Below are 55609 nucleotides of genomic sequence, written 5' to 3' on the forward strand. Positions count from 1 at the left end.
ACAAATTGTTCAAGAGTGATTCGGCACGCGTGGCATTTTTACTATGCGTTAGTTTTAGTGGTTATGGTGGTATGCGGATGCTTAGGTATTGCGTGCCTCATACCTTAACAAGGCGTTAGGCGCATTGATGTTCGATTATGGCTGTGTATAAACGCCTTTGTTTTTAAGATTTATTAAAGGAGGAGAGTTTGATTAAGTTAGTTACCGGTATTGATGATATTGGGACAATGAATGGGAAGTCAGAAGGGTGGACGTTTTTGTCCTTTGATGAGCAATACCTCCAAGAATTTAATGACAAAGCTCAAATTCTCCTTGAGAAAAGCAAGCTAAAAAGTTTTCATGCTAAAGAGTTTAAAAGGAAAAAAACTGACTTTTACAAAGAATTCCTTCAGTTGATTAGAAGTGTTATTGATAAAGATCAAAACTCATTTATATGTTGTACATTATCGGATGAAGCTTGGAAAAATGATTTTAAATGCTTTTGCTCATCGGTTATATCCAAATCATTTAATGAAGCAGGTATTGAAGATGGCGGCTTTGTAGAAGCCGCAGAAAAATTGGCCCAACCCATGTTTACTTATTCAAGAAGGTTTCCTCAATACCCAGATGTAATTCTTACTCGTATCGATGTTGACCGAGATTCAATTTTATCAAGAATTGACTCAAGTAAACTTATTGTAAATGACAACGAGATTTCAAAAGATACACCAATATTCGCATCCTTTAATGCGTATTCGGCTAAACAATTTCCGCACGCACCAAAGATTGAACGGACAGCAATACGGGTCTTGAGTGATGAAAATTCCTTTTTGATTCAGGCTGCTGATATGTTTGGTAATTTTTCGACAGCTTTTGTTGCAAAAATCTTAGGCAAGAATTCTAAGTCTAACAACTTGAAAGCTGAATGCTTTGAGAAAGTTTTTGGTGACTTACTAGATACATCAAAAATACCTAACATGGTTGAGCTCAGTGACGATGATGTAGTGTTGAAAAAAGAAGGTGCCTTTAATTTTACAATAGCGTATCAATAAATACGCCTAACAAAGCATTTAAGAGTGATTCGCAACGCTTGGCAGTTTCGCTTCGCTCAAGTATAGCCAAGCGTCGCTCACACCTTAATGCGGCGTTAGGTGCTTAGGAGGTAAAATGAAACTCAATAATCTTGATCGAAAAATTAGTATGTTGTGTCCAACTTGTGGTTGTAAAGACTTCAATTTTGATGAACATGATGAAAACGGGCTTGTTACTTGTACTCAGTGTGAACGCCAGTTGACTCGTGCAGATCTTGTCGCAGAAAATTCTGAATTAATCGCAGAAACTCAAAACGAGATTGCTAAAGAAGCACAAAAGCAAATTGAAGCTGAAATGAAAAAAATGCTTAAAAATGCATTCAAAGGAAACAAGAATATAAAAATTAGATAGGGGCATTAGCTGTATGGACTTTGGTGACGGTATCGCACTTGTGGCCTTGGGGCTTTCTGGGTACGCAACATGGCGAATGATTCAATTTAACAGGAGACAAGACTCTCTAGTTGAAACTCAGAATAAGCTTAATAAATTGCTTTTAGCTAAGGAAACCGAAGAAGTTATCGATGATCGCAAAGCCGATTTAGGTGCATCGATCATTAAGTTGGGGAATCATAAGTATCGGTTGAAAATTTGGAACAAAGGAAATGCCGAAGCCAAAAATGTAACGGTAGAATTCCCAGACGGCAACGAACTAGTTCCAGAATCTGAGTTGCAGAGCAAACTTCCTTATGAGTCGCTCGAAACGCATGCATCCATTGAGTTATTGGCAGCTGTACATATGCAAACACCAAGAAAGCACAAGTTGAAACTTGGCTGGTCTGACGAACACAGAAATAAAAACGAAAAAATCGTATATCCAACACTTTAGAACGCACCTAACAAGCAATTTAAGAGGGATTCACAACGCTTGGCACTTTTGCTTCTACTTCAAATTTAGTGTTTATGGCACAATGCTTTAGGTTTGTGTGTAGGCGTTGTTCACCCCTTAATTGGGCGTTATTTCCGCAACGGATCTCTCAGGCTGTATGTACGTGGTTGTAGCCTAAGAGTGAAAGTGGCGGGGTAATAGGGTGGAAAAGCGGCGAAAAGGGCGAATATTGGTCTTTTCCATGCTAGCCTTAAAGCGCTTTAAGCGCACCTTAATATGGCGCAGCAATTAAAGAGTGACGCTAAAGCGATTTAAGGTAGTGAGCTGCCAAATACTTCGGCTTCGATTTTTGCCTGCATACCGAAAATTTCTCGTCATATCAAAAGATTAGGCGTAAACATAGCCGACTTTAGTTGCGGAATAACAAGACGTTCAAGGCGATTCGAAACGCATTGGGGTTTTAGTGCCCAAATAGGCACGGATTTATCAGAGTTTATTTTAGGTTAGGGTGGATCTGCGTCTCTCACACCTTAACTGCGCGTTAGTCGCCAGAAAAAGCTAGCTGTCAAAATCATGTTTCTAAGCTCAAAATTTGGCTGCTTGTTGTTCGGTTCTCAGGTTCATCGTTGTTGGTCCAAACTCATTTTCAGCGGTTTTAAGTCCAAAGCTTTGCAATTGTCCTAGCGGTTGTTTTGTTCTTTGGTGCTGACAGAACAGGGCAATCGAGAGTCTGTTTTTGGTTGCAACTCTGCTCTGTGAGTTTGTTGGTTCAAAAGCTGATCTACTCGCTGAAAAGGCGTTTTCTCTGGTGTGGTAAGTTCCACGTGGTTTCAGTGACTTTGTTGAAAGTCCGCACTGTGAGATTGGCCTTCCAAAAGCGCTTTTGGGGGTTGTCAGCCTGTTTTCTACGGCGTTGTTTGTTCCAAGTGGTTTCATTGAGTAGCTGCTTTGAGACTACGCCTGACTTAAATGCATCAAAGCACATAAAGTTTGTTGTTCACAAAGTTTAGTTCGGCTTAAAATTGTCGCTCGGTGCCTCGCGACTAACAAACTGCTCAAGAGGGATTCGCAACGCGTGGCATTTTTACTATGCGTTGGTTTTAGTGTTTAAGGTGGTATGCGGCGGCTTTGGTATTGCGTTGCTCACCCCTTAACAGGGCGTTATACCCTTGAAAGGAGTTGGTATTGAAATCGTATGTGGTTAGTGAAAAAGTCCTGAAAAAAGCGATGCTTACCCTCTATCATCGTATCGTTGAACAAGAGAATGATGGGGTACTTGATCTAAACAGATATAAGTTTCATGCCTTTGATCGTGACATGGAAGTTCAAGTGCCTGAAGTAGTTGATAGGCAAAGATCTATACCAAAAGTTAACTATGCAGCTTATGTTATGAGGATGGATGAACTGGGCTACATCAAGAGAGATGGTATGAGTTTTGTGTTTACTGATTCAGGGTTTTTAGCGGCTAGCAAGTTGGCTTATCCAGTTAGGGTATGGTTTAAGACTCATTGGCTTGGACTATCAGGCTTAGTTGTAGGTATTGCAGCCTTAGTCGTTGCGATCAAGCAGTTACCTTGAGTACGGGTATAACAAAGCATTTAAGAGTGATTCGCAACGCTTGGCGCTTTCGCTTCGCTCAAGTATAACCAAGCGCTGCTCACACCTTAATGCGGCGTTATGTGCTTGGAGGGAAGTTTATAGTGCAGTGGTTTCAAGAATACAAAGAGTTGGTGTTTTCAAAAGAAACGTCAGTCGAAAAAATAGATAAGGCTATTCGCTTAAAGTTCGAGAATTTGCCTAAGTTTCTCTATAAATATCGATCAGTAGATGAGTACTCGCTCAAAAACCTAGAGGAAGATAGCGTCTGGTTATCAGACCCTAGAAATTTCAATGATCCATATGATTGCTCGTTTAAGAAAAAAGATGAGTTAGACCCATATGATCCAACATTAATTTTAGATATGGCTTTTGAAGCAGGAATCCTATCTAAGGAAGATCAAGAGTCAATTGATGCTATTTTAAATACTGACAACCCCATGACTAAGCTCATGGAACTCAGTTATCCTGACCGTCCGGAGTTTGGCAAAACAATAGGTGATGCTTTAGCTGCTACATTAAAAAAGCGCGGGCTAGGCATGATTTCAGAACTTTCTGAAAACATGAAGCAAGCCTTTAAAGTGTGTTGCTTCTCGGAAGATCCTACATCAATTCTTATGTGGTCTCATTACGCTGATTACCATAAAGGCTTTTGTATAGCCTATGATTTCAGCGCTTTGGGTAATGATGATTTACGGACAAGAATGCTTTATCCCGCCATCTATTCAGAAAATATGTTCGATGCTTCAGGTATATTTTCTCAAGAAAAAACTATCAATAATATTTTGTACATAAATCAAGCTGCTCTTGTAAAAAGCCAAGAGTGGTCATATGAAAAAGAATGGCGTTTAGTCTTCAGTAATGGAATGTTGCAGAAAGAGATGGGTTATCAGGTTCCCAAGCCTAAATATGTAATTCTCGGCACAAAGATAGCCAAAGATGATGCGGATAAGGTAATAGACATCTGTGAACGGAAAGGTATTGAAGTAAAGCAAATGCAAATGTCTCCAGTGCTTTATAAACTAGATTATCACACAGCGAAACTTCGCACATAACAAGCAATTTAAGAGGGATTCACAACGCTTGGCATTTTTGCTTCTACTTCAAATTTAGTGTTTATGGCACAATGCTTTAAGTATGGGTGGTAGCGTTGTTCACCCCTTAATTGGGCGTTATGTTTAAAAGGAAAGTTTATGATTCATTGGTTTACAACCGTTTTCTCTCAACCTGCTCAAAAAGCGCAATTATTTTCGATCGTATTATCTGCCTTTGTAGCCTTTTCAGTTCTGTTACTAAATCAGTGGTTTACATCGCGTAGAGCTAGAAAAGACCATATGATCAATAAAATAGAAGAGTTTTATGAAGCTATAGGTGAATATGAAAGTGTGCTTTCGAGCTATTCAATACTATGTTTGCTCAAAGCAAAGATAGTAGTCAGTTTCAAGAGGTCCTAGATCGGCTTCAAACTGCAGTACAGAGAGTTGAAATGTATGTAGGGTTACACTTCCCTGAAATAAATTTTGACAGTAAAGCGCATACAAAATTAATGCAGACTGCCTATTACAATTTGAGTTACGCGAAGGCAAATAGAAGTGGGTATGGTAATAATGACTCCATACACAAAATGGATAGTGTTAATCAGCTTCTGGATAAAGTGCGAGAAAATACCAGCCATATAAAAAAAGATGCACAAGCACTTATGAAACGCCATAAACATTAAACATAACAAGTTGTTCAAGAGTGATTCGGCACGCGTGGCATTTTTGCTATGCGTTAGGTTTAGCGTTTAAGGTGGTATGCGGAGGGCTTAGGTATTGCGTGCCTCACACCTTAACAGAGCGTTATATGCAAGGAACGGAGGTCAATTGAATTATCCTATTTTATACATATTTTCGGGTCTCCCAGCTTCAGGTAAATCGACTCTTGCTAAGCTGTTGGCGGTTAAAGTGGGTGCTACGTATGTTCGCATTGATACAGTAGAGCAAGGGCTTCGAGATCTTTGTAACTTCAAAGTTGAAGGTGAAGGGTATCGTTTAAGCTATCGTATAATCAGAGACAATTTAGAGCTTGGGATTAGCTGTATCTCAGACTCTTGTAATCCTATCGAGCTTACGCGACGCGAATGGCAGGAAGTCGCAGAAAGTGTGGGGGCTAAATTCATCAATATTGAAATTAGTTGCTCAGATAGCAGTGAACACGAACAAAGAGTCATCACTCGTAGAAGTGAAGTAACAAACCTAAAATTACCTGACTGGAAACAAGTGCAGAACCGTCATTATGAAGCTTGGAAAGCCGATGTAATCAAAATAGACACGGCAGGTAAAAGTATTGAAATAGCTTTCGCCGAACTAACTGAAAAGCTAGGCGTGTGAAATGGCATATAACAATAAATTTAAGAGTGATTCACAACGCTCGGCGCCTTCACTTCCAGTGAGTTTAGTATTTATGGCACAATGCTTTAGGTCTGGTGGTGGCGTTGTTCACCACTTAATGCGGCGTTAGTTTGCTAAAGGCTAGCGGTTAACTAGCCTAAGCTTGCTCTCACATCTGCAATGGTGATGAAGAGTTTGTTTTCAGCATCTTGAAATGCTTGAAAACCATAGCGTTCATAGAAATGTTTTGCTCCATCTTTGGCATCAACGATAACAACTGGAAATGCAACGCTATCACTAGCGGCTAATAGCTTTCTGAGTGCGTCGATAAGCAGCCACTCACCAAAGCCTTTCCCTTTGTATCGGTCATCGACAGCAAGACGGGCAACCAGACCACCAGAGGTGGATGATTGGTGCTTTTTTTGTAACTTATCGGGCAATGCCTTTAATTCAATTGGCGTCATTGTAAGCGTGTAAAAGCCTATGACATGTGAGTTGTCGTTATCATCTTCCAAAACAAACGTTCTGGTGTTGTCCTTCTTTGCTTGCTGACTCGCCATTACTTTTAAGTAATTATTGAGAGCTTCGATGCCACAGTTGAATCGGTTTCTATCGTGTTTAGCTTTATCTAGAAGTACCGTATTCATCATTGAATCTTGCTCTCGTATCGATCAGCAGCAGCTTTTAGTTTTGAGTTCTGTGTTTCAGGACGGTCTAAAGCTTCCATGAGCAACATCGCATCTGCTTGGCTCAGTTTAAAAGCCTGCTCACGTTCGATGACTTGTTTAGCTTTTTCGATTGCAGCGCTTAGAACAAACGAGTTGATGCTAGACATGCCGGCTATCGCGGTAGCCTTAGTCAGTAAGTCTTGTGTATCGACATCAACTCTAGCGGTGATGCGAGGCAAAGTAGTAGCCATAATGTTATCTCCTATTGTGTCAAAATGTCACATGCGTATTATGGTCTTAAAGCGTGCAATAAGCAATCTCTGTGTCACTTTGGCACTCAAACTAACAAACAATTTAAGAGTGATTCAGCACGCTTGGCATTTTTGGTTTGGGTTTAGCTAAGTGTTTACGGTGGTAAAATGAAGTACCGTGGTCGCGTACTTTACACCTTAATTGGGCGTTAAGTGTAATCAACAATAGTGACATCAAAAAGTAGGGAAGTATGAGTATTAATGTAAAGTGGGATGGTGATTGTCGTTTTAAAGTGTCAACTGAAGACGGATTTACGTTTAATGTTGACGCTACAACTGAGAAAGCCCCTTGCCCAACGGAAGTTCTATTGTCGGCTTTAGGTTCATGCAGTGCTACGGATGTCGTCTTGTTACTGCAAGATCAAGGTTTTGAAGTTAAAGGCCTAGAAAATACGGTTACTTTCTCCCTAACGGAATCAGAACCTCGTTTATATAAATCGGCAAACTTACACTTTACAGTAAATGGCAGTGGTTTTAAGGAGTCTGACATTTTGCGAGCAGCTCAAGAAGCGGTGGAAAAGCATTGTCATGTTTGTCTTATGTTGAGCCCTACGATCGATATCACTTGTTCAGCTGAAGTGGGTAAAAATTGCAACTAATAAACTGTTCAAGAGTGATTTGCAGCGCGTGGCATTTTCACTATGCGTTGGTTTTAGTTTTTAAGGTGGTATGCGGCGGCATCGGTATTGCGTTGCTCACACCTTAATGTGGCGTTACTTTTCCATGTTTCAGCCAATCAGCTATATCCTACTTTAGTAATATACCTGACAAGGTTCAGTCCAAAGACGTACGGGTGCAGAGCTTCGCAAACACACCTTTGCCCCATTCCGCCTTAGTGCGATTACTCAGCAACGAGTTACGTTGCGGAGTTTGCAATATGTGAAGTTATGGCAGACACCAGAACGGCGCTGCACGGGAACTCCCAATTTCTTTCGTTGCGCAACAAAACACATCTTCCTTAAATTTGCATAACTATATAGCTACGGTATTCATCGATAAGCAAGATTTTGGAAATCGGTTTACCTACTAGTAACTGTCGTTTTTGTTCAATCTTTTAAATCACCCATCACCTACTATTTTCGGCATAGAAAGCGGCACTTCATCTCTGATGTAGTTCCTTCATTCGTAATAACACTACATCCGTAGTTAGGAAAAAATAGCCATGCTAGAAATCAAACCAATCGAAACACTAGAAGTAATTAATGAACTAAAAAAACAGTATTTCGAACAATCGACAGCGCCACTTGATGGTATGTGGCACTTTGGTTTTGTTCCTATGTCCTCTCATTACGGATTTTATGAGGACGATACTTTAGTTGGATTCTGCTGCATTAACGGTGATGGCTATATGTTGCAGTTCTATTTGTCACGGGCAGCCCACATTCAGGCGAGAGAGCTGTTTACCTTGATTGCAGAGCAAAACAGCTCAGTAGTCGGTTCCATTAAAGGTGCATTTGTGAGTACAGCCGAACCTCACTATCTATCGCTTTGCTTAGATAACTCCTCTTCATTTAAAGTAAATGCGTTAATGTATCAGCAAGTTGCTCCATTTATTTCTGAAAGCGCAACAGGTTTAGATTTAACGCTCGCAAGTCAGGAGCAACTGGATGAGTTCGTTGAATTTGCGGTTAGTAATATTGGTGCTCCAGCACAATGGTTGTCTGAGTACTTCGGTAATCTAATTAAACGAGAAGAGCTTTGGGGGTATTGGAAGGACGGTAGGTTATTAGCCACGGGTGAGTGTCGCCTATTTGATGAGCATCAAACTAAATATGCAGACTTAGGGATGATTGTAGCCGAGTCAGAACGAGGTCAGGGGATTGCCACTTGTGTACTAAACCGTTTAGTAAGCTTAGCCAATGAACGTGGTTTAATTCCTGTCTGTTCAACTGAAAGTGGTAACTTGGGTGCTCAAAAAGCGATTCACCGAGCAGGACTAGAGCCTTTAAACCGCATTATCCAGATGGAATTTGACCACCAATAGACAGTTAATGGATAAGCCCTTGCCCCAATCTGGTCAGGGCTTATTTGTGAAAATGCTAACCTGGCATATAGTGATAGTAGATGCCGCGAACTGATTGAGAGTATTATGATCCACTGGCTAAGGCCTTCAAAGATACCCGAAATTGCAAAATACATAGAGTGTTATTGGCTAATTGAAAAGCGTCCCGATGCCAAGAGTTTCGATTACCCGAAATTAAACCCTGACCCATCCGCTCACCTGATCATTTCTCCCGCCAAACAGGCCTACCACTACGATATGAACCCTGGCGCGGCAATTGGTAAAGGGAGCCACTGGTTGTTTCCCCATAATCAGACACTTCAACTCGATCATTCAAAACCTTTTGTCCACCTTGGAGTCAAGTTTCATATTGGAGCTTTCTATTCACTGAAACTATTCTCAGATCAACGGCCGCTACTTGATTGCGTGGAAGAAGTACAGCTAAGTACACTGTTTACCGATCTATTTGAGGGAGAGGTGAAACTGATTGAATTGGCACGAACTAATCCAGATCTATGTTGTAAAAAATTGGATAGTCTGTTTTTGCCGTTGGCTTTGAACAGTCATGAGGATCAACATAGCCATATTACACGCAAAGCCCTTCAAGCGTTGGACTCAGGATCAATTTCTAAACTGGGTAACCAACTATACTGCTCGCAGCGTACATTAGAAAGAAGCTTCAACAGGGTGACAGGTTTAACGCTAAAACAGTGTCAGTCTATGAATAAGCTTGAGGCTATGCTGGAGTACCTTCACCAACGCGATTCAGATGATATCGATTGGGTCGAGATTGCATTTCGATTTGGTTTCAGCGATCAACCTCACCTCATCCGCTACTTAAAGAAACAAATTGGCTTAACACCTAAAACATACGAAAAAGAGCGTGGTTTAACTATTGATGTTTATGGCGGTGTTAGCTCTACGTAATCTGTCGGAAATGTTCAATCAAGTCGGTTGTCGTTCAACTATTATGTCCTGAACGTTTTGATGAGACAGCAATATGAACAACTTAGCTCCTACACTTCAACAGCTTGGGTGGAAGTCTTTTTTTCAGCAGCAAGTAAACCTGGAAGAGTTAAGCAACCTAACCATTGGTAGGGTTGTTGAACAGCACAGAGACCGCATTGTAGTAGTGTCCCCGAAGGGGCAATCAAGTCTAAGCCCTATGCCTTTTGAAAAAAGAGTCTGCGTAGGCGATTGGGTACTATTTGATGACGCATTGAGAATATGCCGAAGCCTGGAACGACAGTCGATATTCAAACGAAAAGCTCCAGGCTCAAAAGTGTCAGCACAGCTCATAGCTGCCAATATTGATACCGTCATGATTGTCTGCTCTCTCAATCATGATTTTAGCCTTAACAGAATAGAGCGGTATTTAGCCATCGCACGAGAAGCTATGGTTGAGCCTGTTGTCATCCTTACTAAAGCTGATTTATGTGAAGACACTGATATCAAACGACTACAGGTTCAAGAACTCGATCCAATGCTTGTCGTTTACGCCATAAATGCGTTGGATAACCACGATATCAAGCAGCTTGAAAGCTACTGCTATGACGGTAGTACTCTGGCGTTCTTAGGTTCGTCTGGAGTAGGAAAATCGACTCTGGTTAACGCCTTAATCGGTTATGAGTCTCAGCAGACAGGAGAAATTAGGGAAGAAGATAGTAAAGGAAGGCATACCACTACTCACAGATCATTAAAAGTTCTTCCTCAAGGGGGGATTCTTATGGACACTCCTGGAATGCGCGAACTACAACTCAGTAGTTGCGAACAGGGGGTGAACGAGACTTTCAGCGAGATAACTGAATTTGCAGATAAATGCCGTTTCTCTGATTGTACGCATACGTCTGAACCTGGCTGTGCGATCCAACAAGCAATCAAAGGTGGACTCCTGTCAGAACGACGCCTACTTAATTACCAGAAACTGATGCGAGAGCAAGCTCTGAACGGATCATCGTTGGCAGAAAAAAGAGCTAAAGATAAAGCGTTAGGGAAGTTAATAAATAGTACCCAGAACGCATCTCGACGATACAAAAAAGGCCATTAACAGTAATTCGCTTCATTACAGAGTATTGAAGCGTCAAACAATGAGGTTGGGTTCATTTAACTGCGTGTATATATATCACTTAGGAAACAATCTCGCCTCCCTAAGACGTTAATTATTGAGGAAAATATGATTCGATCATTACGCTCAGAAGATCTAGATAATGCTGTATCTATTTGGTTTTCGGCATCAATTAAAGCGCACAACTTCATTTCGGAAGAGTACTGGTCTTCCCAGAAGAAGAACATGCGTGATATGTATCTACCCAATTGTGAATCATGGGTTTATGAATCGGCTGGCAATGTTCTTGGCTTTGTTTCTTATTACGAAGGGAGCATACCTGCTATTTTCGTGGATCCTGAGTCACAATCTTGTGGTATTGGGACACAGTTACTAAATCATTTAAAGGATAAGTACAGTGAACTAACGTTGACCGTCTACTCAGAGAATGAAAAAACACATCAGTTTTATCTTCATCATGGTTTCATTGATGTCGGTAAATGCATCTGTGAACATACAGGAAAAGAGCAGTTTGAGATGTGTTGGGCAAAAAATAGTAATGTATAATTAATGCAACAAAATGCAAGCAAGTGGGTAGTGCGACCACTTGCTGAATGAAAGAATTTGTCCATTTCCTTGCATCTCAGGCACTGCATTCAGCGGTGCCTGATTGCGTTTTGGGATACCAAAAGTTATTCATCGGTAGCTAAATTAGTAAAGTCACTGACATGCCTTTGTCCAAATAACGTTCAGAAAAAACTGTATGGTTCGATGGAGGAGTTACAAAAAGATCTGGACGAATGGATGGACTACAAAAATCATCGTACTTATCAAGGAAAAATGTGCTGTGGCAGAATGCCAATAGAAACATTAGAGGATGGGAAATCAATCTGGACTGAAAAGAATCTAGCACAGACGTAATTTGACAGGCACTGAGTCGAAAAGTGGGTAACTGTCAGATCATGTCTGAACTATTACAGTTTAGTTGATCACTACAGTGCTAGCTGTTACCTTCCTTCTATTATTCCTGAGTATGGTTTTTTTTTGAAAACAGTTCTGTCAATTATTGCCTTTGTCGCTTCCTTATTTTCATCCGAACTCTTGGCCGCTGAAGTCGCTATAGGCATACAAGCCACAATGAATAGTATCGATATTCAAGAGTCCAAGGATAACGAAAAAACAATTGCCCGCATGACCAGCGACATAAAGTATTATCCGACGGTATCACTCCTGTCGGACGAGTACTATTTTAGCAAAGATTCTAACGTTGGTGTTCAATTACAATTTGATTGGAGTATATTCAAAGTTGATAAGCAAGAAGTCGGTGGGAATGACACTGGCATTGATTTGGGAACATCCATATCGGGCTACGCTCTATCGGGTGTACCGGTCCTCTTTTACCACTTTAACCGGCACAACCGTAATGAATGGAATGTAAAGTTAGGAACAGGATTGGGACTTGGGTATTTAAAGCTCAAGGGGGATTATCAGATCACAGATGTGACACATCCCGATTACAGTAAGAAAAAACAAGTAAGCATGGATGAAGTAGGGCTTGCGGTCGGTGTCTATCTGGAAGCAAATAAAGGAAATCATGTTATCTCGGTTTACAACTTTAGTCCTGTTACCCAAAGTGGTACCTCACAATTGGAAGAATATAATTTTTTCTTATCTTATAAGTATCGCGTTAATATTGATGGCCTACTTTACCCCTAAACTGCTACAGCCAGACTGGGCACTTCATCAAGCGATATTTTGCTGTTCAGTGTCAACTGGGTTTAAGCACTCTGTCTTTTCGTCAGATTATAATCAACCGTAATGTACTCAAAGACCGTTTATCTTTTCTCATATCTGAGCGGTTCGTATTGGATCGCTTCAACTTTGATCGAATGGAAGAAACTCTCAACATTAGCTGAACAGCTTATTTTTTCTGCTGAGATGTTTGGAAGAGTCTGAGTGTGAATGTTCTCTTTATGCTCATGGTTCGGAGAGCTTTAAGCAATTTAATGAGGAACTGGGGGAGAAGAGTTTTCGCGAGAATCCAAAAGTTCACGACAGTTCCATCAACAATTGTTCAGGATTTTCAAGGTACTAAAGTACGTTTCATTACACGCTCTCAAGTGAGTGAGTTTGTTGTGGAAACAACATGCTAACAAACTTGTTTAAGAGCGATTCACAATGTGTGGCATTTTTCGTTTGCTTTGGCTTTAGTGTGTACGGCCCAATATTTTAGGCTAGTGGCCTGCGCTACTCACCACTTAACACGGCGTTATAAATCCGAATACTCCACGTTTAGTAGACACTTTACTAAGTTAGACCTATGGTCTACTTGAGAGGTGATTTATGACTAAACAAATCGCAGCGCTCTTCTTTTCAACAAATATACACAGGGGTAGGGGAACTCAACGTTTTCATTATCGAGCCACATACAAACTGTTCAAATGACAAGTATTGTAAGTAGTGATGCCACTCGACAGAGTTCAGTCGCAAGATACTCTACAGCTGACGACATATTGTTTTTAATCAAAAAGCACGTTGTTCACCCTAAGTATCCTCTAATCCGGTGTTCAAGTTAACGCTTCGCTAAAATTACACCGTAAAAAGATAGAACGCTATCTAAGTAAACACGGATTTAAGTTCATATAAATATTTAAAGCAAACGTTTAAGGTTCCAAGATTCTTTTTCTAATCCAAATCTCGCACGTTAGAGCCCATACTTCAATGTACTTTTGTCCAATTTCCTATTAGCAGGTGTGATAATAGTAGAAACTTAACCAACGAAGAATGTATAGTCGCCCACTCATCGGTTGAACTGCTGTAATTTCATTTAAAATCAGACAAATAAAGTCTAGTTTAATACTCGATTCTTGTGCTCATATGTTGGATAGACTATCGCTAAGTAGCGCATGATGGTACACCAATTACTAGCTCTATTGACTTCTTCAATTCATTCTTTTCCTTTATCGTGTTGACTTGTTTATGCCTCTTTCAAAGTTAAAAACAGGCTTCATTGTTGTATCGAATATCTGTTTGCAATAATTACTCTAATGATACCGTAGATTTTAATCTGATGTACCATTTTTTCACTATGCCCCTCCCTGTAAGTGATTGATTTGATAGATAATAAAATTTTAATCAAGAAATGCATATCTATTATTTACACATAGTGTATAGTATCTGAAGCTCAAACAGTGAGCTATTGATAATACATTTAGTTCAAGATCTTCTCAGTTTTTATTCGATTAAGTTCGTCATATCTATCCTGCGATACCTTTTTCTTCATTCCTTATTTAGTAGCTTTCTTTTTTATTAATTCAATGTGTCGAGATATATTATGTCAAATAAAACAACTGGATCAGTAAAATGGTTTAATGAAACTAAAGGTTTTGGATTCATCACTCCAGATGACGGTGGTACTGACCTATTCGTTCATTTCAGATCAATTGTTGAAGAAGGTTTCAAAACATTATCTGAAGGCCAAAAGGTTTCTTTTAATGTTGAACAAGGTAACAAAGGCCCACAAGCTGACAACGTTACTTTAGTATAAGAATTATTTAAAAGATCTCTTCGTTAGTCGAGGTCTTTTTTGTTTAATTTTAATAATCAGCCCGATGACTCTAAAAAATAATCTAAAATAATATTGGTATTTCTTGGTCTGTTACCAGAAAATAGGTAAAAAATGATGTACTAAAAAACCATGTTCTTACTAGGTAAAATACCAGCTTCTTTGACCTCTATTTTCATTTTGTGAACTTGAAAATCAAAGATTCATACGTGAGGTTTCGGAGGCATTTTTGTACTCATATCAAAGAAGGAGGCTATCCTTTGAAAAAACCATCGATTAAGAGTAACTCAAGAGTGGTAAAAAATAAAAGCTCTAGTACAAATGATAATTATAATAGTATTCATAAAATTAGAAAAAAAATTGAAGATATATTGTTAGAACGAGAAGAAAAAAAACTTTGGGATTTATAAGGTAAGTAGTTATATGAGAAAACCAGTAAGAAAGAAATCGATAAAAAAAACGCAGAAAAACAACTTCGAAGAACGATTTTCTATGATGGTAAAAGAATATCAAGAAGCTAAAGAAACTCTAGAATCTATGGAAGTAGGTTCAAAAGAATATATGGTTCAAAATAAGTTATGCGATAAATTATTTTCAAATGCTGAACGATACATTAATAAAAATTAACCATTTGAAATAGTTTCTTCTACTCTATATCAAATTTACCCAAACTTTTTCTACTAAGAATTACGACCTCTCTTACCTCTTTTAGTATTGATGTCTTAAGTGTTACACTGGTGTTGAACATAAAGTTACGTAAGAGAGGCGGGGTTGTTGAGCACTTTTATCATGGCCTAGGTTTTACCAACTTGAGCAAGTTTCTTGAGCTTAGTTTCTCCCCCAGCAACTACTTCACTTGATACATGGCTGTTTCGGAGAGTGAGCACTTGCCATAACCATAGCGCTTTTTCCACTTCCTATTTGAACCGTAGAGCTTCTAGCAATGCGAGGATCTCCATGTGCCCTTTCGTTTGTGCTGGTGTCTACGACTAAATGTAACTTGCGCCAGATTTTACGTTTTCTTTCAGTTGACCTTCCATTCATCATAAACCTGACCCCGGTAGCAACAATGGCTAGATGTTCTATTACGCCTCTGGTTTCATATTTCTCTACAAGGCTCGTTCCGTTGTAGAAAAACTACCAAATCTGTCCTTATGCGGACATAAATAACCTATACTAATAGTTAAAGATGTATGCTCTCACATAACTACACGTCGCATAACGCTAGTGATAAAAAGAGCCTAGTAATTAGGGGTTACTGTAGAGCTGAGATATAGTTAGAAATCATACAAGCTAATAATTTCTGATTATATTAGAAGTTTAAATAGACCGTCCCTATCCTAAGGCAACACTTAGTAACTAATCGTAAACTGCACACAATTTACTCTAGTTGATTAAGCGCTACCTACCTCATTCAATTTTGCATAGGTCAAATTCCTTACCTATAGCCGGAGGGCATGCTCATGCTCCCAAGTAACAATTCTTCAGGAAACCCCTGGGGCGGAGGTCAGCAAGATCCTCCACATTTGAAAAAAGCTTTTCATACTATTCTTCAGCACTTCAAGAAAATTCTTATCGGTGGCGGACCGTCGAGCTTTTTTTCTCCATTTATTATTTTATTTTTAGTTCTCATTTTATGGTCAACATTTTATACCGTTCCAAGTGATTCTGTCGCTGTCATACAACGCTTTGGTAAGTATGTAAATAATGTTCCTGCGGGGCTCCATATCAAGGTTCCACTTGGTATTGACACGGTAAAAATAGTTCCAGTTAAACGTCAGCTGAAACAAGAGTTTGGTTTTACGACGCCAGGAGCTAATGATCCTCACCAAAGTCCCAGAGTGAACGATCGTCGCCAAGAGACACAAATGGTCACTGGTGATTTAAATGCTGCCCTTGTGGAGTGGGTGGTTCAATATCGAATTTCTGAACCTATTAAGTTTTTGTTCGAAGTCCGGGAACCTAGTGAAACGCTTCGATATGTTTCTGAGTCCGTAATGCGTGAAGTTGTCGGGGATAGAACTGTGGATGAAGTGATCACAATAGGCCGACAAGAAATTGAATATGAAGCGCTTTCAAAAATGCAGGCGCTCTCAACGAAATATGCCTTAGGAATAAGTATTGACCAAGTGCAATTGAAAAACATCAACCCTCCTCAACCTGTTCAGGCATCATTTAACGAAGTGAACCAAGCCCAACAGGAAAAAGAAAAGCTTATTAATGAAGCTCGTCGAGATTACAACAAAGTTATCCCTTTAGCTTTAGGAGAAAAAGATCAAAGGATCAGAGAGGCTGATGGTTATCGTTTAAAAAGAGTGAATGAAGCCGAGGGGGATACAGCGCGATTTAATGCACTATTGTTTGAGTACGTTAAAGCTCCAGAAGTGACCAAACGAAGAATCTACTTAGAAACCATGCAAGCTGTATTACCGAATATTCGGGCCAAAATTATCATTGATGAGCGAGCAAACAATATCTTACCTTTACTTAATCTCAATAAGACACAAGGAGATGCACAATGAAACCGAAAAAAATAGGAGTCATAACCGCATTAGTTTTATGTGTCTCTCTTGGTATATACAACGCACTTTACACCGTGAGTGAAGTACAACAGGTCATTATTACTCAGTTTGGGAAGCCAATAGGAGAACCTGTTGTGGATGCCGGGTTAAAGATAAAAATGCCATTCATTCATGAGATTAACACTATAGACAAAAGAGTGTTGGAGTGGGATGGCAACCCTTCCGATATGCCCACAAAAGATAAGCTGTATATTTCAGTTGATTTATTCGCTCGGTGGCGAATAACCGACCCACTTCAATACTTTTTAAGAATCAAAGATGAGCGTAGTGCACAATCTCGTCTTGACGATATTTTGGGAAGTGAGACGCGAAATGCTGTTGCAAAGCATGAACTAATCGAAATAATTCGTACTAACAAAAACAGAAAACCGTTACGAGATGCCTTATTAAGTGACACTGAAGGAGAGTTAAAAATTGGCACCCTTGTTCCTATTAAAAAAGGGCGTCAACTAGTAGAACAAGAAATATTCTCTGCTGCGTCAGAAAAAATAAAGATATTTGGTATTGAATTGCTCGATATTCGCTTCAAACGTATTAATTACAATGAAAGTGTTCGCCCTAAAATTTACGAACGAATGATTAGTGAACGTCGGCAAATCGCGGAACGTTTTTTATCCGAAGGGAATGGGGAAGCAGCGAGGATTCGTGGTGACCGCATCAGAGATTTAAATAAAATCCAGTCTGAAGCCTATCGTGAAGTCGAAGAGATTCGCGGACAAGCTGATGCCAAAGCCGCCGAAATTTATTCGTTAGCTTACAATAAAAGCCCTCAAGCGAGAGACCTTTATGAGTTCACGCGAACAATGCAGTCTTACTCAACTATCATTTCAGAAAATACAACGCTTGTTTTATCTACTAACAGTGACATATTCAGGTTTCTCAATAGCATTGAAGGTAACTTAATACCTACAGTTGAAAACAATGAGTAAAAAAATCCCAATAGTACCAACTAATCCGACTCGATTACCAAAAGAGTACATTGATTGGGTTGCTCAACCAGTAAACCGTTTTATACATATTGAATCCGCAGCAGGCATTGTTCTATTTGTTTCAGCAGTACTTGCTGTTTTACTTGCCAATTCAAATCTAAGTGAAGAGTTTGCTCATTTTTGGCAGATTTCGGTAGGGATTACTTTCGGTGATTTAGTCTTTGAGCGTTCTTTACACAAATGGATAAACGATGCTGGAATGACTTTGTTTTTCTTTCTCATTGCCTTAGAACTTAAGCGTGAATTGGTGTTGGGTGAACTTCGTAATCCAAAATTAGCTGTACTTTCCATTGCTGCCGCTCTTGGTGGGATGTTGTTACCTCCTCTTTTCTATTTATTTATCCAATTTGGTGAGCCAGGGCATCATGGTTGGGGGACTGTGATGGCGACGGATACCGCATTTGTAATCGGGTGCCTAGCGCTCTTAGGACGAAGTATTCCGAGTAGCTTACGAATATTCATGTTATCAATGGCCGTAGTTGATGATATTGGCGCAATCTTTGTTGTGGCTATTGGTTATGGTAATGACATTGAATGGCGGCCCGTGGTTTATGCATTGATAGGTTTTATTATTGTTCGAGGTATGAGCTTCTTGGGAGTTCGCAGTATTGTACTCTTCTCTCTTGTTGGAGGAATGATATGGTTGTCGGTCGACATGTCTGGTATACATCCGACAATTACTGGTGTGATTCTAGGCTTATTAACCCCCACAAATAAGTGGGTCAGCAAGCAACACCTCTCCACTATTGTGGACTCAATAGTGGCATCATCTCCTATGAAGCAATGGAGCGGAGATAAGATTGAAGGAGAGACTTTAAGGACAGCTGCGGCGGCGGCCCGTGAAACGCTTTCACCGGTCGAGCGATTAGAAATGTTACTTCATCCTTGGGTCGGGTTTATTATCTTACCACTATTCGCCTTTTCTAATGCTGGGATTTCACTAACCAGTACGAACGCAACTTCTCCAATTACTTTTGCTGTCTTTTTGGGTTTTGTTTTTGGCAAGCCTATAGGTATTGTGCTGTTCAGTTGGATATCCGTAAGACTCCGGTTAGCCATGCTTCCAGAAAATATGAATTGGGGAATGATTTTGGGGGGTGGGATGTTGGCTGGCATTGGCTTTACGATGGCCTTGTTTATCTCAGAGTTAGCCTATAGCCCTGATCAAATTAATGCAGCAAAACTTGGAATTTTCTCAGCTTCCATCTGTTCAGCTTTACTCGGTCTCACTTTTTTACGGTATTTCTCTGTAAGAGAAAAACAGAACAACATCTGAATCTGAAATGTATAGACAGTCTGCGGTGAAAAACTACCGCAGACTGCTACCCCGTAATCTAAGACGCGAGACTTCACTATGACATTTTAGGAATATTAGCTGTCAGCTGCTTCAGAACATATTGAAGAATACCCCCCGAGTTAAAATACTCCAGTTCCTTAGGGTTATCTATACGAGCAGTAACAGGTATGGTGAGCTCAGCACCTTGCGCTGTTACTACGATAATATTGAGCTCCAATAACGGCTTAATAGGTTCGTGGGGGGCAATAAAAACAGTCTCATTACCCTCTAAAGTCAGTGAATTTAATTCATCTGGTCGCATCAGTTGAAGAGGCAGTATGCCCATACCGACTAAATTACTACGATGAATTCGCTCAAACGATTCCGCGATGACCGCTTTCACATTCAATAACAAACAACCTTTTGCCGCCCAGTCACGACTAGAGCCTGAACCATAGTCTTTGCCAGCAAATATTACCAACGGAACGTTAAGTTCGATTGACCTCCTGCTGGCGTCGTAAATAGGAATGATGGGAGGAGCTTTCTCAGTGGTTGACATGTTACAGTCATCCAGTTTGGTATCGCCATAACATCGCGTGACACCGCCTATCGTCGGTAAGGCGATTTTGTTTTCCAAACGTATATTTGAAAAAGTCCCACGAACCATGATGTGATGATTTCCTCGGCGTGAACCATAACTATTAAACTCTTCGGGTGTGATGTTTTTTGAAAGTAGATACTGACCCGCCGGACTATGCTCTGAAATGCGGCCTGCTGGTGAAATATGGTCGGTCGTAATTGAATCCCCCAAAATGGCTAATACACGCGCTGATTCAACAGGAAAAGTCGGCGGTGGTACTTCCAAAAAAGGAGGGCGTTGTATGTAAGTGGAGCCTTCGTCCCAAGGGTAGCAGGGGCTATCTTTCATTGACAATTGCTCCCACTCTTCATCACCTTCAGTAATGTCGCTGTAACTCAATCTAAAGTGGCTCTCATGGACTTGATTTAGCATTTCATCTAGCATGGCTTGGCTTGGCCACAGATCTTTTAGATAGACGGGCTCGTTGTTAGTATTGAGCGCAATTGGGTCTATTTCTAAGTCAATACAGGTCGTACCCGCTAACGCAAATGCGACGACTAAAGGTGGCGAGGCAAGCCAGTTTAGGCTAACAGAGGGGTGTACTCTACCTTCAAAGTTGCGATTACCTGATAATACCGCCGATACATTCAGGCTGTTTTCCAAGATCTCAGTTTCAAGATTGTTTTTTAATGGGCCAGAGTTACCAATGCATGTTGTGCAACCGTATCCAACTCGATGAAATCCCAATAGGTCGAGGTAGTCTTGCAAACCCGTATCATTGAGATATCGAGCGACAGCTAATGAACCGGGGGCGAGAGAAGTTTTGACGTAGCTAGGAATGGTTAACCCTTTTTTAACTGCTGCCTTAGCCACCAAACCCGCAGTCAGCATAACAGCGGGGTTTGACGTGTTAGTGCACGAGGTGATAGCTGCAATGACGACATCACCATTATGTAAGGGTCTGGATGAGCCTGGCTGGCTTGAGTTTGCGGCACCTTCAATAGCACATTGGTCAAGAGTCGCTTGCTTAATGGCGCTGATATTAAGTCTGTCTTGAGGTCGTTTGGGCCCTGCTATTGAGGTACCGATAGCAGATAAATCGACTACAACATTTTCGTCATACTCTGGTGAAGGGCGGTTTGTATCCCACCATAGATCTTGCTCTAGAGCGTACGCCCGCACTCTATCAATCAGTGAAGAAGGGCGGTTTGTCAGGGTTAAATAGGCGATAGTATTTTCATCAATTGGGAAAAATCCGCAAGTGGCTCCATACTCTGGTGCCATATTGGCAAGCGTTGCTCGGTCTGCCACCGATAGAGTTGCTAAGCCGTCACCATAGTACTCAACGAACTTACCAACCACGCCATGAGACCTTAACCTTTCTGTGATCGTCAAAACCAAATCGGTCGCAGTCACACCGGGACGCAATTGCCCATCAAGACGTACTCCGACAACTCGTGGGATAGCGATATTTAGTGGCTGACCAAGCATTGCAGCTTCGGCTTCTATGCCTCCCACTCCCCAACCCAACACGCCTAACCCGTTTATCATAGTGGTGTGGCTATCGGTTCCTATTACCGTGTCTGGTGTTAACACTCTTTTTTCGTCTTCGCGCACAACTTGAGATAGATATTCCAGATTAACTTGATGGCATATCCCCTTACCGGGAGGGATCACTGTCAAGTTACGGAAGTTCTTTTGTGCCCATTTTAGAAATGTATAACGCTCTCTATTTCGTGCCATTTCATGTGCGCGATTTGTTTGTATCGAAGATTCTGAACCTGATTGATAAACAATTAACGAATGGTCTATGACAAGATCAACCGGACATTTAGGCGTTACATAACTCGGATCTCCGCCTTCTTGAGCTACTGCATCTCTTATTGCGGCTAAATCGACTAAAGCAGGTATCCCAGTATAGTCCTGCATCAGTACTCTACTAGGATAGAAACTTAATTCTGATGAATTACCGTTGCTCTCTGAGTCGAGAGCCTTATTTTTAAAGAGCAATGCTTCAATAATTTGAGATGACTCTTTTAAATCAGAGGTTTGTCGCATTACATTTTCAATAAGCAGACGTTTAGTTACGGGAATTTTGGACAGGTTTACTTGATAATCTTGGGCAAGTTTTTTTAATGACCAGTATCTGTATTCTGTACCTTTAAAATTCAGTGAACTTAGATATGTTTGGCGCCATGTTTTCTCGTTGGTGGGTATCATGATTTGTTTCCTTTCAATGATGGTTGACCTTTATAAAAGGCACCTCCTTGTCATAGACTGCTTTCTGGGACACTTTTATATTTCCCATATCCAAATAGCTTTGATCAGCTGAAAATCTATAACCTGAAAGGATCAGAGTTGAATTTCGAAAAGAAGGAAGAAGTTGGAATGGACTTTTACCATCAAACAATAACTAGACAAAAAATGAAGGCAAAGCTATTGATTGCTATGCCTTCTGCCGTATCTAGATGAGAGCCACGTTTGTTGCGTGCGGTCCTTTCTCACCTGGTTCAACTTCAAAACTTACTTTTTGCCCTTCCAGCAGGGTCTTAAACCCATCAGACGAAATCGAACGGAAATGGACAAAAATATCCTTGCCATCACTATCTTTGGTGATAAATCCAAAGCCTTTATTCTCGTTAAACCATTTTACTGATCCAGTTTCTCTGTCAGACATATATACCTCGACTAATCCTATAGGTTAAGGCTCTGGTAACTAGAGCTATTTCATAGTCACTCAAGAGGGCTGTCGCAGAAGTTAAACGAAAAATTTCGAAAATAACTGTGAAAGGAAACTTGTTTTATAATGAAAAAATAACTCAAATTCGCGGAGCTACTTTAAGTATAAGCCTTAAATTGAAAATAGTTAGTTTAGTCTTCGGTCATATTTTAATTTGGCTGTAAGGTTATGATTTTAAAAAGCATTAGTAAGTTTCCAATGCATTCACTAACAAAAAACGACTTTATGCCGACTGCGAGCAAATAGCCGAAGTTGCAACTAGCTAGTTTTTGCGATACTTACAATGCTAATTTAACTAGTGCTACTCACTTTTGTCTATTTTATGCTGACTTGTGTAGTATCATTGTTTATTTCATAGCCAACGTGGATGCGGTGCGAAATTCAGTCAACCATCAAAATAGGATTATATGTGAGCAAATTACCTAACCCGACACAAAAGCAGAAACAACTTGGTCTTAATCCGAAAGGAAAAAGGATTAAATGGATACCAGAAGAGCTTAAGAGAAAGGATGTCCGCAAACGAACAGAAGATATTGAGGAACAAAAGAAGTGGAATAAGGAATGGGGATTGTGAGTTCAAGAAACCTCTCTGAACTTATCAATACGACACTCCTCATGCATTCTGAAAAACTGAGTAACTTGGAAAGAGACATGCTTTCAGGTTTACTCGACCAACTCAACCGTGAACAAGCTTTGACAGACAAACAAATTAAATTTTGTCAAAGGCTAGTACGAAAAACTAAGCAAGCCTGTGTATTTATTGATGACACTCCAAACGAACCGTGATTGCTCGGCAATATCAGTCTTCGATGTTATCAACCCAGCCTTGTTCAAGCATCAATCGAGTCAGAACTTTATCCATTAAATCTTTGATTTCAATTTGGTCAGTACCCTCTGGTGCATGATGCTCTGCGGAACGCTTTGCGTTGGTTAGACTTTTCATGAATATAGATTCGCTATCCATTACGGCGTGTTTCGCGTTGAAGTAAGTGACCTGGTAGGTCGGCATAGTATAATTCCTTTTGTGGGGGGGCGTGAAGATGTGATGTATTCAATATAGCACTTTTTCATGCCTGAGCGTTCTAACTAACTTCGCCTTCTGGGATCAAACTGACTAACCAAGCAGCTGATTATCAAGAAATATGAACGCAAAGTCTACTTCTCCGCCTTTCAATATTATGATGCTGATCGACTCTCGCTGTACTCTCCAAATCCACATACCAACGCGCACTATGACTGACATTTGTCATCGCCCATCATTGTTTTAACAACTCAATGCCGCTCTCTTCAAGATATGATGCCCTGTCCAGACATGTCGTTGGTGTAGACTGTGTTTAGGGATTATCTATTGAAGACAAGGTCTTTCTATGGGCAAATATTGAGCATGCCGTGATCTGAAACGCCCATACTTTTTCCAATACTTAATAAATATCTTTCGACAATAAACTATAGGTCATAAGCAAGCCTATCGATCTCTAACGACTAATAAAATAATATACACACTTGCACAATCGTGCATGTATGTATATTATCCAAAATCTCTTTTTACTTGCTAGAGATTACAATTTTGGATACTAAATTACTTATTGCGTTCAACGAGTTCTTTTATGTAGCGAAAGGCTTAGTTCTTATCATCGCCATCGTGTCACTTTTAACCGGCATCATGCGCGAATACATCCCCCAAAAAAAACTCCAATCAGCGCTGACCAAACACGATAAATGGGGAACCCTTTTGGGTGCACTGTTTGGCATGTTAACCCCATTTTGTAGTGCTGCGGTTGTTCCTGTAACCATGGCAATGGCATCAATGGGCGCATCCTTGGGTACAGTAATGAGCTTCATTATTTCTGCACCATTGTGTAACTTCATTGTATTAGCGATGGTGTATGCCACTTTCGGATTAAAGATCACTGTGGTGTACTTCTTGGTGACGTTCACCGCTGCGGTATTGGGTGGCTACGTGATCTCCAAGTCGCCTTGGAAAAATGAAATCAAGCGTGCCGATGAATTAGAAGACAACAAAAGTAAAGGATGCGGCAGCAACACTTCTACTTGTGGCGCAGCACTTTCTTCTACCTCAAGACCGCGCAATGCAATGGCTGGAGCTTGGTCTTTATTCAAACGAATAATCCCATACGTATTGTTAGGTGCAGCGATCAGCGGATTCTCTGCGGTTTACCTACCAGCGGACTTAGTAGATAAATATGTGGGTGGTGATAGCTTCCAATCTATCGTGGTGGCTTCATTTATTGGTATCCCGCTTTACCTACGTATCGAGATGGCGATCCCGCTACTTAACGTGTTAATAGCTAAAGGAATGGGCTTAGGGGCCGCATTGGCACTAATTATTGGCGGTACAGGTGCCAGTTTGCCTGAAATCGCGTTAGTATCTGCAGTTCTAAAAAGAAAAGCAGTAATCGCGTTTGTAGGGATAGTCTTAACGACAGCGATCATTGGGGGCGCTATCTTCCAATACGTTGTGTAAAATCGGTTACTCTGAACAATATAAAACTCGCGCCACTCATCGAGAGTGGCGCCAATCAGTTGAAAGGGTAAAACCATGATGGATGAAAAATACATTGATTCGTTAAAAGCCTTATCAGAACCAAATCGATTGCGATTGTTCTGGTTGTTCCTGCATGTTGATGAATGCATGGCAGTAGCTGAAGCAATGGACATCATTGGTGAAACTCAATACAACGTATCTCGTAATCTTAAAATACTTTACAAAGCTGGCCTCCTGAACCACGAGAAAAAGGGGAAATGGGTTTTCTACACTTTAAAAGAGCAAACCGCCCCGCATTGTCAAGCCTTGGTCGACTCGGTAAGACATTTACCCGAAGACGATTTCAAGGAAGTGGCCAAACGCTGTCTTATTCGGTTATCAATGAGAGTAGACGGCGAATGTGTTATTGGCCCAGATAGCGAGATATGGCACAGCAAGATTAGCTAAATCAAGATAAAGGGGGGCCTAATATTGGTATCCCCTATGAGAATAGAGGTGTGAAGTATGAATACATACACTCAACAAGAGCTTGATTCAGTTCTTGAGCAACACAAACTGTGGTTAGACAAGCAAGGCGGTGAGCGTGCACAATTATGTAATGCCGACCTAAGCAATCGTACAATTAAAAATGCTGATTTGCGTTGCGCCAATCTCACCCGCACCAACTTCAGTGGCGCCAATTTATCAGGTACGAATATGAATGAGGCTGACATTACTTATGCCAATTTCAGTCACGCTAACCTGAACAACGCAACGTTCCGCGATGCGGATTTGAGAAACGCAGACATGAGTTATGCACAAATGAGTAAGGTCGATTTGTATCGTGCGGATCTATTTCGTACTGATTTTGATCACGCAAATATAAGTGATGAGGCATTTAACCGTGTTGATCAAAGTAATACCATCATTGAACTACGTAACCCAAACCAGCAGTGCTTCACCACATAAAAGTTACTCTGATCATCGAGTTACCTATGGATGTGTTCCGCATAGTAGTACCACCTTTAATGGCTAGGGTGCTCCCTGCGAAAGAGCAGGGAGGGGAATAGCCAAAGGTGCGATAGCGCCTTAATGCGGTCTATCCTGTTGCTCGATGTACTGACGAATAACAGTTAGTGGCGCACCTCCACATGTTCCAGCAAAGTAAGACCGACTCCAAAGCACATTCTTACCAAACGCTCCTTCTACATCATTAAATTCCCTGCGAATCCTGCGTGAACTGGTTGCTTTTAACGAGTTCACCAATTTTGCAACGCTAGGTGTATTCGGAGATGTTGATATTAGCAAATGAACATGGTCAGGCTCTCCGTTAAATTCCTTTAGCTCCGCATCAAAGCCCAAACAAAGCTCCCTGAAAGTCGCCTCAAGACTTTGTAGATGCAAATCTCCAAACACTTTCTTTCTGTATTTTGTCACGAAAACGATATGTAAATGCAGTGAATAACAACTATGCCTGCCCTTATTAAAATTATCGCACACTGATATTGTCTTTTGTATGTAAGTTGATAATATAAATACATTATCAAGATTCACACTGATTGTCATGTTAATACGCAAAGCATACAAATTTCGGTTAGAACCTACCGCTACCCAAGCGGCTAGACTTGCTGTGCTTTGCGGTCATGCTCGATTTGTGTGGAATCAAGGCTTGCGCCACTGCTTAAACAAGTTGGACTCTGGCGAGAAGATCCCGAACTACGCTGAACTGTGTAAGCAACTCACGCAATGGAAGAAAGAAGACGATCTTGCTTGGCTCAAAGAGGCATACACTGACAATCTACAGCAAAAGCTCAAAGACCTTCATACGGCTTGGATGCGATGCTTCGACAAGTCATTAGCTGCTGATAAGCCTAGATTTAAAAATAAAGGCAAAAACCAAGATTCAGTGCGCTTTGTTAACTTCAACAAATACTGCGAACTAGATGGTAAGCGTGTAAAGCTACCGAGCAAGCTTGGCTGGCTGAAGTTTCGCAAATCACAAGAAGTACAAGGCAACATTAAGAACTGTACTGTTAGTTTTAAGTCTGGTCACTGGTATATCTCGTTCCAAGTTGAGCAAGAAATTGATGAACCTAAGCATACCTCTAGCTCTGCCGTTGGTATTGATATGGGTGTTGCCAAGTTAGTCACATTGTCAGACGGCTCATATCTAAAACCGCTTAACGCATTCCGTAAGCATGAAAAGCGCTTAGCTGTCGAACAGCGCAAGCTATCAAGAAAGGTTAAGTTTTCTGCTAACTGGCAGAAACAGAAAGCCAAAATTCAAAAGCTACACACTCTCATTGCGAATTGTCGCAAGGACTACTTACATAAAGCCTCACATCAAATCAGCAAGAACCACGCGATGATAGTGATTGAGGACTTACGTGTATCAAACATGTCTAAGTCAGCAAAAGGCAATGCAGAAAAGCACGGTAAAAACGTGAAAGCTAAGTCAGGGCTGAACAAATCAATACTTGATCAGGGTTGGTATGAGTTCAGAAGACAACTAGAGTACAAGCAATTATGGAATGGTGGTTTAGTTGTCGCTGTGCCAGCGCAATACACAAGCCAAACCTGCCCTTGTTGCAGTCATGCATCGAAAGATAACCGTAAAACTCAATCTCATTTTGAGTGTATTAAGTGTGGTTACACCAACAATGCAGATATTGTTGGCGCATTAAATATTTTAGAGCGGGGACACCGCTTGTTAGCCTGTGGAGAGTCGGCGTTAGCCGCTTGATGAATCAGGAACTTGCACCTAAAGCAATTTAGCGTGCGCCCATGTAATGGGAATCCCCTAGCGAATCAGCTAGGGGAGGATGTCAATTAGGCGCAGGTCAGTGGTGGTCGGTTCCAGTTTCAGTATTGATTGGTATCCCTCTGTATTCTAATGCGACGGGGGTGATTCCTATCATGGAGAGTCTACTGAGAAATGGTCTTCCCATTAGTACGACATTAGCGTTTTGTATGAGCACTGTCGCTGCGAGTATCCCTGAATTTGTCATGCTGAAACAAGTGATACAATGGCGGCTTACTGGGATTTCTTTTTGGTCTACTGCTAACAGCGTTTACTGTTATGGGGTGGATATTTAACTTACCATTCTGGCAATTTTAGGGGATAGAAATGAAAGCATTTAAGAGTGATTCCCCACGCTTGGCATTTTTAGTTTGGGTCAAGTTTAGTGTTTACGGCGTCCAAGTTAAGTGTCGTGATTGCGTGGCTGGCGTTATATGCCCGTAATAAGAAAGTCGATAGCAGAGATGATCTCGTCTCTAAAAGTGCTTAGATTGCTTACAGGTTCTCTTAGAATTTTGGTTGGTACACTTGCCATTTGATGCGTCAGAATTACGAAGTCACCTTCATCAATATGGATTATGGGGCATAGATGACTGGGTGCTTTTTTCTCTAACAGCTCAATAGGCGTCAACGGAATAACTAACCGAGTGTTCAATGTATCCAGCAATCCACTTTGAACGTCAACAAAGTATGGATATGCGGTTGCAGTGTTTTTATCGTTGTTTTTGTATAGCGAGAATTGTGACATTAGAATACTCGGTAAGAATCAGAAAATAGTCCGTGATTTTCAGTTAGCTCGTTACAAGCATTAATGGCCTCAGAATTTTGCTTTAACCATTCAGCTTTAAGGCGTTGACGTACTTCTTTTTCAAGTGCCTTTTCCATTGTTGCCGAAAGGTTTATATTTAAGCGTTTAGCCTCCGCAAGTAACTCACTGTTTAAGCTTAAGTTTGTAGCTTTCTTTGGTGCTTGCGTACTATATGCGTTTCTCATGATAGTAACCTGTGCGTATTGTGTGTGCGCATAAATTATAGGTGCAATACAAGCATATAACAAACTGTTCGAGATGGCTTCGTAACACTTGGCGCTTTCACTCCAAGCCAGTTTAGTGTTTATGACACAATTGTTTAACTAAGGTATTAGCGTGGTTGATACCTTTACAGGGCATTATGATCCACAAGGTAGCGAACATCAGAAGTAAGGTAGTTTGTACTAAATTACGGTATTATGTGTAATTAATCAAAATGTAGCTACTTATGAACATACCCACCTTTTCTACACCAGCTTATTCCTCAAATATATCTTGTTCTAACTGTAAAGCATGCTGTTGTCGGCTTGAAGTAATGATCATTTCTGATACGGGAGTACCAGAACAATTCATCAAACGTGATCAGTATGGTAGTGAGGCAATGCTGCGTCTAAGTGATGGTTGGTGTGCTGCTTTAGATAGAGATAGCTTAATGTGCAAAATTTATGAAAATCGTCCTTGGATATGTCGCGAGTTTGAAATGGCTTCAGATGAATGTTTGGATGAGCGAGATAAGTTCATATAAATCATATTGCTAAGGTTTGTTTTGTTCGTAAAATTAATCGCTCAAGAATGATTCGGCACACGCGGCAATTTCAATATGCGTTTGATGTTTATAATTAAGGTGCTGCAATATTACGTTCCTTACTCTTAAAATTGGGTTCGTGCTCAATACAGTAAAATAAAGCTTTAGAAGCAGATGGCATCTCTTACTACTCGCTACTTGAGGAACGAGAAATGAGCTAACCTGTAAAAAATTATGTTTTTTACATCGAGACTACTTACATGCTGGATTACGAGATAGACGAAGCTTGGTAACAAGTTTCGCTTGCTTGACTTGACAAAAAATGCTTATGGGACAGCTCAACCTAATACACTTGAATTTTAAGAATAGAGGTATCTTGAAGTTGTAAACTTTATATGTTCGCTAAGTCTGAATTAAGTTACAACGAACTTAGAGTAAATGACACATTAAATTGATAGAGTCAGTTAACCTTATGCACCTCAGTTCTATTTCTACCGTTACGTTTTGCTTGGTAAAGCGCATCATCAGCACCTTTAAGAATAGCGTTGATCGGTTCTCTTTCTGCAAACCATTGAGACATGCCGATAGAAATAGTTACGTGACCTACGACGTCAAACTCGTTTGACTCAATGGCTTTTCGGATTCTCTCCGCAACGTATTCAGCTTGACGTATGTCAGTTTTAACTAAAAAGACCATGAACTCCTCTCCGCCAGAGCGGCAGACAATATCCATCTCTCTCGCCTGAGCCTTGATAATATTTGCCACACTGACAAGTAAGGCATCACCGGCATCATGGCCAAAGGTATCATTGACTTTTTTGAAATAGTCAACATCCAGAGCGAGCACAGAAAATGGAGTGTTTTGTATACGCAAGTTATCAATGGCTTTATCTAAACCTCGACGGTTTAACAGCCCTGTCATTGAATCCGTTAAAGTATCGATATGCAGTTGGTCAATGGTGTTGGATACAATGTTGAATGCGCTGAGAAATGAACACTTTAGATGTGAAGCTTCAAAATACCAAGGTTTAACTTCATTTAAGTCTCGTATAGCAGAAGTACGGTTTTCAAAGCTTTTGACTACATTAGCTAGCTGCCACAACGGTTTTGAGATAAAAGCCGCAGATATCCAAATAACTAAAAGCGTGATGGCTCCAATTGGAAAAGTTTCTACAAGCACATCCCACATTTGGTCGTTAAGTACAGAAAAAGTTAAGCCTTCTGATTTCTGTGCAACTATCCCCCAACCTGAAGCATTAACTGGTGCGTACCCAGTAAGCATATCAATACCCTTGGAGTTAATGATGGCTTTACCACCTTTATTTCCCTGAATAACATCATTTATCGCGTCATTATTAACAATGACTTCTCCCACTCTTTGCCGATCAGGGTGATAGATCAATGTCTGATTCTTATCCACAACGTAGAGGTATGACCCATCTCTATAGCTATGTTGCCCAAGTATGCTCATTAACATGTTCTTCTTATCGAGATAAATAGAGCCACTGACATATCCTAAATACTCTTTTTGTTCGGAGAAAATAGGGTGGGAAATACTTATCAGATAATTACCTGCAGGAGATACGAAGGGATCAGTCACGATTGGAGACTTAGCTTTCAATGATTGTAGCGAACTTTCACTTGTTAATTGGACACCTTTCACTTGTATTGCTTCAGGTGAAACGGCAACAATAATTCCCTTCGCATTGACGATGACTACAGAGTTAAAGGTATTGGTTTGGAGCCTCAACCGATCCACTTCTTGTTGCAACTCATCGGTATCTCGCACCTTACTTCTAAGTATAAGTGCGCTGTATTCCAATTGTGATAGTGCTGATTCAATGAAAGTGTCCGTCATTCTGGCCATTTTTTCAGCGTAAACACGATTGGATTCAATGGTGTTAGTGACAGTTAGTTCACGTTGAACATAATATATGGAGTAAAAAGCGTTTAGAAGGGTGACCATCATACTAAAGATGCTTAAAAGTAGTATCAGTTGTCTTAAATTTAACTTATCTCTCAGCCACTTTGATTCCCCCAGGTATTCCATAAATTAAGTCATCCATTGGTCTATTAAAAGTGATTCTACTCGTAACTGTACATCGATTAAATCCAGTTTGAACAGATTTGACAGTTCAGTTATGTTTGAGATGCAACTTCCTTATTAGCTTATATCTTTCTTGAAACTCATATAAGCAACATAGATGGCAAACATACAGCCACTAAGCTCTAAACCTGAACCATATTAGGAGGGGGCAATTAGAGGTTCTTGTTACGACGAAACGTCAACTTAAGCCGTAAAAGCATGTGTCTAATATGATTTTGAAAATTTAATTGATATGTTGCTAGCTTGATATGCAATGTGGTGATAGTTTACTTATTTAAGTATGCTCTTAACCTTGGGCTGTACACGAGTAATTTGTGGTTTATATGAAAAAAAACTTTCTCAGCTCCGCTAAGCTCGTTTTGTCCTACTTTGCATTCGCGTCAATGTGGGTATTGTTCTCAGACAAAGCGGTAGAGCTTCTATCTAACAATCAACAAGTATACACCTTGGTTCAGTCTCTAAAAGGAATGCTATTTGTTGTGATCACCTCTTTCTTGCTGTGGGGGCTGATAAAAAAGAACAACAGGTATATTGAACGAGCCAATGACATTGACTATGTAACCGGTTTACATAGCCCCTACGTCTTTTTTCGCTATTTGGAACAAAAGCTTCGTAATACAAAAAAGGATGAACATTATGTTTTATTTCTTCTCGATATAGACAATTTTAAGCCCGTTTCCGACCGAATCGGTTTTGTAAAGAGCAATCTGTTTCTAAAAGATATCGCACAATCGATTAACTCTTCTACTGTTTCTCCACTTTTCTCTTCAAGGGTGCATTCTGATGGGTTTGCTTGTTTGATTCGCATGGAAAGCGAAAATCAAGTTGATATGCACTTAGCACTTATTCAAAGGCAGTTTAAGCAAAATTCAAAACGCCATGGTATTGATTTGACATGCTCCATTGGTGTTGCGCTTTATCCATTTGATGGGGAAAGTGTAAAACAGCTCATGTCGTCAGCTAAATATGCACTTGCTCAAGCAAAAATCACGAAAAATACTGTCTGCTACCACGACAAAGAACTCGCTAAACATGAGCTCCAGAGACAGCAGATGACTTCAGACTTACGTAACGCAATACGAGAAAACCAAATACAGATTGTTTTTCAACCAAAGTATTGCCTTAAAGATAAGAGAGTCGCTGGAGTTGAAGTGCTCTCTCGATGGAAACACCCCGAATATGGAGATATATCTCCTGCAGTATTTATCACACTGGCAGAAGAGAACAATCTCTGCAGCGCTCTAACAGAACTAGTCCTCAAGCAAGCATCAAAGCAACTTAGAGAAACTCAGCTTCTAGGACGAGCCATTCAAGAGGTATCAGTGAACCTTTCTGCTACTGAGCTAAATAGCATTGAAGATATGCATCGTATCGAAAATTACTTAAAAAAAGATCTTGATTTTGCACAATACCTCTGCTTGGAAATCACAGAGACAGCAACGTTAAACGATGTTGATCAATGCGCAAGTCTAGTCAGAGAACTCAAGAAATCTGGTGTAAAGTTCTCTATTGATGACTTCGGTGTTGGCTATACCTCATTTGCAATATTCAACAAGTTGGATGTCGATGAAATAAAAATAGATCGAAGCTTCATTAAAAACATCGCTATTGATTATCGCTCAAGAGCGATCACTTCCGGCATCGTCAACATCGCAAAGGGATTTGGTATTCAAGTCGTTGCTGAAGGGGTAGAGACCCTTGAACAGTTGTGTGTTCTAGAAGAGTTAGATTGTGAGCTAGTTCAAGGGTTCTATTTAAGTCGTCCAATCCCCATTGCTTTATTGGATAGAAAATTAAATAACATCGCAAATGTTATAAATTAAGATGTTGTATTCCCCTCTCTGCTCTTTTGCAGGGAGCACCCTAGCCATTAAAGGTGGTGCTGCATTATGTGGTGAATTTTCTACTTAAGTAATTTGTTAAAATCACGCATTGGTATGCAGATATAAATCACGCCCACATTCGCTGTGCCATAGCCAACGGCTTTATGTACGTACCACCACACGGTTCGTAATCCCTCGGCGTTTTCTTCATCCCATTCCAGTACACTACCAATAGGAACATGGTGCGAAGCAATACGCAGCATTAGCGGTTCTAAGGACTCGCCAAGGTTTTCGTCGCCATCGTCCATCATGAAAAAGTTCTCTTGCTCATCTGGACAAGCTAATAAAGCCACCAGCTCTGGCTCACGATAAGTAAGCGTGTCTTGGTTGGTTTCTAGCTCTAACACTGACTCGCTTTGGTAATTATCATCCGTTGGTTCCAGTTCTGGATCCGCAGGGCGATAAAGGGACGCTTCAAAGTGATCAGGTGATAGTTTGATGGCCTTAATCCAATCATCCCTTAAAACACGGTTAAAGGGCACATGGCCTTGGTATCGAGCCTTTCTTACTACAGGTTTAACTGCGTCACTCATTTGATGATTCTCTCTAATCTGCTTGGTGTTACGTTCATCAATTTTGCGAAGTTGGTCAGAGCTTCACTCTTAGTCTTTCCTTGCAGCTTGTAGCCGTCATGGAAGTTCTGGAAGCCGACCTTAATCATATCGATATAACCTTTCTTCTCGTTGGACTCCTGACGCAGTTTGCGCGCTTGGCGCTTAATAGTTTCGCTTTCCCGTTTCTGTTTGGCGATCTGTTTTTCCATTGCGTTCTGAGCACGTAGATATTTCGCGTGTTCGCGCGTAGCTGCGGCCTTATCCACCATTGTTTTACGGTTGCGAGCGGCGGCTTTCTTCTCTTTCTCGTTGAGCAAGTACGTTTTGTTATCTGAGCCAAAACCAACACGGCGCGCTTGCTGTTTCATTTGGTTGGCCAAGATGCGTTGCCATGCCAGTGATTGCAGCATGGTTGTTGCCTTAAGGACGTGTTTACATGCCACACCGGACAATTCAGGGTTTCGGATTTTCGGGAATGCAAACTCTTTAGGCGGCGCTATACAGTAGTTACCCATAGTGGCCAAGTATCGATACCAATACTGGTGACGTCCGCAGTCGCAATCAAAGGAAATACGGCCAGCACACGCCAGTTGCACCGCTTGGTTGTAATCCCCATTAGGCGATTCGTGTAGTAGTTCATCCCACTGCTCAAGACGCACTTTTACTCGGTGTTCTTCATGTCTAGACACGCTTGAGGCTCGGACACGAATAAGCACGATATTGTTCTTAATGCCGATCAACGTGGCCTTGTGAATACCCGTACCGTCATCGACACGGTTGTTAGCGCGGTCTATGTCAATTTGACGCGAGTTCTTCACCAAAAAGGCGTAGGTGATACCCGCTGTCTTACTGTCATAGACCTCTTTGTGTCGCTGGCGAGCCTTGTCGAACTTGATCAGGTCTTCTTTGGTAAACCGTTGCCCTTTAGCCTTTTCGCCTAGCGCTTTTAATGCCTTATTAGTTGGCTTGGCCAGCGTTGAGGCGGTCAGCGTTCGCTTGGCATTGCGGCGGTTTTTCTTTTGCGCCCGTTCAATCTTGTTGAATAGCTGGTTGAACTGTCTCTCATTGAGGCCAAGGCTGGCAAATGAGCCGTTATCCCGTTTCTCCGCTTCAAACTTCTTCGGCATAAGTTACAGCCCCATTTCGTCCATGAATTGACGCATGGAACGACGCACCCAAGATGCTGGTGGCAGTTTGATGGTTTCGCCAACAGGTAGCGGATTCATTGGGTCGTCTACGTCACAGACCAGACTTACCAGCCAATCAAGCTCAACCGTGGCGTAAGCTCTGTAAGAGACAAGATCCGCACGATAAACCTCATCAAGTCGAATGGTGTACTCAAACAGATCGGTATTGCCCGAACGGTTGACGTATTCCATGACGATGGCAAAGAAATGCGCCCGTAGAATATCGTCCTCGATGTTCTCTGCTGAGAGGCGGGATAACTTACTCATGATCACCCCCCATACGATACTTACCGTCTGCGATTAGCCCCGTTTTTGCCTTGAACAATCCCATTGCGCGCGAGGCCATTCCTGGCTCTTTCTTGGGCTTACGTAACAGGCCAAACAAGCTCTTAAGCGTTACCGTGTCGCCGATACTGTCTTGTGTAGCTGCATAGACCACAAACATGAGCGCGTAGGTATCAGGGCGCAGTTCTGACCAGTCAATGTTGTACGTTGGTTTACCATCCGTTCCCCGTACTTCTTCTACGATGGACGGCGACACTTCGAAGCGGCCACCAGCGTTAGGCGGGTAGGTGATAGCACTTAGGGATGTGAGATAGTTATAGGCTTCCATTGCCGACACAATGATCGGTCTGCCTTTTGCGTCCAGTTCGGACAGGCGAACGGCGCGCCCATACTTCGAAAAGTAGGGCGTAACCTCGTCCACCAGCACAATAAAACCGCCTTTTTTGAGCTTTTCTAACTTCTCGGGCAAAGTCAGCTTAAGGCTCATCAATGAGCGCTCTAATTGTTGGCATTCGATGATATGGAGTTGACCATCATCTACACCAGCAAGCATAAGTCGTGGCTGGCCAGATGATAGAGTAAGTACAGCTATGCGCGTTCGTGCCATGTTGTGACCTCTAAGCGCGCTTTTTAAGATGGGGAGTCTTGGTCAGTTTAACACCATTAACCAAGCTTTTTAGCCCTGTTAATGGTGTTTATATTAATTAATGTTCGGAATATTTAGGGTAAATGTTTTCGAGCAATTCAAGTGGCAATCCCGCCAGATTATAGACCTTAAACAACAGCTCTATCTCTGTACCGTTGTGGATCTTCCATTGCGCTTTCCCGCCGTACTTCCCTTTTGCGTGGATAGGTATCATATCGGGATACTGAGCGCGCTTCTCCGCTTCTAGTAGCGTGTCGTGGTGATAACAACACAAGGGTAATACATACGCATGCGCCCGTTCTCCAACACGACCAAACACATGATGCAAGGAAATCACCGGATTCTCTCGGCCATGCAGCCAACACGCAATACATGGTAAGCGGCCAATGGCATCCATGATGCGCCTTTCCTCTGCCATGGGCGTTCGGCCTTTCAATCCCTTACTGGCGATCTTTTTGGTCGGTTTCTTCGCTACAGGCTTCGCTTTTTGACGCTCGATGCGCTGTTGCTGTTTGTCACGCTGCTTTTTCTGGTATTCGGGATCATTTAAGCGCTCGATTTGTCGCTGGCGCTGACGCTCTTGCTGCTGTAATTGCTTTTTGAAGCGTTTCTGCCGTTCCTCGGGATCGTTCATTTTGGCGATTTGCTTTGCTCGCGCCCGTTCCATTGATTGTTTTTGCTTCTCTCGTTGTCTTTGAAGTTTCTCTGCTATTGTCAAAGCCATTAAAAACACCTACTATTTGCTTGCTCTTGTTTCACATTTGCTGGTGGAACATGAAAAGGCTGGTAACTCGAATTTGCTGATTCGAACTGTTTGCTAAGGCCAGCCGCAAAAAAACCGCGTTTATTCGCGGTTTTTTTGTACCTATCAAAAGTTACTCTCAATCAAAACCCGATGGCATGGCTTGCCTTCATCGTTACGCATCCGTTACCCCAAGCTGACGATCTTCATGAGCTTACCCTCGTAGTCCCAAGGCTGATTTCGAGTTAAACACTCTTTGGCTCGTTTAAGCGCTGGCGAGTCAACTAAAAGATAAACGGCTTTGCGAGGTTTCACGCAGCATTCTCCGTAGCAATGTTTGAGGAAGTGATCATAGATAGTGAACGTTCGGCAAACTTAAGCTCTGCTTTTCGCACATCAATGTCGCGTTCTACATGCAGTGTGAAGTTGTCACAGAACACACCTTTCTCTTTCTGGTGCGCGTTCAACTTCTCTTTGAGTTGAGTGATTTCTTGATTGAGTTTTTCAATGTACGACTTGAAGTAAGTCTCGCTGCCGATTTCCAGCATCACTGATGCCGGACTACGAATGATAGACAGGTTACCGCATGTAGATTCGTTGCGTAAAAGGTTCAGAACACGTTCGCCGCCTTGAGTTATACTGTATTTTTTGCGGTCTGGTTTACCGTCTTGCGCTTCAATTTCGTGAGACACTAACCCCTTTTCCGTCATGCGACCGAGTTCGCGGTACACTTGCTGGTGGCTGGCTTGCCATGCGCCTGATTCAGGCATTGTTCGGTTTGTTAGGTCATAGCCTGTTTGTGTTCTCTGCTCAAGAATTGCTAGAAGTAGATTACCCAAATTCATAGTTAGTTACCTTTTGTTATTGATGCCAAATTTCACCCGTATCCTCGTCAATAAATCCATGACATAAATACTCTCTACTTGTTGAGTAATGCGTAAGTCTTCCCTTTAACGCCTTTTTGTTGCGGTTATGCTAGTGCTCGTATCCGGCAGTAAACGCATATTTGTTGTTGTAGTAGTCTGCATAATGCAGATCTGAGCCATTGCGAGCCTCATTAACTCCCGCCGACCAACTTGCTAGAAAATCATCACGCTCATTGAGTTTGACGGCTTGGCGCTCATCATCATGCCCCTAATAACGTGATAATTCCTAGCCCTTGCATGCGGTCAATGATGGTAGTCTCGAAAAATCCAATGTAGATTTCATCGTGCGGGATAAGCTCTACTTGTTGTGGCATTTCGTAGACCGTTCCATCTAGTGGTAGCGCTTCCATTAGCTCTATGATTAGGCTCAATTGGTTTTTGGAATTGCCATTGGTCAGTGCCTTGTCTAGTTGTCTAACCACATCTGCACACATGGAAAAGCGAGGCATTTCATTTCGTATCGCTTTTTCGTCTGCGTCCTCAATAAAGGCTTTCTCCTCATCTACACTCCCTAACACCTAACTCACACACACGTTCGCTACCGCGACAGCGGCGCGGTTAATGGCCATCGACACCGTTGCTCCGTGGTTAGACAGGACAATAGTGCCTTTGCTGGCATTGAACGTTTTTACGGTCACTTTCTACAAAGAATTAAGTGTGTTCGGAATGGGGTGGTGAGACTACCATATCAAAAATAATATATGCAATAACTAATTTAGCCCTTAATATCAAAAAAACATACATTGATATAAATTTACATGTTCGGAATAAAAAGGATTACCATAATCCTGGGGTAGGATTAGATTACGCTCAATCGGAGCCATTTAAGAAATGAATTTAATTCATGGATTTTTCGGTAAAACCCATTAATTAACCCTGGTATAGTGCTAATGCAGAGAGGCACATACGCCCACCAGATAAAGCGATTTTTCACTGACATCAAACTACGTGTTGGTCATATTTGTGAGATGAAAGCGACAGCAAGTAGCAGTGTTAAGTTTTGGGGTTCACTCTGTGCTTATTTTGATGAGATTACTTACAAAGCCAAAGAAAGCTACACAGATATTGATTCCCAATATCAATTTTTAACTTATCTAGCTGATACGGTTTACTTGATCGAGAAAGAGGGCATTGATTGTGATGTACTTATTCACTCTTTGATTTTGGATAGCGGCCAAACGCAAGAAACCCACGATGTTGGTGGCTCGATTCTATCTATTATGAAATTTAGTTGATAAATGTTATCAACTGCATATCTAGAATTATCTATCTGTGGTTAGATCTACGAATAGCTCTAATTTTACAAGGTTGATAATGAAAATTGAGGAACGTATTTATAAGTTGCTCCAAGAATCTAGCTTTCCAAGCATAGTTTTGTTAGATGGGCACTGGGGAGTTGGTAAAACGTATTTTGTAAAGCAGACCTTGATGCCCTATTTGACGCATAAGTACAAAGCCACACATAAGGGGCATTACCTCTCTTTATACGGTGTTTCGGATCTGGATGATTTTAAAACTCGGCTGCTTTCTCTTGTGTACAGTCGTAATGAACAAACAGGGTGGTTCGCAAAGCGCTATAGTGGTGTAGGCGATTTTGCCATGCAAACACTAGAGGGAACTAGAGGAGTAGGGAAAGCGCTTGGTAATGTTGGTTCAATTGTAAAGCAACATTACTTTAATCAGTTGAATGATCGAGTATTATTCATTGACGATCTAGAGCGCCTTTCTAACGAGAATGTAAAGTCAGAGATATTGGGCGAATGCCTAAATCTATGTGAAAATAAGAATATAAAAATCGTTGTCATTGGAAATCAGGGAAAGATAGAGAAGAAGGCAGACATCGAAAAAGTGTTTAGTGACATAGTGCACTTAAGTCGAACTCCTACCGATTTAATGTCAGTTATCGATCAAATCTATATTGAAGAAAAGACCTTATCAAATGAGGCGAAGCAAATTATTGAAGATATGCTTCGCAAGTATGAGGTAGATAATATTCGCATAATTAGGCGCGCTGTAGATCGTTTTTATGCCATAAGTAATCTATTTATTCGAAAGGATGAATTGGACTACAGACAAATCGATGAACACAATCTTATTACATCACTAGCGACATGCTTCGCTATCTTCCATCATGAATTTTCCTTGGACGAGGTCTTGCAAGCCCTACATGAAAATCCACTCATCCATAGGAAAACAAAGGGGGAAACTGAACAAGATAAAAGGATAGAGTTGCTCAGAAGTTTAATCCATCCTCTTAGGCCTCACACCACCGATAGCCACGTAAGATATATAGCAGCCTATGATAACAGGTTTAAAGATTTAGAAACCGAGATGAAGTTGCCTGTAGCAACTGATGACATTCAAGAAATATTGGATTATCAGTTTCGTAGACATGACGACTTGTGGTTGTCAGAGCGGTTGTCAAGATTTAAGCAATACATAGACAACCCAAAACCAACGGATTTTGTCAATTGGTGCAGAGCCTGTAGTGCCTATTCGTTTATGATAGAACACAGATATATAGAATATGATTTCGACGAGTTTGTTTCTAATATCAAGAAAATTTTTGATAAATTCATATTTGAGTCAGCAGCGTATGTGAATATGCTTGGTAGAGATATAGGGTACTATGTACAAAACAGTCGTTTGCTAAACGTAATATCTGAATTTTTATGCGATAAAGCTACTGGTATGCAGGCGAGTGAAATGGCAGTCTACAAAGAGCAGTTAGTGCAGTCTTGGCACAGCTGTGTCGAAGCTACTGAACAAAAGTACGGCTCCAAACCTTTCCTACAACACCTCCAGAAGAAAGATTTTGATCAGATGTTAACAAATTGGTCAAGCGGGGAGCTTTATGATTTTTCTAGTTTCATGTATCGACGTTATGACTTTAGCAATATTGAGGATTTTCTTTCGGAAGAGCTTGACGCTCTAGCCCTGCTTTGTGAGTGCATCGAGAATGAAAGAGAAAGATTACCTTACGGGGCTAAATTAGGAGTTTTAACTGAGCTCGCATCTAAAATATCCTCAATTCATGAGCGGCTTGGCGGTAATTTGGAGTTAAAGTCAGGGGTGTCCGGTTCGTCTTGACAAAGGATGGTGTGGCCAGTTCTCTTCAATTGCCATCGACCCTCATTAAGCCACCAGCACCAGATAAGGAACAGAAGCAATGATCATTAACTACGCCTTAAGTACCGCGCCTTATTCAGATGATGTTGAGTCATGTATCAACGTTATGACGGCAAGCATGTTTGCTCTTGATAAAGAGAGTGGAGCTGAAACCGAAGTTGCTACTTGTGATTTCTACATCGTGGACTTGGCCAGAGCATCAAACATTACAAACTGTCACGATTTACTGGATGTGGACGGTAGCATCTATCACTTTGTTCAAGTCCTTGATGATAATTATTTGCTAAAAGCAAGCATTGAAGAACGCAACGTAGAAATGCGTTGGGGAGTCTGTCCAGAACCAGATCGCCTTATTGTCATCCACGAACTGAAAGTGAAGAAAGAGCATCGAGGCAACAAGTATTCTAAAGCCTTAATTGAGGACTTTATTGCGCGATTCACGTCGATTTACGACATTATTGGTCTAAAGGCGTTCCCGTTAGAAGATCGCTCCGAGGAAAGCGTAGAGACGCTTAAAGGCTACTACTCAAAGATTGGTTTTAAGGACGTTGACATCGATGATTTGATGTTGTGGCCAACGTTGGAAGAACCGGATTGGGAAGAAATCCTATCGGAAACTGATCACTTGATGAGCTCACCCAAGAACGCAGAGCATTTGGAGCAATCAATAGAGCAATATCGAGAAAACGAGTTACGAAGCTAACCATAAGCCACCAGCACGGTGGCTTTTTTTACGGTTAAGGCTAAAATGCCACTAATTGCTTAAAGAGAGGATTGATGATTGAAAGAGTTTGATTTTGCACTGATGGCCAGGTTCCAAGGCGACATGAACGCAGACACGCTTTGCGAGCTATCTAATGCGCTCGTTGGGGTTGGTGCCAATGATTGCACCGTATCTGCATCTGGCAGCGATATTCGTATCGATTTCGACCGAGAAGCTGACTCATACGGCGAAGCCGTTCAAACCGCGATACAGCAAGTTAATCAGGTGAGTGGTCTTATTGTGAAAGAGAGTGATCATGTGACCTCTCAATTAAAAGAGTTAGAGCCATCCGAATACTTAACCAACCAACAGACTATCCAAGCCTATATTGATGAAGCGGCCAGCACTGGCGAGCCCGAGATCATTGCAGAAGCCTTAGCTACCGTTGCCAAGGCCAAAGGTATGGATAACACCTTACACCCGCGCGACAACCCTTCTTTATCGTCACTTATCGGGCTGGCCAACGTTCTAGGCATATCAGTTCGATTAGGTATTAACATTAAATAACTTATTCCAGTAGTTTGGTTGGGCCGAATTACTGAAATAGTTCCCCGTCAGGAATCTAGTCAATTTAGTTTCACTTCTTACAGAACTGAAACTAACCCGCCAATTACCGGCTAATGTGTAGCTCAAGCGACATCGCCTACAAGAAAAAACGGCGCGACAAGATTGATGATTTGGGTAAGGTATTCGACAGAGCGCTTAGAGAAAGTAATGGACAAGTTCAGTCTCGTCCAAGAAATGGAACAAACTGCTCAAGAATATTAGGATTAGTCGGCTAATGAGTCAGTTATCAACGTTTTACTGTGTTCTTTACCGGTGTCCATAAAACACTACGGGTAAAACTTAATCTGTTACCTGACATTTGGTTAATGTAGTGAGGTAGCAGACTACTTCACCGAGCTATTTCGCCTCTCAATGGTGTTTGGACTGAGCTATTGGAATGGTCTTGTTGATGAGCAAATGGCTCAAAAACTGGCGATGTTCGTTAACGTACCACTCTAGGGTCAATAGTTAATATTGATAAGATAAAATACGTCAAGAAAAATTAATTATGAGTTTGGCTTTCAAAAATTTTATTTCTATTTCTTAATTTAAACCAAATTTTCTTTCTACCATTATTCTTCAAAATAAAACCTCCAAAACTACACCACTTTGGCCACTTGTTATTCTTTGAAGTAGGTCAAGTTTTGATTTTTTACTATTTGATTTTTTCTTTCTACTGATTTTTTTATTATTAGATACATTTATTAAATCAATGGTTTTATTAGACATACAATGCCCCTTACTTAATGATTAGGGTGTACTGAACATGCGTTATTTTATGATATAGAATGAAGGGAGCTTACAGAGAAACTTATTAAGGATGACGCTGGGAAAACTGACTTTATACTTTTTTATCTGAAACAACTATTGATCAGAGCTACTACTTCCTTACCACTGGCTTACAAGCGATAAGGAAGCTAAGTTTTGTAAGACTATTACAACGTCGTTACATTTTCTGCTTGAAGCCCTTTAGGACCTTTACCTACGGTAAAAGAAACCTTGTCGCCTTCAATAAGTTTTTTAAATCCATCCCCAACGATATTGCGGAAGTGAACGAATAGGTCGTCGCCGTTATTTTGAGAAATGAAACCGAAGCCTTTAGCTTCATTAAACCACTTTACTGTACCAATTACTTGATTAGACATATTATGCCCCTTATATAAATTAAAATTAAGGTGCACTGAACATAAGTATTATTTTAAGGATATAGAATTAAGGGAGATACAGAGAAAAACTTGCTAGGGATGACACTGGAAAACTTACTTTATATTTTTTATCTTCAAACAACTCTTCGTCAGAGCAAAATCAACTATACACGTTTCAAAAATTAAAGATAGCTTTATTTTCTCTTTTTATACTAATAATGCACGTTACAGATCACGCAAGCGCGCCATATGAGCTGCTCTAGAATACTTTAAGTAACATTTTGACACCCAAATTGTTCCTTCTCATCCTACTATAATCATCGAGCAACCTATATGAGTTAAAAGGCCGTTTTCTGTACCCGGTCTATCGTACTGATTTTTCCATATTAGGTCGTTTCAGCCTTCAAGGTGTTAAAGTTGGTATACTAAAACTAAATTATTATAAATGAGCGCAAACATGAAACAAAAGAACTACAACAAACTTAACGATGAAGAGTTAGAGTTTGTTAATGACAAGGTCGCAGCCTTACTCTTAACAAGTCCTAGGAGTGCTCGTTTTTTGCTCTGGATAATGGTGAGTATTTCAATTGTGATGGTTGGTTGGGCATCTTTTTCTGAGATAGATAAAGTCATTGTGGGTTTAGGGAAAGTCATTCCTTCCTCACAGGTTCAAGTTATTCAAAACTTGGAAGGCGGGTTAATTAAAGAAATTTTAGTAAAAGAAGGTCAATTAGTCGAAAAAGGTCAACCATTAATTCTCATTGATGACACGCTCTTTCGTTCAGATTTTCGTGAGCATGAACAACAAGTCGCTAACTTGAGTGCATCTGTATTACAATTGACAGCCTCGATAAATAGCGTTCAAGTTAACAATGACTTTGAAATTAAAGATTGGCGACAAAATGTCACACTAAACTACGACCAGCTAATGTTCCCATCATTTTTAGAAGAAACTCAACCTGAACTAGCCCTACGTCAAAAAGCTGAGTATCTAGAAAACTTAAATAATATACGCAACCAGCTATCAGTGATTGATCAGCAAGTCATACAGAAACAACAGGATTTGATTGAAATAAAAGCGCGAGTAGAAAACTTACGTAGGAGTTATCAATATGCAAAAAAAGAACTGGATATTACCAAACCTCTAGCTGACGAAGGTATAGTTCCACGCATTGAATTACTTAAATTACAACGACAAGCCAATGATAGCAGGCGTGAAATGACATCTAGCAAGCTTAAAATTCCCGTATTAGAGTCATTAATTCAAGAGTTCATGCTTAAACGAATAGAGGTCGCGCTACAATTCCGATCTGAACAACAAGAAAAACTTAATAGCACCCAAGATCAACTATCTTCTTTGGTAAAGTCTACAGTTAACTTAGAAGATAAAGTCAATAGAACCGTGGTTTACTCACCAGTAACGGGAAAAATTAAAACGTTGAGCATAAATACAGTTGGTGGAGTTATTCAACCAGGTATGGATATCGTTGAAATTGTGCCAACCGAAGACGCTCTACTGATAGAGGCAAAAATAGCACCAAAAGATATTGCATTTTTACGTCCTGAGCTACCTGTTATTGTCAAACTTACCGCTTATGATTTTAGTAAGTACGGTGGTTTAAAAGGGGAGTTGGAACACATTAGTGCAGACACAATCCAGGATGAAGAAGGTAACGACTTTTATGTAGTACGTATACGTACTGATAAAACTAATCTCGGTGATAAAGATCTACCAATCATTCCAGGAATGACAACATCAGTTGACATAATAACTGGAAAGAGGACCATTTTAGAATACTTAATGGGGCCAATTCTAAATACAAAAAACACAACAGATTAATAACTTACACTGTTTTCACAAATCGTGATACCCGTTACCATTGAAGATGTTTAACTTCTTATGAAATTGGACTTATAAAGCCTAAGTTGCACAATTACAGTAGCCGCAAACATTTGACCGAGAATACGTACTTTCATATATGTCTCTATGGCCCCCTCATCGCATTGTCACTAACTAATGAATATTAGTATATTAGGAACTAGTGTTCGGAATTATTATAAATGGATAGAATATTACTTTAACCGTACACTACTAACTTTTTCAATGTGTAACAATACGTCCATTACATCGCTGTGAGCCTTGAGTAACTTTCTCTTAGCAATCGTCCATGCCGCCAATTTCCCATAAGCGTTCACACTTACCTTAATGGAATGCTCATGCTTCTGGTTGTTCTCATCGTACTTGGTGTACCGCGCTACGTAGTATTGCTTACCATCGATGGTAGTTAACCGTGGTTCAAGACTTTTCGGCAAGCGCGCCAGCAAGTTGAATTGCTTACGAACGCGATCCCAACAACGCCCCCATAGTTCCTTGCCGATTTGGTTGCGTATTTTGGTTGCCTTGCGTAGACCTTTCTTTTCACCAATGCGAACAAACCCGACAGAGCGACGAATATAGCCCCCTTCCGGCTTAGGCACACTAACGGCATAACAGGTCTTTTTCTTGGTGATGAATCGATAGCCTGTGTTAGATACGAAATAAGCATAAGCGTTACGACACTCTGACACTCTATAACCCTCAAATAAACAAAACATGTAATTCCTTTCGGTTGGATTTGGCTGGCCATTGTTGCCCTTTCTTGGCCAAATGGATAACGTTACAGTGTAACTATGTTTTCTTATATTCCTAATTAATGCGACAGATTGATAGTCTTTAGGTCGTCATAACTGCAACCAAGCACCAGCTTGGTTGCCTTTTTGCTGAACCCTTTTTTCATTAATTCTCTTACCTTTGGTTTAAGGTCATTCGGAATTGAGGTTCGGGAAAGTTCCTGTTGTCGAAGCTTAAATTCGTTTACTCGTAAGTTCGCGTTCATTAGAGCCTTACACATAATTTCCCCTCCCTCTATTCTGCCTTTGGTTTTAATGAAATGCCTGTTGTGTACTCTTTCGCTTCGTCGTGGAACGTTCTTAAGTAGTGGTCAGTCACGGCAACACTAGAGTGACCAAGCGCGTCCTTAATCACTTTCAAAGAGGCTTTCTTTTCAAGCAGGAGCATGGCGTACATTTTTCGCATCGAGTGTGTTGATAGCTGATATGGCAATCTCAACTCCATTGCTATGCGCTTATACGCTCGGTTGATATACTGGATGCTGATCGCATTGCCCTTTTTGGCCAAGTGGTGATTAGATTGAAACATCAACTCATTATGCCCATTGTGTAAGTAGATACGTTTAATCAGTTCTTCCAGTTCGGCATTAACGTGAATGGTGATTCGAGCGGCCTCTTTAGCGGCTTTTTCGCTCTTACCTCGGGTCATACGGCCTTTAAAACCTTTTGATTGAACAATGCTAAATGACGACCGGATCACGCCATTTATCATCACATCGCTGAATTTTAGCTTCGAAATGTCGCAATAACGTAAACCTGTACGAACCTCCATTTCAATCATCATAGAGATAAGCGGGTTAATGTCATCCATTAAACGGATTATTTTTTCCAACTCGTCTAAGTCACGCGCAGGGAAAGCAGCCATTAGATCAACTCCACGTGATTAGCATTAACCGTTTTAAACTCGCCACCAACGAACACTTGAATTTGTAGGGTTCGGGATAACAAGCCAAATCCCAAGAATAAGCCTAGTTCGCCATCGACACGCACGAAGTCGTGGTGAACAGGTAAGCGGCCAAAGTGGTTGATCATCTTGGTTTGTGCTTGGATGCTTTGAGCTTCTTTAATTGTGTTTATGGCAAAGCGAAGTTGAGAGCGAATCTTTAGCGCATTATTACCTTTTCGAGCCTTGCTGATCGTACCTTGCACACAAGGGAAGCCGTAGAAATTGCGAATGACGGCGGCGGCTTGTTCTTGGCCTCCACATTCATTAATTAGCTCATCCAAAGAGATAAGAATAAGGTCGTGGTGGCGCTCTTGGATGGCACTGCGTTTGCTCGACCACTCATCCGAAAGCGACACCAATTCATTTTTTTTAAACATTTTTGCTGATCCTTTTTTAGTAAAATTCCAGTGTTTGCTCGGAATATAATATATTCTAAAGGAATATCCTTTTCAACTCTGTTCGGAATACTTCAATTGAAAGTACAAAGAGTTCCAAAAGTGACCGATTAATCAACCTTTGACAAATAACGCAACAGTGCTCAAAACGCCACCAGCAAGAAGCCACTTTTTATCAATATTCCTATGGAATATTTAGGTTTTTTCACACAAAATGCCAGGATTAGAAAGCAATCTTAGATATTTGATAAGTTATTGTTTTTATTGGATTTTATGTCTTTTTGTGTCGATGAACAGCGACAAAACATTGGATAAGTTAGTTTCAGTTCTGTATAGAACTGAAACTAAAAGAGGTTTTTTTGAAACTCGCCACGACAATTACCCTTCTGTGGCAATATAATTACGGTGTTACGGCGTCACGTGACACGAACAAATATACATATCCTCAATTATTATGCGGTATAGGTCACGTTCTCAAAACCTAACTGCTAGTAACGATATGTTTGCATTATTTTGCATATCTAGACAATCAAAGATCACAGTCTCATAATACTCCGCGAACATAAGCTCGGCTGGCGAGAATCCCCTAAACTCTTTCCAAATCAGAGCTATATACGTATTGGCTATCCAGTCAATTGGCTTAAGAGATATAGATATGCACTGCACGTTGAATCAATTAATTCCAATCGAAATACTAGATAAATGTGACCTGTCCCTAGATGTATTTAGCAGCTCGTTCCTCGATGACGCGACCGACATTTGCATGATGCATCTTATCCAATCGCATCCGAACGCACTATGCAATTCATCTATTAATCGTGATGACGTATTAAACTTCGTTCGAGATCACTTCTCCGCTTAAAAAGCAACACTTATAACGTTCTTCTGTTCGTTTTTTATTTAATTCCGAACACAAAAACGGTATGCTACGCATCAAGGATAAAGGTAGGGTTTTTCGTTACTCGCATACGCTCAGGGATGGAGTGTAACCTTTATCCTCCAATGTAATTTGGAGCAACCGTTCACCATGATTAATAAAAAAAATACTGAAATTAAAGATTTAAAAGCTATTGATATAGAAACACTTAATCAATTACTTGCAAACAAACAAACGGCAGATGCGCGCCTAAAACGTGCCTTGAAGCACCGCGCGACTTTTTCCGAACAAATAGATGGCAAGGAAGATAGTGGACTATTCAATGAACGCATCGTAGCTGTAGTAAAACGTGGTAATCCGACCACTCGTTTACTTGAGTATATTGAGGCCGCGAAATCAGCCAATAAAGAGCTTTTAGAGCGCGCACCTCAATACTTCAACAGCTCATCTAACTCATTTAAAGAGACGACCGTAATTGAGAACGTCCGTCGCGTTAACATCACAATTAATAAAGCAGCTAGCAGCCAGAAAGTCACTGGCGCACGTCTAGCCAAAAGACTTGAAGCATACCTACGCGACCTCGACCGTAAACTCTCCTACGATCTTCCAGAAGATGAGAAAGAACAGCTCACTAACAATAAAAACACTGCATTGAATGAATTGAAATACTTCAAAGACAATGCAGACGTTGAGTTTAGAAAGCGCGGTCAAGAACACAATGACATTGTAGCTATCATCCATACCTATGATGGCAACAATGGTGGCATTTCTCGCGTAGCTAAAAAGGTTCACGTTAACGCTGGTGGCCTTGTTCTAATTAGGCATCGCTCTTGTAAAGATCACGATGTGCTAATCACGAACAACACCACTGAGGGACGTTCGATATTCGATGAAGCGAATGCTTTTAAGTCGGTACTGTACCCTAACGCTAATATGTATATAGAAAGCGAAGTTGACGCTATTCGTGAAGCCAGAAAAGAGCTTAGAAGCAAGAACGAAAGCAAAGCACGTTCGCAGTTCGATGGATTAGTGAACTAAGGTTTTAAGCTATATTATTGTTGTTCCGCTTTGATTGGTGATTTGGTGGCGATATTTAACGGTATCGCCACCTTTTCATATTACTTTTATATGTTGGCACCAACGGAATTAAGCATCGTCCGATTCAAGCGCTTCCAGTACCCATTGTTCTACGGAACTGCGAGACTCTAGCATGCTCTCTGTTACTTCCATTTCGTGCGGCACATAATCTACCAATTGAGAAAAACAGTATGTATCCCAACGGTCAGGTGATGGGATGTTCATTTTCTCTTTCATCATCGGTTTTGGCATCATTACCCATTGGCCTGACTCGTTGATTGCACAAGGTATTTTACTGCCTTGTTCTGCCGTCTTGACGTTCTTATCTATCTGCATGCGGCCTTGGTTTATCGCATCCCGAGCCATAACATTGGCATACGCACGCTGGTTAAAGAAACGCTGCTTATCGCTGGTGGAGTGCATCTTCTTACCCCAACGAATGCGCTGTACGCGCCGTCCGTAGCGTTCTAAGCAAGTCGCCGTGTCATAACCTACACCGTCACTATCCACTGCTATCGTGATGTTTGGGTACAAGTCCTCACTACACTCTGCATGGATAATGTCAGCGAACCGAACCGGATCGACCGTGCTTGGTTGTTCAAGCAATTTCACGCTCTTAACGATGCGCTCCATGCGTTGACCCCAAACCTTGCAGATATTGAGTATCGAGCGGTCACGACCATTACCCACGTCCACCAGCGCAGCCCAACCCCAACCATCGGGCATATCGAGGTTGAGCCTTGCGCTTTTGTCCAGTGCATCCCGACTAAGCAGCATGCCAGCAATGGAACTTGGGAACTCCCCACGTACTTTAATCAGGTATTCCGGTGCCTCTCGACCGCCATACTCCAATCGCTTATCGAGGATAAATTCCACGGTTACGAACGGCGATTCCTCGGAGTTAAGCCGGATGGCTCGCCATCGACCACTAGGCTCGGCTAATCGGTGATGCGTATCGTAGAAATAGCCGCTAGGGCGCGTTGGCTGGCTCAATAACAGCATTCGGTTATCTTTCTCGGTCAATGCACCCGCTAACACACCAAAAGCCTTGTCAGAGACGCCTGACGCCTCATCGACAATAACAAACAAGTGTTTAGCGTGTTCACCCGCTAGCGCTTCCTCGTTACCAATACGGCACGATTTAGCACTGGTTTGCCAGATACCTTTTGCTGAGTTTTCAAAAAAGGCTGTCTCGGTAATGGTGAAGTATTGCTGTAACCAACCATGCTTTTGTAAGAGCGTGTTCCAGTTGGATTTTAGGTACTTCCATACACCGATTTGTACCTGTCTCGCGTTGTTCGCCACCAGCACAACACGCGCATTGGGGAAACAGAGCATGAAAGCAATGATCATGATACTGGTCATGTCTGACTTGCCTGTACCGTGGCCAGAGCTGACAGTCGTTCGCGCACCAATACGCTGAGCACTATCAATGATTTTGCGCTGCTGCCAGCTCGGCTTCTTACCGACTAGCTCAACAGCGAGGCGTTTCCAGTCATAGCGATACCGCTTAACTAGGGCAGGGTAACGGGGATCTTGTGTTACGCTCTTTATTCGTCTAGCCACCAAGTACCTCGAAGCTGTCTACATCGTCAAACCCCGACACTCCCTCGTTATCGAGGTCATCATAGGCTTGCTCTTTAGCGGCTTCGTTTTGTATTTGGGATGGGGATAGGGTAGGTTCTACGCCGTTCTCTAGGTCTTCGGCTTCTTTGATTCGTCGGTTTACTTCTTCTTTGCGCGCAGGTAGCCAGTTATCTTGCTGCTCAATCTGCTCTAACGTGTAGTCATCAAACAGCTCATCCAGCTCTTGCTCACTGATACCAGTGTCTTCTACTTCTGGTTCTAGGTTCGCTAGCTCTACCTTAGCTTCATGCAATAGCGTTGCTGGTGGACGTGCACCTAACTTCTCGATTTGCTGACACGTCTCTAAGGCTGTCCAGTTGTTCTTAGTGCGCAGAGAAAGCATTTCTATTACTAGGCTGGTTTCTTCCGCTGGCAGTAAGTGTGGCATCATCAATTCAGCGTATTCCTGTTTACGCAAATCGATGTAGCGCTTGGCCTCTTGTTTGGCCATCGTGGAAATACTCAATTCCAGTTCACGCAATCTGGTGCCATAGCCAAAGATGAGACGGTCACGCATGGCGTTTATGTCTACTGGCTGGTTTTCGTCATCGAGCGGAATGTCTCCGCTTTCTTCCATTTCATCGATCTCTTTAAGGCGTTTAGCTAACGTCTCATTCATTCGGTAATACTGCGAACGGGCAATAATCAGTTCGTTGCAAACCGAAAGCGGATCGGTATCCATGAGAATATCCATGATTTCGCCAGTAATACCCGCACTACGGGCATAACCACCATGCACAACAGGGCGACCCACTTGAGCACTGGAATACTGCGAAAGTCCCTCAACTGATCGCGGCTTGCGCAGTGATCCAATACCTCCTGTTTTCGCGCGATCGCCTTGCGCACTTTGCGCTTGCGCAGTTGCCCCCGCTTCTTTGGACTTTGATTTATCAGCCCTTTTTTTCTTCTTGTCGTTTTTCGCTTCTTGAAATTTCGCTAATTGCTCATCGTAAAGATCAAATAATCGATCAAACTCGGGCAGCGATCGCATGGAATTAAACTGGCGGCGCAATGTCGCACCGTTCACCCCTTTATCTTTCGCAAAAGCGGCCATCGTGAGCGTTGGGTTTTGAGCGCCACGCACGAGAAATTCTTTCAAAAGGGAATGCCAGTCATTGCCCTGACTGGTCTTTTTCGCTTTGATTTTTGGCATAACGGACGGTTGGAACTTGCCGCCCGTTTTGGCTGGCCGTTTTATATATCGCTTAGCGGTGCCGTACTTTAGTCCGTTGGCTTCGCAATACTCGGCCAGCGTCAAAGTCGGCTGCTTCTCTAACTGCTCCCAAAACTGCTGTTGGTGAGCCTGATAGTCAATCTTGCCGGACACGGTTAAACCCCACTTATTTCGTTACGTTCGGAATAATACAGAGTTTATCGAGCCAATCACAACAAGGATGAAGCCAGATTAAACAACCATTTAATTGTCAATAAGGCTTTAAAGACAAAATTTAATAACGCGACATTAAATAGTATTTACAGTAACGATTTTCTGCATATAATCATGGCCAGCTAGTGAGTAACGCTACTTATGTACAATTGATTCTGCGGCACAATATAGTAATTGGCTGCGTTATCTCACTAGCCACCTTTCCCCCATACCCAAGACAACGCGCTACGTGATGAAAGGAATACCCCTTGAAAGCACCCGAGCGCATCAAATTCAGACACAAAGCCAAAACCAAAGCGCGACAAGCCACGTTTAGAACTCGCCAGCGGGAAAAGGGTTTAGCACTACTGCAAGCGCGTATCTCACGCCTTGCTCACGCCAAAGCATGCGAACAATGCGAACAGAACGGCATTACCCTGACTGACCTATATCAATTGGCCATCAACAACACTGACCCGAACCAGCTACCAGAAAAGCACCCCGAGGTGACAGAGGGCGACCTTGTAGGAACACGCCAAATTAGCCCTTGGATTGATCCCGAAGTGGCAAAGACGTTCGAGGAATTGGCCACCAACTACCGCAATCGAACCATAGCGATGAGTGCCATCGTCTATGCGTATTGTGTTCATTGCGAGGAAGAATGAACCGAACCGGACACGCGTGGGGAGCACTGTGCTTTGCGCCCGTTCCTCTCGCCTTAATGGCAGACACAACACCACTGCATTCAATCCTGGCATTTCTTGGTTGCTTAAGCGGTTCGGGCGCACCAGACTGGCTTGAATTTGACAGAATCCCGCACCGAACTTACACCCATACCCTTTCGTTATGGCTCGCTGTAACGGCTTATGGCTATCATTTGGTAATAGGGGATACATTCGCACTCATTGAGGCGTTAAAAGCCACCAGCACGATTCTAGGTGCAATTCTGTGTGGATTTGGATGCGGTTGTATCTCGCATTGGCTTGGGGATGTGCTAAACCGCCAGCCAGTGCCGATTTTTACCCCATTTGATAGGTACTGTTTGAATCTATTCGCTTCGGGGAGCCACCAGCGAATCACATGCGTATTCATTTTCTCGGTAGCATGTATTTTAGTTGGCTTTTTACGGCCTTTGTCATTCCGAATAGACTTGCTAAAAATGACGTTTTTGACATAAAAAAAGGCCACGTTTTACCGTGGCCTTTTGATTTTGAGGAGTTGTCAATAACAGGTAATTCAATAACCAATCAATTGGCCATCTATATTTTGGAGTATCCACGTCCATTTTCTTGCGAGCGAGGTAAATATAGGACACCAAAAACGCCTTTTCAATAGGTTGAAACGCGACACATAAAAAAGAGCCAGTATTTCTACCAGCTCTTTAACTCTCTTTTGCAAACCTACTTTGAATCACTTGTCGAAGCTTTACACTTCAACACGAAACAGGGCAATTATATTGATACTTACTCTGAAAAATCAAGAAAAAAGCGCCAATGGAATAACCAAAGGCGCTTGAGGACAGTTGTCTAAGATTTTTAAAGGAAAACACGGTCGTCACAATGGCAACTATGTAACTCGCGCATAAATAAATTTATCCGTTCGGAATGCGTAGTTCAAGTGTTTTTTATCCATCAGCACTAGTCAAAGCACACGTTATCCATCAAACAAGGAGTCTGCACCGATTAGCGGTATAAGGCGAAGTAAAACATCCTCCATAACCCCACTTTCAGCGGTGGCAATCTTCTTGGCTTTGCGATCTTTCCAAGACAGGGTTTGGATTAAGCTAGAAGCAACCACACAAGGTTTATCTAGGTTATTTACGGGAACTTCCGTTGCTTGACCGCGAATACTGGTGCTAATAGGGCAGCAAATGAGTAATCCTGTTTGTTGGTTATATTCTTTGCTGGAAAGCACTAGCGCAGGACGGTACTTGCCAATTTCCTTTCCCTTTGTTGGCTCAAAGTCGAGCCAGATAATATCGTTTCGTTTAGGAATAAACTGCGCCATTATTCACCTAACTCCTTGCCTGAAACTATTGCCAGCTCATCGGCGTGTGCCGTATGTGCATCTAAACCTTTCAATAGTTCTTTTTCGCTAAATGGAAAGCTTTTTTTTGGGCGCTTGATTGGCTCAATGATTATCTTGCCACCATCAGTTTTAACCTCAATATCCGCCCCCTCCGCTAGCCCTAATTGCTTGATAAAGGCAGCAGGGATGATGTTACCGAGGCTATTCCCTATTTTTCGCACTTGAGTACGCATAATCCACCTCTCATGTTAGTACGATGTTATAACAATAATATTGTATACCTTTGACTCAAAGTGTCAACTTTGTTATAACCACCTAGCCAACACTACTTTCAGTTTGCTTAAGGTGATTGTTTATCTCGTGAATCATCTTGCGTAGGGAGTTATCCAGCTCTTTGGTGTACAGCTTATCCTTGGCCAGTTCTCGCTTAAGGATGCGGTCGTGTTTGCGATGCCAGAATAGTTCGTGGACTTTTCTCATAGTGCCTACTCATATAGACGCTCTTTGGTAGGGGATAGATAGAACAAAGGGCTAACCCTCTTTCGAAGATCAACCCTTTGCCCTCTTTGGGAGCCTGTAGGTTTTTACCCTACAACGCTTGCACAACCTTATTAAACAAGCGCACCGTATAGGAAGTCGTATCCGTCACTGTCCTATGGGGATAACACTAAACTCATTCCGAACATATCACAATATTAGTTTGCATTTCATTTTGTAATTTTTACCAATTTAAAGATTGTTTCTGTCGCTTTTTGCTGGTGGCTTTCTTGAGTGTTTCGTAGTAGCCAATCTTTATCAAAAAGAAGTACCAGAGCGCATTAAGAGGCGTGATTTGCCTAAACTGTAGGTCAGCAAACCAGAATCGCTTTTTCAGATGCTTAATGGCCATGTAGGCTAACCATTGGTGTTTGAATCTAAGTACCGTCACTAGGCGCGTTTTCTTCACCTTAAGCGTGAATACATAGACCCTTGGTTTACTCATAGCTTGCTTTCCCCTCTAACTGGTATCGAAGCTGAGCAGTAAGCCATCCCCAACGTTTATGTCGCCATATGTCGCTAATCGTGGACTGGTGCACCCCGTATTCCTCGGCTAACGTGTGTTGGCATACCTGCTTAGTGAATAAGAGCTCGTAGATGCGTAGAACTTCGCTAGGGGATAGCTTGGATGCGAAGTTCTTTCCTCGGCGGTCTACGTTGTCCTTGACGGCCTTTTCAGCGGGTACGCAAGCCTTAAGTCGTCTTAGCACTCGG

The 55609-nt window shown here is 41.5% G+C and carries 64 protein-coding genes and 2 pseudogenes (1 of these 66 cut by a window edge); 36 read left to right on the forward strand and 30 right to left on the reverse strand.

All coding sequences use genetic code 11. The features are described from left to right. Positions 1 to 188: 188 nt before the first annotated feature. From IJ23_RS03285 to IJ23_RS03295, 3 genes are all read left to right on the forward strand, one after another. Positions 189 to 1031, forward strand: coding sequence for a hypothetical protein (locus tag IJ23_RS03285; RefSeq protein ID WP_033905364.1), 843 nt, complete (start codon positions 189 to 191; stop codon positions 1029 to 1031). 115 nt (positions 1032 to 1146) lie between these two features. After that, entirely contained in the window at positions 1147 to 1422 is a 276-nt protein-coding gene (locus IJ23_RS03290) for an ECs_2282 family putative zinc-binding protein (RefSeq protein ID WP_033905365.1), read from the forward strand. A gap of 13 nt (positions 1423 to 1435) precedes the next feature. Further along, positions 1436 to 1897 (forward strand): hypothetical protein, encoded by a 462-nt coding sequence (locus IJ23_RS03295; protein ID WP_033905366.1) that lies wholly within the window; start codon positions 1436 to 1438, stop codon positions 1895 to 1897. Positions 1898 to 2482: 585 nt separating this feature from the next. Here IJ23_RS03295 and IJ23_RS25355 read toward each other — a convergent pair. Further along, positions 2483 to 2833 (reverse strand): hypothetical protein, encoded by a 351-nt coding sequence (locus IJ23_RS25355; protein WP_033905367.1) that lies wholly within the window; start codon positions 2831 to 2833, stop codon positions 2483 to 2485. A 249-nt stretch (positions 2834 to 3082) separates the two neighbouring features. On the opposite strand from IJ23_RS25355, the gene IJ23_RS03305 reads away from it, so the two are divergent. The 3 genes from IJ23_RS03305 (at position 3083) to IJ23_RS03325 (ending at position 5865) form a co-directional block, all read left to right on the forward strand. After that, positions 3083 to 3475, forward strand: coding sequence for a hypothetical protein (locus IJ23_RS03305; RefSeq protein ID WP_200877243.1), 393 nt, complete (start codon positions 3083 to 3085; stop codon positions 3473 to 3475). A 122-nt stretch (positions 3476 to 3597) separates the two neighbouring features. Then, positions 3598 to 4548 carry a DUF2971 domain-containing protein gene (locus tag IJ23_RS03310; protein WP_033905368.1) on the forward strand — a complete coding sequence of 317 codons (951 nt, stop codon included), beginning with the start codon at positions 3598 to 3600 and terminating at the stop codon, positions 4546 to 4548. An 810-nt stretch (positions 4549 to 5358) separates the two neighbouring features. Continuing rightward, the gene (locus IJ23_RS03325) at positions 5359 to 5865 is read left to right on the forward strand and encodes an AAA family ATPase (RefSeq protein WP_033905371.1); all 507 of its coding nucleotides are present in this window, start codon (positions 5359 to 5361) and stop codon (positions 5863 to 5865) included. Positions 5866 to 6017: 152 nt separating this feature from the next. Here the strand turns inward: IJ23_RS03325 and IJ23_RS03330 are convergent, their stop codons facing one another. Together IJ23_RS03330 and IJ23_RS03335 are read right to left on the reverse strand one after the other, a co-directional pair. Beyond that, a complete protein-coding gene (locus IJ23_RS03330; protein WP_033905372.1) occupies positions 6018 to 6515 on the reverse strand; it encodes a GNAT family N-acetyltransferase in 498 nt (165 codons plus the stop codon). Next, positions 6512 to 6784: a type II toxin-antitoxin system TacA family antitoxin gene (locus IJ23_RS03335; RefSeq protein ID WP_033905373.1), complete on the reverse strand. Its 273-nt coding sequence runs from the start codon at positions 6782 to 6784 to the stop codon at positions 6512 to 6514. The genes IJ23_RS03330 and IJ23_RS03335 overlap by 4 nt, the downstream gene beginning before the upstream one ends. A gap of 251 nt (positions 6785 to 7035) precedes the next feature. On the opposite strand from IJ23_RS03335, the gene IJ23_RS03340 reads away from it, so the two are divergent. The 10 genes and pseudogenes from IJ23_RS03340 to IJ23_RS03375 all read left to right on the forward strand — a co-directional run bounded on the left by IJ23_RS03340 (position 7036) and on the right by IJ23_RS03375 (position 15082). Next, a complete protein-coding gene (locus IJ23_RS03340; RefSeq protein ID WP_033905374.1) occupies positions 7036 to 7443 on the forward strand; it encodes an OsmC family protein in 408 nt (135 codons plus the stop codon). Between the two features lie 563 nt (positions 7444 to 8006). After that, positions 8007 to 8828 (forward strand): GNAT family N-acetyltransferase, encoded by an 822-nt coding sequence (locus tag IJ23_RS03345; RefSeq protein WP_033905375.1) that lies wholly within the window; start codon positions 8007 to 8009, stop codon positions 8826 to 8828. 105 nt (positions 8829 to 8933) lie between these two features. Beyond that, a complete protein-coding gene (locus IJ23_RS03350) occupies positions 8934 to 9773 on the forward strand; it encodes a helix-turn-helix domain-containing protein (protein ID WP_033905376.1) in 840 nt (279 codons plus the stop codon). Between the two features lie 73 nt (positions 9774 to 9846). Next, positions 9847 to 10893 (forward strand): ribosome small subunit-dependent GTPase A, encoded by a 1047-nt coding sequence (gene rsgA, locus IJ23_RS03355; protein WP_033905377.1) that lies wholly within the window; start codon positions 9847 to 9849, stop codon positions 10891 to 10893. A 126-nt stretch (positions 10894 to 11019) separates the two neighbouring features. Further along, positions 11020 to 11457: an N-acetyltransferase gene (locus IJ23_RS03360; RefSeq protein WP_033905379.1), complete on the forward strand. Its 438-nt coding sequence runs from the start codon at positions 11020 to 11022 to the stop codon at positions 11455 to 11457. A gap of 183 nt (positions 11458 to 11640) precedes the next feature. Next, positions 11641 to 11811 (forward strand): annotated as a pseudogene (locus IJ23_RS24700) (IS481 family transposase); the annotation flags it as partial. A gap of 123 nt (positions 11812 to 11934) precedes the next feature. Further along, on the forward strand, positions 11935 to 12606 hold the full coding sequence (locus tag IJ23_RS03365) for a hypothetical protein (RefSeq protein WP_033905380.1): 672 nt from the start codon (positions 11935 to 11937) through the stop codon (positions 12604 to 12606). 1618 nt (positions 12607 to 14224) lie between these two features. Then, positions 14225 to 14437: a transcription antiterminator/RNA stability regulator CspE gene (gene cspE / locus IJ23_RS03370; RefSeq protein ID WP_033905381.1), complete on the forward strand. Its 213-nt coding sequence runs from the start codon at positions 14225 to 14227 to the stop codon at positions 14435 to 14437. Between the two features lie 278 nt (positions 14438 to 14715). Then, a complete protein-coding gene (locus IJ23_RS25360) occupies positions 14716 to 14865 on the forward strand; it encodes a hypothetical protein (RefSeq protein WP_170894072.1) in 150 nt (49 codons plus the stop codon). A 13-nt stretch (positions 14866 to 14878) separates the two neighbouring features. Continuing rightward, positions 14879 to 15082 (forward strand): hypothetical protein, encoded by a 204-nt coding sequence (locus IJ23_RS03375; protein ID WP_033905382.1) that lies wholly within the window; start codon positions 14879 to 14881, stop codon positions 15080 to 15082. 167 nt (positions 15083 to 15249) lie between these two features. Here the strand turns inward: IJ23_RS03375 and IJ23_RS25525 are convergent. Next, positions 15250 to 15562 (reverse strand): annotated as a pseudogene (locus IJ23_RS25525) (hypothetical protein); the annotation flags it as partial. 356 nt (positions 15563 to 15918) lie between these two features. Between IJ23_RS25525 and hflK the strand changes: the two are divergent. Genes hflK through nhaA form a run of 3 tightly spaced genes read left to right on the forward strand, consistent with a single transcriptional unit; the run spans position 15919 to position 19302 of the window. Further along, positions 15919 to 16977 (forward strand): FtsH protease activity modulator HflK, encoded by a 1059-nt coding sequence (gene hflK / locus IJ23_RS03380; protein ID WP_033905383.1) that lies wholly within the window; start codon positions 15919 to 15921, stop codon positions 16975 to 16977. Next, positions 16974 to 17966, forward strand: a complete 993-nt coding sequence (gene hflC, locus IJ23_RS03385) for a protease modulator HflC (RefSeq protein WP_005379003.1) — start codon at positions 16974 to 16976, stop codon at positions 17964 to 17966. The genes hflK and hflC overlap by 4 nt, the downstream gene beginning before the upstream one ends. Next, complete coding sequence (gene nhaA / locus IJ23_RS03390; protein WP_025553174.1) at positions 17959 to 19302, forward strand: Na+/H+ antiporter NhaA; 1344 nt, start codon at positions 17959 to 17961, stop codon at positions 19300 to 19302. The genes hflC and nhaA overlap by 8 nt, the downstream gene beginning before the upstream one ends. A gap of 76 nt (positions 19303 to 19378) precedes the next feature. Here the strand turns inward: nhaA and acnA are convergent, their stop codons facing one another. Then, positions 19379 to 22102 (reverse strand): aconitate hydratase AcnA, encoded by a 2724-nt coding sequence (gene acnA / locus IJ23_RS03395; RefSeq protein ID WP_033905384.1) that lies wholly within the window; start codon positions 22100 to 22102, stop codon positions 19379 to 19381. 244 nt (positions 22103 to 22346) lie between these two features. Beyond that, positions 22347 to 22559, reverse strand: coding sequence for a cold-shock protein (locus IJ23_RS03400; protein WP_005378997.1), 213 nt, complete (start codon positions 22557 to 22559; stop codon positions 22347 to 22349). 472 nt (positions 22560 to 23031) lie between these two features. On the opposite strand from IJ23_RS03400, the gene IJ23_RS25365 reads away from it, so the two are divergent. Both IJ23_RS25365 and IJ23_RS25370 read left to right on the forward strand, forming a co-directional pair. Continuing rightward, the gene (locus IJ23_RS25365; RefSeq protein WP_165615989.1) at positions 23032 to 23196 is read left to right on the forward strand and encodes a hypothetical protein; all 165 of its coding nucleotides are present in this window, start codon (positions 23032 to 23034) and stop codon (positions 23194 to 23196) included. Further along, positions 23184 to 23408, forward strand: a complete 225-nt coding sequence (locus tag IJ23_RS25370) for a hypothetical protein (RefSeq protein WP_230623502.1) — start codon at positions 23184 to 23186, stop codon at positions 23406 to 23408. Before IJ23_RS25365 ends, IJ23_RS25370 begins: the two co-directional genes overlap by 13 nt. Before the next feature lie 13 nt (positions 23409 to 23421). Here the strand turns inward: IJ23_RS25370 and IJ23_RS03410 are convergent, their stop codons facing one another. Beyond that, positions 23422 to 23631: a hypothetical protein gene (locus tag IJ23_RS03410; RefSeq protein WP_033905386.1), complete on the reverse strand. Its 210-nt coding sequence runs from the start codon at positions 23629 to 23631 to the stop codon at positions 23422 to 23424. A gap of 558 nt (positions 23632 to 24189) precedes the next feature. Between IJ23_RS03410 and IJ23_RS03415 the strand changes: the two genes are divergently transcribed. From IJ23_RS03415 to IJ23_RS03425, 3 genes are all read left to right on the forward strand, one after another. Next, positions 24190 to 25107: a permease gene (locus tag IJ23_RS03415; protein ID WP_033905387.1), complete on the forward strand. Its 918-nt coding sequence runs from the start codon at positions 24190 to 24192 to the stop codon at positions 25105 to 25107. Between the two features lie 75 nt (positions 25108 to 25182). Continuing rightward, positions 25183 to 25575, forward strand: coding sequence for an ArsR/SmtB family transcription factor (locus IJ23_RS03420; RefSeq protein WP_033905388.1), 393 nt, complete (start codon positions 25183 to 25185; stop codon positions 25573 to 25575). Between the two features lie 57 nt (positions 25576 to 25632). Then, the gene (locus IJ23_RS03425; protein ID WP_033905389.1) at positions 25633 to 26076 is read left to right on the forward strand and encodes a pentapeptide repeat-containing protein; all 444 of its coding nucleotides are present in this window, start codon (positions 25633 to 25635) and stop codon (positions 26074 to 26076) included. 120 nt (positions 26077 to 26196) lie between these two features. On the opposite strand, the gene tnpA is transcribed toward IJ23_RS03425, so the two are convergent. Beyond that, a complete protein-coding gene (gene tnpA, locus IJ23_RS03430) occupies positions 26197 to 26673 on the reverse strand; it encodes an IS200/IS605 family transposase (protein WP_372036177.1) in 477 nt (158 codons plus the stop codon). Between tnpA and IJ23_RS03435 the strand changes: the two genes are divergently transcribed. After that, entirely contained in the window at positions 26672 to 27850 is a 1179-nt protein-coding gene (locus IJ23_RS03435; protein ID WP_033905390.1) for an RNA-guided endonuclease InsQ/TnpB family protein, read from the forward strand. The genes tnpA and IJ23_RS03435 overlap by 2 nt on opposite strands. A gap of 125 nt (positions 27851 to 27975) precedes the next feature. Next, the gene (locus tag IJ23_RS23910) at positions 27976 to 28203 is read left to right on the forward strand and encodes a permease (protein WP_230623503.1); all 228 of its coding nucleotides are present in this window, start codon (positions 27976 to 27978) and stop codon (positions 28201 to 28203) included. A 134-nt stretch (positions 28204 to 28337) separates the two neighbouring features. Here the strand turns inward: IJ23_RS23910 and IJ23_RS03440 are convergent, their stop codons facing one another. Together IJ23_RS03440 and IJ23_RS03445 are read right to left on the reverse strand one after the other, a co-directional pair. Then, positions 28338 to 28655, reverse strand: coding sequence for a CcdB family protein (locus tag IJ23_RS03440; RefSeq protein ID WP_033905391.1), 318 nt, complete (start codon positions 28653 to 28655; stop codon positions 28338 to 28340). After that, positions 28655 to 28900 (reverse strand): type II toxin-antitoxin system CcdA family antitoxin, encoded by a 246-nt coding sequence (locus IJ23_RS03445; RefSeq protein WP_033905392.1) that lies wholly within the window; start codon positions 28898 to 28900, stop codon positions 28655 to 28657. Before IJ23_RS03445 ends, IJ23_RS03440 begins: the two co-directional genes overlap by 1 nt. 263 nt (positions 28901 to 29163) lie before the next feature. Here IJ23_RS03445 and IJ23_RS03450 point away from each other — a divergent pair, with 263 nt between their 5' ends. Further along, on the forward strand, positions 29164 to 29460 hold the full coding sequence (locus tag IJ23_RS03450; protein WP_033905393.1) for a YkgJ family cysteine cluster protein: 297 nt from the start codon (positions 29164 to 29166) through the stop codon (positions 29458 to 29460). Between the two features lie 460 nt (positions 29461 to 29920). Here the strand turns inward: IJ23_RS03450 and IJ23_RS03455 are convergent, their stop codons facing one another. Continuing rightward, on the reverse strand, positions 29921 to 31510 hold the full coding sequence (locus IJ23_RS03455; protein ID WP_080773755.1) for a sensor domain-containing diguanylate cyclase: 1590 nt from the start codon (positions 31508 to 31510) through the stop codon (positions 29921 to 29923). A gap of 380 nt (positions 31511 to 31890) precedes the next feature. Here IJ23_RS03455 and IJ23_RS03460 point away from each other — a divergent pair, with 380 nt between their 5' ends. Continuing rightward, positions 31891 to 33390, forward strand: coding sequence for a putative bifunctional diguanylate cyclase/phosphodiesterase (locus tag IJ23_RS03460; RefSeq protein ID WP_033905394.1), 1500 nt, complete (start codon positions 31891 to 31893; stop codon positions 33388 to 33390). An 80-nt stretch (positions 33391 to 33470) separates the two neighbouring features. On the opposite strand, the gene IJ23_RS03465 is transcribed toward IJ23_RS03460, so the two are convergent. From IJ23_RS03465 to IJ23_RS03495, 7 genes are all read right to left on the reverse strand, one after another. Continuing rightward, positions 33471 to 33983, reverse strand: coding sequence for a hypothetical protein (locus IJ23_RS03465; protein WP_050550052.1), 513 nt, complete (start codon positions 33981 to 33983; stop codon positions 33471 to 33473). Further along, complete coding sequence (locus IJ23_RS03470) at positions 33980 to 35131, reverse strand: hypothetical protein (RefSeq protein ID WP_042522703.1); 1152 nt, start codon at positions 35129 to 35131, stop codon at positions 33980 to 33982. Before IJ23_RS03470 ends, IJ23_RS03465 begins: the two co-directional genes overlap by 4 nt. Positions 35132 to 35134: 3 nt before the next feature. Beyond that, entirely contained in the window at positions 35135 to 35458 is a 324-nt protein-coding gene (locus tag IJ23_RS03475) for a hypothetical protein (protein ID WP_024703879.1), read from the reverse strand. After that, on the reverse strand, positions 35451 to 36083 hold the full coding sequence (locus tag IJ23_RS03480; protein WP_033905395.1) for a hypothetical protein: 633 nt from the start codon (positions 36081 to 36083) through the stop codon (positions 35451 to 35453). The genes IJ23_RS03475 and IJ23_RS03480 overlap by 8 nt, the downstream gene beginning before the upstream one ends. A gap of 97 nt (positions 36084 to 36180) precedes the next feature. Continuing rightward, entirely contained in the window at positions 36181 to 36846 is a 666-nt protein-coding gene (locus IJ23_RS03485) for a Ref family recombination enhancement nuclease (protein WP_200877244.1), read from the reverse strand. A gap of 329 nt (positions 36847 to 37175) precedes the next feature. Further along, positions 37176 to 37709 carry a PadR family transcriptional regulator gene (locus IJ23_RS23715; RefSeq protein WP_050550053.1) on the reverse strand — a complete coding sequence of 178 codons (534 nt, stop codon included), beginning with the start codon at positions 37707 to 37709 and terminating at the stop codon, positions 37176 to 37178. 281 nt (positions 37710 to 37990) lie between these two features. Further along, a complete protein-coding gene (locus IJ23_RS03495; protein ID WP_033905396.1) occupies positions 37991 to 38308 on the reverse strand; it encodes a hypothetical protein in 318 nt (105 codons plus the stop codon). Between the two features lie 372 nt (positions 38309 to 38680). Between IJ23_RS03495 and IJ23_RS03500 the strand changes: the two genes are divergently transcribed. The 4 genes from IJ23_RS03500 to IJ23_RS25530 all read left to right on the forward strand — a co-directional run bounded on the left by IJ23_RS03500 (position 38681) and on the right by IJ23_RS25530 (position 42189). Next, entirely contained in the window at positions 38681 to 39025 is a 345-nt protein-coding gene (locus tag IJ23_RS03500; protein ID WP_033905397.1) for a hypothetical protein, read from the forward strand. Positions 39026 to 39104: 79 nt separating this feature from the next. Next, on the forward strand, positions 39105 to 40880 hold the full coding sequence (locus tag IJ23_RS03505) for a P-loop NTPase fold protein (RefSeq protein WP_033905398.1): 1776 nt from the start codon (positions 39105 to 39107) through the stop codon (positions 40878 to 40880). A 79-nt stretch (positions 40881 to 40959) separates the two neighbouring features. Next, the gene (locus IJ23_RS03510) at positions 40960 to 41622 is read left to right on the forward strand and encodes a hypothetical protein (RefSeq protein ID WP_230623504.1); all 663 of its coding nucleotides are present in this window, start codon (positions 40960 to 40962) and stop codon (positions 41620 to 41622) included. Between the two features lie 78 nt (positions 41623 to 41700). Further along, positions 41701 to 42189, forward strand: coding sequence for a helix-turn-helix domain-containing transcriptional regulator (locus IJ23_RS25530; protein ID WP_033905399.1), 489 nt, complete (start codon positions 41701 to 41703; stop codon positions 42187 to 42189). A gap of 618 nt (positions 42190 to 42807) precedes the next feature. Here the strand turns inward: IJ23_RS25530 and IJ23_RS25375 are convergent. Next, positions 42808 to 42957 carry a hypothetical protein gene (locus IJ23_RS25375; RefSeq protein WP_170897592.1) on the reverse strand — a complete coding sequence of 50 codons (150 nt, stop codon included), beginning with the start codon at positions 42955 to 42957 and terminating at the stop codon, positions 42808 to 42810. Between the two features lie 206 nt (positions 42958 to 43163). Continuing rightward, positions 43164 to 43373 carry a cold-shock protein gene (locus IJ23_RS03520; protein WP_017634094.1) on the reverse strand — a complete coding sequence of 70 codons (210 nt, stop codon included), beginning with the start codon at positions 43371 to 43373 and terminating at the stop codon, positions 43164 to 43166. 457 nt (positions 43374 to 43830) lie between these two features. On the opposite strand from IJ23_RS03520, the gene IJ23_RS03525 reads away from it, so the two are divergent. Further along, positions 43831 to 45213, forward strand: coding sequence for an HlyD family type I secretion periplasmic adaptor subunit (locus IJ23_RS03525; protein ID WP_033905400.1), 1383 nt, complete (start codon positions 43831 to 43833; stop codon positions 45211 to 45213). Positions 45214 to 45446: 233 nt separating this feature from the next. On the opposite strand, the gene IJ23_RS03530 is transcribed toward IJ23_RS03525, so the two are convergent. The 3 genes from IJ23_RS03530 to IJ23_RS03545 all read right to left on the reverse strand — a co-directional run bounded on the left by IJ23_RS03530 (position 45447) and on the right by IJ23_RS03545 (position 47366). After that, positions 45447 to 45968 carry a hypothetical protein gene (locus tag IJ23_RS03530; protein ID WP_017634092.1) on the reverse strand — a complete coding sequence of 174 codons (522 nt, stop codon included), beginning with the start codon at positions 45966 to 45968 and terminating at the stop codon, positions 45447 to 45449. Between the two features lie 310 nt (positions 45969 to 46278). Beyond that, a complete protein-coding gene (locus tag IJ23_RS03540) occupies positions 46279 to 46908 on the reverse strand; it encodes a tyrosine-type recombinase/integrase (RefSeq protein ID WP_033905402.1) in 630 nt (209 codons plus the stop codon). Beyond that, positions 46908 to 47366: a hypothetical protein gene (locus IJ23_RS03545; protein WP_033905403.1), complete on the reverse strand. Its 459-nt coding sequence runs from the start codon at positions 47364 to 47366 to the stop codon at positions 46908 to 46910. Before IJ23_RS03545 ends, IJ23_RS03540 begins: the two co-directional genes overlap by 1 nt. A gap of 1045 nt (positions 47367 to 48411) precedes the next feature. Here IJ23_RS03545 and IJ23_RS03550 point away from each other — a divergent pair. Continuing rightward, positions 48412 to 49299: a hypothetical protein gene (locus IJ23_RS03550; protein WP_033905404.1), complete on the forward strand. Its 888-nt coding sequence runs from the start codon at positions 48412 to 48414 to the stop codon at positions 49297 to 49299. 108 nt (positions 49300 to 49407) lie between these two features. Here the strand turns inward: IJ23_RS03550 and IJ23_RS03555 are convergent, their stop codons facing one another. Together IJ23_RS03555 and IJ23_RS03560 are read right to left on the reverse strand one after the other, a co-directional pair. Then, positions 49408 to 50904 carry a hypothetical protein gene (locus tag IJ23_RS03555; RefSeq protein ID WP_017634087.1) on the reverse strand — a complete coding sequence of 499 codons (1497 nt, stop codon included), beginning with the start codon at positions 50902 to 50904 and terminating at the stop codon, positions 49408 to 49410. Continuing rightward, on the reverse strand, positions 50897 to 52291 hold the full coding sequence (locus IJ23_RS03560; RefSeq protein ID WP_033905406.1) for a hypothetical protein: 1395 nt from the start codon (positions 52289 to 52291) through the stop codon (positions 50897 to 50899). The genes IJ23_RS03555 and IJ23_RS03560 overlap by 8 nt, the downstream gene beginning before the upstream one ends. 308 nt (positions 52292 to 52599) lie before the next feature. Here IJ23_RS03560 and IJ23_RS03565 point away from each other — a divergent pair, with 308 nt between their 5' ends. Continuing rightward, the gene (locus tag IJ23_RS03565) at positions 52600 to 52995 is read left to right on the forward strand and encodes a hypothetical protein (protein ID WP_033905407.1); all 396 of its coding nucleotides are present in this window, start codon (positions 52600 to 52602) and stop codon (positions 52993 to 52995) included. Further along, a complete protein-coding gene (locus IJ23_RS23920; protein WP_080996188.1) occupies positions 52992 to 53507 on the forward strand; it encodes a metal-dependent hydrolase in 516 nt (171 codons plus the stop codon). The genes IJ23_RS03565 and IJ23_RS23920 overlap by 4 nt, the downstream gene beginning before the upstream one ends. Before the next feature lie 476 nt (positions 53508 to 53983). Here IJ23_RS23920 and IJ23_RS03570 read toward each other — a convergent pair whose 3' ends face one another. The 5 genes from IJ23_RS03570 to IJ23_RS03585 all read right to left on the reverse strand — a co-directional run. After that, the gene (locus IJ23_RS03570; protein WP_033905408.1) at positions 53984 to 54337 is read right to left on the reverse strand and encodes a type II toxin-antitoxin system PemK/MazF family toxin; all 354 of its coding nucleotides are present in this window, start codon (positions 54335 to 54337) and stop codon (positions 53984 to 53986) included. Then, positions 54337 to 54591, reverse strand: a complete 255-nt coding sequence (locus tag IJ23_RS03575; RefSeq protein WP_033905409.1) for an AbrB/MazE/SpoVT family DNA-binding domain-containing protein — start codon at positions 54589 to 54591, stop codon at positions 54337 to 54339. The genes IJ23_RS03570 and IJ23_RS03575 overlap by 1 nt, the downstream gene beginning before the upstream one ends. A gap of 82 nt (positions 54592 to 54673) precedes the next feature. After that, positions 54674 to 54838, reverse strand: a complete 165-nt coding sequence (locus tag IJ23_RS25275; protein WP_155396209.1) for a hypothetical protein — start codon at positions 54836 to 54838, stop codon at positions 54674 to 54676. A gap of 241 nt (positions 54839 to 55079) precedes the next feature. After that, complete coding sequence (locus tag IJ23_RS03580) at positions 55080 to 55340, reverse strand: hypothetical protein (protein WP_033905410.1); 261 nt, start codon at positions 55338 to 55340, stop codon at positions 55080 to 55082. Next, positions 55333 to 55609: the 3' portion of a hypothetical protein gene (locus IJ23_RS03585; protein ID WP_033905411.1), read on the reverse strand. The gene runs 209 nt beyond the window's last position; only the last 277 of its 486 coding nucleotides appear in the window; the start codon falls outside the window, past its right edge; the stop codon is at positions 55333 to 55335. Before IJ23_RS03585 ends, IJ23_RS03580 begins: the two co-directional genes overlap by 8 nt.

The sequence above is a fragment of the Vibrio sp. OY15 genome (genome assembly GCF_000742455.1).
Taxonomy (GTDB): domain Bacteria; phylum Pseudomonadota; class Gammaproteobacteria; order Enterobacterales; family Vibrionaceae; genus Vibrio; species Vibrio alginolyticus.

What these genes read in the sequence shown, in the direction of transcription:
- IJ23_RS03520 (WP_017634094.1), bottom strand. Translation starts at nt 43,373, where the DNA reads ATGTCTAATCAAGTAATTGGTACAGTAAAGTGGTTTAATGAAGCTAAA.
- IJ23_RS25275 (WP_155396209.1), bottom strand. Translation starts at nt 54,838, where the DNA reads ATGAGAAAAGTCCACGAACTATTCTGGCATCGCAAACACGACCGCATC.
- IJ23_RS23920 (WP_080996188.1), top strand. Translation starts at nt 52,992, where the DNA reads ATGAACCGAACCGGACACGCGTGGGGAGCACTGTGCTTTGCGCCCGTT.
- IJ23_RS03400 (WP_005378997.1), bottom strand. Translation starts at nt 22,559, where the DNA reads ATGTCTGACAGAGAAACTGGATCAGTAAAATGGTTTAACGAGAATAAA.
- IJ23_RS25370 (WP_230623502.1), top strand. Translation starts at nt 23,184, where the DNA reads ATGGGGATTGTGAGTTCAAGAAACCTCTCTGAACTTATCAATACGACA.
- IJ23_RS03575 (WP_033905409.1), bottom strand. Translation starts at nt 54,591, where the DNA reads ATGCGTACTCAAGTGCGAAAAATAGGGAATAGCCTCGGTAACATCATC.
- nhaA (WP_025553174.1), top strand. Translation starts at nt 17,959, where the DNA reads ATGAGTAAAAAAATCCCAATAGTACCAACTAATCCGACTCGATTACCA.
- IJ23_RS25355 (WP_033905367.1), bottom strand. Translation starts at nt 2,833, where the DNA reads ATGAAACCACTTGGAACAAACAACGCCGTAGAAAACAGGCTGACAACC.
- IJ23_RS03480 (WP_033905395.1), bottom strand. Translation starts at nt 36,083, where the DNA reads ATGGCACGAACGCGCATAGCTGTACTTACTCTATCATCTGGCCAGCCA.
- IJ23_RS03445 (WP_033905392.1), bottom strand. Translation starts at nt 28,900, where the DNA reads ATGAGAAACGCATATAGTACGCAAGCACCAAAGAAAGCTACAAACTTA.
- IJ23_RS03540 (WP_033905402.1), bottom strand. Translation starts at nt 46,908, where the DNA reads ATGGCTGCTTTCCCTGCGCGTGACTTAGACGAGTTGGAAAAAATAATC.
- IJ23_RS03345 (WP_033905375.1), top strand. Translation starts at nt 8,007, where the DNA reads ATGCTAGAAATCAAACCAATCGAAACACTAGAAGTAATTAATGAACTA.
- IJ23_RS03425 (WP_033905389.1), top strand. Translation starts at nt 25,633, where the DNA reads ATGAATACATACACTCAACAAGAGCTTGATTCAGTTCTTGAGCAACAC.
- IJ23_RS03580 (WP_033905410.1), bottom strand. Translation starts at nt 55,340, where the DNA reads ATGAGTAAACCAAGGGTCTATGTATTCACGCTTAAGGTGAAGAAAACG.
- IJ23_RS03435 (WP_033905390.1), top strand. Translation starts at nt 26,672, where the DNA reads ATGTTAATACGCAAAGCATACAAATTTCGGTTAGAACCTACCGCTACC.
- IJ23_RS03465 (WP_050550052.1), bottom strand. Translation starts at nt 33,983, where the DNA reads ATGAGTGACGCAGTTAAACCTGTAGTAAGAAAGGCTCGATACCAAGGC.
- IJ23_RS03460 (WP_033905394.1), top strand. Translation starts at nt 31,891, where the DNA reads ATGAAAAAAAACTTTCTCAGCTCCGCTAAGCTCGTTTTGTCCTACTTT.
- tnpA (WP_372036177.1), bottom strand. Translation starts at nt 26,673, where the DNA reads ATGACAATCAGTGTGAATCTTGATAATGTATTTATATTATCAACTTAC.
- IJ23_RS03530 (WP_017634092.1), bottom strand. Translation starts at nt 45,968, where the DNA reads ATGTTTTGTTTATTTGAGGGTTATAGAGTGTCAGAGTGTCGTAACGCT.
- IJ23_RS03360 (WP_033905379.1), top strand. Translation starts at nt 11,020, where the DNA reads ATGATTCGATCATTACGCTCAGAAGATCTAGATAATGCTGTATCTATT.
- IJ23_RS03500 (WP_033905397.1), top strand. Translation starts at nt 38,681, where the DNA reads ATGCAGAGAGGCACATACGCCCACCAGATAAAGCGATTTTTCACTGAC.
- IJ23_RS03510 (WP_230623504.1), top strand. Translation starts at nt 40,960, where the DNA reads ATGATCATTAACTACGCCTTAAGTACCGCGCCTTATTCAGATGATGTT.
- IJ23_RS03470 (WP_042522703.1), bottom strand. Translation starts at nt 35,131, where the DNA reads ATGCCGAAGAAGTTTGAAGCGGAGAAACGGGATAACGGCTCATTTGCC.
- IJ23_RS03330 (WP_033905372.1), bottom strand. Translation starts at nt 6,515, where the DNA reads ATGATGAATACGGTACTTCTAGATAAAGCTAAACACGATAGAAACCGA.
- IJ23_RS03485 (WP_200877244.1), bottom strand. Translation starts at nt 36,846, where the DNA reads ATGGCTTTGACAATAGCAGAGAAACTTCAAAGACAACGAGAGAAGCAA.
- cspE (WP_033905381.1), top strand. Translation starts at nt 14,225, where the DNA reads ATGTCAAATAAAACAACTGGATCAGTAAAATGGTTTAATGAAACTAAA.
- IJ23_RS03525 (WP_033905400.1), top strand. Translation starts at nt 43,831, where the DNA reads ATGAAACAAAAGAACTACAACAAACTTAACGATGAAGAGTTAGAGTTT.
- acnA (WP_033905384.1), bottom strand. Translation starts at nt 22,102, where the DNA reads ATGATACCCACCAACGAGAAAACATGGCGCCAAACATATCTAAGTTCA.
- IJ23_RS03440 (WP_033905391.1), bottom strand. Translation starts at nt 28,655, where the DNA reads ATGTCACAATTCTCGCTATACAAAAACAACGATAAAAACACTGCAACC.
- IJ23_RS03335 (WP_033905373.1), bottom strand. Translation starts at nt 6,784, where the DNA reads ATGGCTACTACTTTGCCTCGCATCACCGCTAGAGTTGATGTCGATACA.
- IJ23_RS03505 (WP_033905398.1), top strand. Translation starts at nt 39,105, where the DNA reads ATGAAAATTGAGGAACGTATTTATAAGTTGCTCCAAGAATCTAGCTTT.
- IJ23_RS03290 (WP_033905365.1), top strand. Translation starts at nt 1,147, where the DNA reads ATGAAACTCAATAATCTTGATCGAAAAATTAGTATGTTGTGTCCAACT.
- IJ23_RS03350 (WP_033905376.1), top strand. Translation starts at nt 8,934, where the DNA reads ATGATCCACTGGCTAAGGCCTTCAAAGATACCCGAAATTGCAAAATAC.
- IJ23_RS03295 (WP_033905366.1), top strand. Translation starts at nt 1,436, where the DNA reads ATGGACTTTGGTGACGGTATCGCACTTGTGGCCTTGGGGCTTTCTGGG.
- IJ23_RS25375 (WP_170897592.1), bottom strand. Translation starts at nt 42,957, where the DNA reads ATGTCTAATAAAACCATTGATTTAATAAATGTATCTAATAATAAAAAA.
- IJ23_RS03455 (WP_080773755.1), bottom strand. Translation starts at nt 31,510, where the DNA reads ATGGAATACCTGGGGGAATCAAAGTGGCTGAGAGATAAGTTAAATTTA.
- IJ23_RS03340 (WP_033905374.1), top strand. Translation starts at nt 7,036, where the DNA reads ATGAGTATTAATGTAAAGTGGGATGGTGATTGTCGTTTTAAAGTGTCA.
- IJ23_RS03475 (WP_024703879.1), bottom strand. Translation starts at nt 35,458, where the DNA reads ATGAGTAAGTTATCCCGCCTCTCAGCAGAGAACATCGAGGACGATATT.
- IJ23_RS03570 (WP_033905408.1), bottom strand. Translation starts at nt 54,337, where the DNA reads ATGGCGCAGTTTATTCCTAAACGAAACGATATTATCTGGCTCGACTTT.
- IJ23_RS03545 (WP_033905403.1), bottom strand. Translation starts at nt 47,366, where the DNA reads ATGTTTAAAAAAAATGAATTGGTGTCGCTTTCGGATGAGTGGTCGAGC.
- IJ23_RS23715 (WP_050550053.1), bottom strand. Translation starts at nt 37,709, where the DNA reads ATGAATTTGGGTAATCTACTTCTAGCAATTCTTGAGCAGAGAACACAA.
- IJ23_RS03375 (WP_033905382.1), top strand. Translation starts at nt 14,879, where the DNA reads ATGAGAAAACCAGTAAGAAAGAAATCGATAAAAAAAACGCAGAAAAAC.
- rsgA (WP_033905377.1), top strand. Translation starts at nt 9,847, where the DNA reads ATGAACAACTTAGCTCCTACACTTCAACAGCTTGGGTGGAAGTCTTTT.
- IJ23_RS03450 (WP_033905393.1), top strand. Translation starts at nt 29,164, where the DNA reads ATGAACATACCCACCTTTTCTACACCAGCTTATTCCTCAAATATATCT.
- hflC (WP_005379003.1), top strand. Translation starts at nt 16,974, where the DNA reads ATGAAACCGAAAAAAATAGGAGTCATAACCGCATTAGTTTTATGTGTC.
- IJ23_RS03420 (WP_033905388.1), top strand. Translation starts at nt 25,183, where the DNA reads ATGATGGATGAAAAATACATTGATTCGTTAAAAGCCTTATCAGAACCA.
- IJ23_RS03410 (WP_033905386.1), bottom strand. Translation starts at nt 23,631, where the DNA reads ATGCCGACCTACCAGGTCACTTACTTCAACGCGAAACACGCCGTAATG.
- hflK (WP_033905383.1), top strand. Translation starts at nt 15,919, where the DNA reads ATGCTCCCAAGTAACAATTCTTCAGGAAACCCCTGGGGCGGAGGTCAG.
- IJ23_RS03550 (WP_033905404.1), top strand. Translation starts at nt 48,412, where the DNA reads ATGATTAATAAAAAAAATACTGAAATTAAAGATTTAAAAGCTATTGAT.